The following is a 57671-nucleotide window of genomic DNA, read 5'->3' on the forward strand; positions in this document are numbered from 1 at the left end:
TGTCCGCGGACGTCGACGGGGGAGCGGACGAGGAAGTCTCCGGTCCCGATGCGAGGCCGGCCAACGGGGCCTTCGGGGCGGACGCCTTCTCGTTCTCCCAGGCCTGCGGGAACAACTTCGCGTAGGCGTCCTCGTTGTTCTTCTTCCCCATCAGCCCGAGCTCCGTGAACAGCTTGACCAGCTCCGCCGGATTCTTCGCCCGGTTCCAGTACCCGCGGTAGGTATAGGGGACCTCGGAGGCCGTGTGTATCCAGACGGTGTCCGGATCGTCGCCCGGGAAGACGCGGTCGGTCCGCATCGGCTCCAGATCCAGGACCATCCAGGTCACATCGATCTGCCGGGTCCCCATCGCCCCGTCCACGCTCTGCGGCCGCTGCTTGGCGCCCTTTCCGGCCGGGCCCAGCAAGGTCTCCAGCTCGGCATACCTCGGATCCGAGACGGAGAGTGCGGTCGCCTCCCCGCTGTCGGGCGAGGAGATGAGCACGGTTGTCGATGCGTCTGCCACCGCACTCGGCGCGAGGCAGAGACTCAGCCCCCACACCGCGGCCGGTACGGCTGACCGGCGCAGCAACAGGGCCGCGGGCTGCCGTCTGAACCGGCCCCCTTGCCGTTGCTCGGAACGCACCCGCCGCCCTCGCGTGAACAGGCTTCCCGGCTTTCGCATGACGCCCCCTTTGCTGTCGCACTGTGCGGTACGGCCCGTCCGCACCGCGTCACCTCTGGTACACCGTTCAAGCCCCGCTGGTTCCGCTCCGGGCCCACCGGTTTCGGGCCCACCGTCGTCGGCCTGCCGGTCGCCGGTCCGTCAGAGGGCGGACCCGGCGACCGAGCGGGCCCGCTCCCGCGAGGCCACGCCCTCCAGCCGCAGAGTCAGCAGCCCGCCCTTCACCCACAACAGAGTCGGTCCAGCCGTCCGCTGGGACCGCGTCCACCGAACACCGTCCCCGTCGACCATGCCGAACTGCAGAGCGTGCGGCCTCGCGAACCAGAGGCCGTCCACCGTGCCACCGCGGCCGTCGGCCACCTTCAGCCACTCCGGCTGTTCCCGCACCTGCTTGATGAAGTACGGATCCAGCGGCGCCGCGAACTCGTCGAGCCGTATCGTCCGCCCTTCCTCCTGCCAGCACAGCGTGACCATCCACCGGCCCTCCGGCAGCCCCGACACGGACACCGCGTCCGGCGCGCCGAGCGCCCCGGGCACGACCGGCCGGAAGCCCGACCGCCGCGCCGCCTCCGCCGTCGTCACCGGGGGGCCGCAGCCCGGCACCGGTGCTCCGGGCTGCTCGGGGACCGGCGCGGACGGGTCGTACCGCACGTCCACCCCGCCGAAGTCGAACCAGTCGGCGACCGTCGCCCGTACCGGAGGCGTCAGCACCAGCACGACCAGGAGCCCCGAGAGCGCCGCGGCCAGCAGGTGGACCCGCCGACGGGCCCACACCCCGGCCCGCTCCAGCCACCCCGGGGGTACCGGCACAGGCACCGGGACCGCTTCGGCGACGATCTGCGCCAGCACCCGCTCGGCCATCGTCAGCCCGCCGCCCTCCGGCTCGGGGACCTCCATCCCACGCCCCAGCGCCAGCAACTCCGCGCGCAAGCGCGACCGGTCCGGATCAATCGCACCCGTCACCCCACGTCACCCCCTCCCCGTCCGGTCCCGAGCTTCTTCTCCAGCTTCTTCAGTGCACGGTTCAGCCGGGACTTCACCGTCCCCCGAGGCCAGCCCAGGGCCCGCGCCGTCTCCGCCTCGTCCATCTCCATCAGGTATCGGTAGGTGACGACCTGCCGATGCTCCTCGCTCAGCTCGTCGAGCGCGGCTGTCAGCAGCGTCCGCCGCTCCTCCGCGAGCGCCGCCACCGCCGGATCCGCCGACTCCGGTATCACCGGCTCGGCGCCCCGCAGCACCGCCTCGCGCCCGGCCACCGCACGCGCCCGACCCGTCGACCGGAGTGTGTTCCTCGTCTCATTCACGACGATCCGCAGCAGCCACGGCCGGAATGCCGCGCCTTCCCGGAATCGACCGAGCGACTGATACGCCTTGAAGAACGCGGACTGCACCACATCCTCCGCCTCGGCCCCCGCCCCGAAGGCGACCGCGGCCCGCAGCGCGACGCCCGTGTGGGCGCGCACCAGCTGCGCGTATGCCTCCGCCTCTCCGGCGCGCACACGAGCGATCACCGCGGTGTCGTCCTCTGCCGGCGCCCCTTCCGGCGCCGCAGCACGATTCCCGGTCCGCTGTTCGGCCCGCGCCTCGGCCTGCCCTCCGGCACGCCCGAGAGCGCGGTCCGCACCCCCGTCGTCGACGGCACGGCCCCCCTCCCGACCCCTCTGCAGGGCCCCCTCCTGCGTCCTCACACCTTTCATACACCGGTTGCCGGAGATCGGTTCCGTACCTGAGACAATGAGTTCTATGGCCTCTGAACGCCCCCGCGTGCTCTCCGGAATCCAGCCCACCGCAGGCTCGTTCCACCTCGGCAACTACCTCGGTGCGGTCCGCCAGTGGGTGGCGCTGCAGGAGTCCCACGACGCCTTCTACATGGTGGTGGACCTGCACGCGATCACCGTTCCGCAGGATCCCGCGGAGCTGCGTGCGAACACCCGGCTCGCCGTCGCCCAGCTGCTGGCCGCCGGTCTCGATCCCGAGCGCTGCACGCTCTTCGTCCAGAGCCATGTCCCGGAGCACGCCCAGCTCGGCTGGGTCATGAACTGCCTCACCGGTTTCGGCGAGGCCTCCCGGATGACGCAGTTCAAGGACAAGTCCGCCAAGCAGGGCGCCGACCGGGCGACCGTCGGCCTCTTCACGTACCCGGTCCTCCAGGTCGCGGACATCCTGCTCTACCAGGCCCACCAGGTTCCGGTCGGCGAGGACCAGCGCCAGCACATCGAGCTCACCCGCGACCTCGCCGAGCGTTTCAACGGCCGGTTCGGCGACACGTTCACCATTCCGGCGCCGTACATCCTCAAGGAGACGGCGAAGATCTACGACCTGCAGGACCCGTCGATCAAGATGAGCAAGTCGGCGTCCACGCCGAAGGGCCTGATCAACCTGCTCGACGAGCCGAAGACCACGGCCAAGAAGGTCAAGAGCGCGGTCACCGACACCGACACGGTCATCCGGTACGACGTCGAGAACAAGCCAGGTGTCAGCAACCTCCTGACCATCTACTCCACCCTCACCGGCACGGCTATCACGGATCTGGAGCAGAAGTACGAGGGCAAGGGCTACGGTGCGTTGAAGACCGACCTCGCCGACGTCATGGTCGAGTTCGTCACACCGTTCCGGACCCGTACCGAGGAATATCTCGACGACCCCGAGACGCTGGACTCGATCCTGGCCAAGGGCGCGGAGAAGGCCCGGGCGGTAGCCGCCGAGACCCTGGCCCGGACGTATGACCGGATGGGTTTTCTGCCCGCGAAGCACTGAGCCCGAGGACCCTGGCGAGATGACGGCTCCAGGCTGCACACTGGCGACAGGAGACCAACCCCGGTGACGGCCTGAAACCAGCCACCGACCGCGGTGACGGCGGCACGCCGGTCACCGACTTCGAAGAGTGAGGAGAACGACGTGGGGACCGTTACGCTCGGCGTTTCGATCGCGGTCCCGGAGCCCTACGGCAGCCTGCTCCAGGAGCGGCGCGCGAGCTTCGGGGACCCTGCCGCATTCGGCATTCCCACCCACGTCACACTTCTCCCGCCGACCGAGGCGGAGGCGGCCGACCTGCCCGCGATCGAGCGGCATCTCGCCGAGATCGCGACAGGTGGCCGTCCCTTCCCGATGCGGTTGTCCGGCACGGGGACCTTCCGCCCCCTGTCGCCGGTGGTCTTCGTCCAGGTCGTCGAGGGCGCGTCTGCCTGCTCCTGGCTGCAGAAGCGGGTGCGGGACGCGTCTGGCCCGCTGATGCGCGAGCTGCAGTTCCCGTACCACCCGCATGTGACCGTGGCGCACGACATCCCGGAGCAGGCGATGGACCGGGCGTACGGGGAGCTCGCCGACTACGAGGCGTCCTGGACCTGCGATTCCTTCGCGCTGTACGAACAGGGCCCGGACGCGGTCTGGCGCAAGATCAACGAGTTCCCGTTCGGGGCCGAGAGCGGCGCGCCCGCCGTGCCCGCGCAGGGCGGCAGCTCCATGGACGAGCCGTCCCTGCAGCCCTGAGGCGTCGGTAACGGCCTCCCCCGCGACGGGGAGCCCACTCCCTGTCGTGGCGGAGGCCTTAGAGCCTGTCGGGTGACCTTCGATCGGAGAGCGGACGCGGCGTGGTGCGTGCGATTCCAAGGCGCCGGGATGGCCTCGTAGCGGAGCTACTAGGGCATTTCGGCAACGCCGGAAGCGTGCGTGCCACGCCGTGACCGCCCGATCAGAGGTCGCCCGACAGGCTCTAAGGCCGGCAGGCGCCGGAAGAGCGGCCGCGGCACGTGCCGCAGCGCCGACATCACCACCCGCAGCGCCCCCGGCACCCACACCGTCTCCGAGCGCCGCCGCAGTCCCGTCACGACCGCCTCCGCGACCGCGTCCGGGGTCGTAGCGAGCGGCGCCTCCGGCATCCCCGCCGTCATCTTCGACCGTACGAAGCCGGGGCGTACGACCATCACATGCACCCCCGTGCCGTGCAGCGCGTCCCCCAGCCCCTGGGCGAACGCGTCCAGGCCCGCCTTGCTCGACCCGTAGATGAAGTCGGCACGCCGGGCACGCTCACCCGCCACCGAGGACAGGACCACCAGCGATCCGTGCCCCTGCGCCTGGAGTGCGCCGGCGCACACCAGTCCGGCGGAGACGGCGCCGGTGTAGTTGGTCTGGGCGACCCGGACCGCGGAGAGCGGTTCTTCCTCGTCGCGTCCCTGGTCCCCGAGGATGCCGAACGCGAGCAGCACCATGTCGATGTCGCCCTCGGTGAAGATCTTGCCGAGAGCGGTCTCGTGGGACTCGGAGTCGAGGGCGTCGAAGGCGACGGTACGGACGTACGCACCCAGTTCCCGCAGTTCGGCCGCGGCCGATTCCAGGGCGGGGGAGGGGCGTCCGGCCAGCCAGACCGTGCGGGTGCGGCGGGCGATCAGGCGACGCGCGGTGGCGAGCCCGATCGCCGATGTCCCACCGAGGACGAGCAGGGACTGCGGGGCACCGAAGGCGTCCTTCACGAAAACACTCCTAGCGGGGGGCGGCGGGGGACAGGGGCGGGCAGTGCGCGGGCTCAGAGGCCGAGGCGGCGGGAGAGGTCCGAACGGAACGCCCCGTCCGGGTCCAGTTCGGCGCGCAGCGCCCGGAACTCGGGCAGCCGCGGATACATCGCGGCCAGCGTCTCGGGGCGCAGCCGGGAGTCCTTCGCCAGGTAGACGCGGCCACCGGCCGTCGCGACCTCCTCGTCCAGCTCGTCGAGGAAGCGGGCCAGGTCCGGCAGCGTGGCGGGCAGATCGAGGGCGAGCGTCCAGCCGGGCATCGGGAACGACAGCCAGCCCGGATCGCCGTTCCCGAACCGTTTGAGCACGGCCAGGAACGACGGGCAGCGCCGCTGCGAGATCCGGCGCACGATCCGGCGCAGCGCCTCTTCCTGTCCGTATCCGACGACGAACTGGTACCGCACGAAGCCGCTGCGGCCGTACACCCGGTTCCAGTGCGGCACACCGTCCAGCGGGTGGAAGAACGTGGACAGCTTCTGGAGTTCGCCGATGCGGTACGCGGGGGCTCTGCGGTACCGGAGCTCGTTGAAGAGGGCGACAGAGGTGCGTCCGAGCAGTCCGTCCGGTACGGACACGGGCGCGACGGGCAGCTGTCCCGGACGGAACACGAGCGGTGTGCGCCGGGCGCGCGCCGGGAGCACATGCAGGGGCGCGTGCTCCCCTCGGGTGAGTACGGAACGCCCGGTCGCCCTGCCCCGGGCGAGGAGGTCGATCCAGGCGGCCGAGTAGCGGTAGCGGTGGTCGGAGGCGGTGAGCCGGGCCATCAAGTCGTCCAGATCGACAGCCCGTTCGGTGGTGACCGACATCAGTGACGTCGCGACGGGCTGGAACCGGAGCGTGGCCGAGAGGATCACCCCGGTCAGTCCCATGCCGCCCGCGGTTGCGTTGAAGAGAGCGGTGCCGGGCCGGACCGTACGGATCCCGCCGTCGGCGGTCAGCAGCTCCATGTCCTGTACGTGGCGGGAGAAGGAGCCGGAGACGTGATGGTTCCTGCCGTGGATGTCGGCGCCGATCGCTCCGCCCACGGTGACGTAACGCGTCCCGGGAGTCACGGGCACGAACCAGCCGAGCGGCAGCAGTACTTCCATCAGCCGGTGCAGGCTCACACCCGCGTCGCACACCACCAGACCGGTGGCGGCGTCGATGGTGCGGATCCGGTTCAGCGCGGTCATGTCGAGGACGGAGCCGCCCGCGTTCTGTGCCGCGTCGCCGTAGGCCCGACCCAGACCGCGCGCGATGGAACCACGGGGTCCGCAGCCGCGCACCGCGTCCGCCGCCTCCTCGTACGTACGGGGACGGAACCGCAGCGCGGTCGTCGGGGCGGTACGGCCCCAGCCGGTCAGGGAGACGGTGTCGACGGACATGATGGTGACCGTATCGCCCGAGAAAACACCTTTGAGGGATTTGTTACAGGACTCACCGAAATGGGCGATTGAAAGAATTTTGCTCATTAATGACGCGCAATTTCCTTTACTGGCCAGAAGAGTCCGCTTCGGCTTCGTCCGGCAGCCGGGGTGCGTCCGGCGCCACCGACAGGGGGAGCCTTCCGCCCTGGCGTCCGCTGCCGGTGATCCCGTCCGTCCTGGCGGTGCTGCGGTACGCGGTGTTCACCGAGCGCGGCACGCCCGGTGCCCCCGAGGACGGTGTGCCGGGAGACCGGGAGCTCGCCGCCGTCGGCGCCGGTGAGGATGGCCCCGTGCGGACCGGCGGTCGCCGATCCGTGAGAGTCCCGCGTCGGCCGTACGGGGTGTTGGTCGCCGTCGACGCCCGCGGCTCTGTGGTGCAGTTGCCGTCCGGCCGTGTCGCCCACGGGGCCGGCCCGACACCACCCCGGCGCCCGCGCCCGGGGCCCGTACACCGGTTTTCCGCGCCCAGGAGGGTACGCGCACGTCATGGACTGGCTGAAGAATCTCCCCGTCATCGGGCCCCTCGTCGCCCGGCTGATGATGACGCACGCCTGGCGCTCGTACGAACGGCTGGACCGGGTCCACTGGAGCAGGCTCGCCGCCGCGATCACCTTCATCAGCTTTCTGGCGCTCTTCCCGTTGATCGCGGTCGGCGCGGCGATCGGCGCCGCGCTGCTCTCCGGCGAGCAGCTGCACAAGATCGAGAAGTTGGTCGCCGATCAGGTGCCGGGCATCTCCGACCAACTGGGCATCAGCAGTCTGGTGGCCAACGCGGGCACGATCGGGCTGGTCGCCGGTGCGCTGCTGCTCTTCACCGGCATCGGCTGGATCGGTGCGATGCGGGACTGCCTGCGCGCGGTCTGGGAGAAGGACGATGTGGACCAGGGCAATCCGTTCGTCCGTAAGCTCAAGGACGCCGGACTGCTGATCGGCCTCGGCGGAGCCGCGCTCGTCACCCTTGCCGCTTCCACGGCGGGCTCCACCGCGGTCGGCTGGACCGCCGACGTGGTGGGCATCCCCAACCGTGGCGCGGGCGGGGTGCTGCTGCAGATCGTGGCCCTGTTCGTGGCGGCCGTGGCCGATTTCCTGCTGCTGCTCTATCTGCTGACACTGCTGCCGGGCGTGAAGCCGCCGCGGCGCAGGCTGCTGACAGCGGCGGTGATCGGCGCGATCGGGTTCGAACTCCTCAAGCTGCTGCTCGGCAGCTACATGAAGAGCGTCGCGTCGAAGAGCATGTACGGCGCTTTCGGCGTGCCGATCGCCCTCCTGCTGTGGATCAACTTCACCGCGAGGCTGCTGCTGTTCTGCGCCGCGTGGACGGCGACGCGGAGCAGCAAGGACATCAAGGAGGGCGTGGCGGACGTCAGCGGCGAGGAAGGCGACGCACCAGGTCCGGCAGCGGCCAGCGCCGGTTGACCAGGAACACGCCGCCGGCCAGCAGCACCAGCACCCCGCCGACGATCCCCAGCGCGACCCCGGCCCCGCTGGAGCCCTGGGTGGCCGCCGCACCGTGCTTGCGCGCATCCGTGCTTTCCGAGCCGGAGGTGCCCGCGGTGCTGTCGCCGTTGGTCGGTTCCGCGTCCTTCCCGGTGCCCGTCCGCGCGGACTTCGGGGGGACCAGTTCGCCGACCGGGGTCACCTTGCCGGCCGCGTCGAAGCCCCAGTCGAGCAGGCTCGCGGCTTCTTTGTAGACGGCGTGGGGCTCCTTCGACGACGGGTTCATGACGGTGACGAGCAGCACCTTGCCGTTGCGCTCGGCGACGCCCGTGAAGGTGTTGCCCGCGTGCGTGGTGTAGCCGTTCTTGACGCCTGCGATGCCCTTGTACGGCTCGACGCCGCCGGCGCCCGTGAGCAGCCGGTTGGTGTTCTGGATCTCGAACGTCGCCCGCTTCTTCCCCTTCTTCTTCTCGCCGGGGAAGTCGGCCGTGGCCGTCGAGCAGTACTCGCGGAAGTCCTTCTTCTGCAGCCCGCTGCGGGCGAACAGGGTGAGGTCGTACGCGCTGGAGACCTGTTCGGGTGCGTCGTAACCGTCGGGAGACACGACGTTCGTGTCGAGGGCCTGCAGCTCCTCGGCGTGCGCCTGCATGGCGGCGACGGTCCTCGGCACGCCTCCGTACATCGCGGACAGCACATGTACCGCGTCGTTGCCGGAGCGCAGGAAGACGCCGAGCCACAGGTCGTGGACCGTGTACGTCAGGTGCTCCTTGACGCCGACCAGGCTGCTGCCCTCGCCGACATCGGCGAGGTCCTCGTGCGTCACCTTGTGCTGCAGGGTCTTCGGCTGCAGTTCGGGCGAATCCATGACCGTGTCGGCGAACAGCATCTTCAGGGTGGACGCGGGGGGCAGCCGCCAGTGCGAGTTGTGCGAGGCCAGCACCTCACCGCTCTCCGCGTCCGCGACGATCCAGGACCGCCCGGTGAGGTCCTTCGGCAGCACCGGGGCGCTGGCACCCAGTTCGACCTGGGTGCCGACCCGGCCGAGCTGCGCGCCGCCGACCTTCGACATCGGGGCGGTCGGCTTCGGGTCGTCGGCGGTGTCCTTGTCGACCGCTGACGCGGGACTGATGACAAGAGTGGACAGCAGAGCGGCGGAGATGACCGTCAGTGCGGTCTTTTTCAGAGCGGGCACGGTCGGAAACGTACAGGCTGATGATGTGACGAGCGTTGCGGACCTGCTGGCCGGCCGTCCGAGACGCTGGGACAGCCCACCCCGGGCGCTCAGGCCGGAGCGTGGTGGCGATACTGGATCCATGAAGCTCAGCCGCCCCGTTTCCTGGTTCCTGCTCGCCTTCGGGGTGTGGAGCTGGGTCATTTGGGTCACTTTCGCCAAGAATCTATGGAAAGACGGCAGTGGACTTGCCTTCGACGACGCGGGTGACCCGACTGCGTACTTCTGGGTGCATCTGCTGCTTGCCATCACGTCCTTTCTCCTGGGGACGGCGGTCGGTGTGATCGGGTTCCGCGGACTCAGGGCGCTGCGCCGCGAACGTTCATAACCGGCCGGGCGGCGACCGGACATAGGTGTACGAAGCGTCGGCGCACAAGGCGCAGACGTACCGAGAGCCGCACGTGGGTGGGGGAGTGCACGTGGCAGCGGTCTTCGTTCCGGTGGCGCTGGCGGTCCTCGCGCTGCTCGTCGGTGTGCACCGCTATGTGTGGCGCCGCTTGGTCGCCGACACGACGGCCCCGGGCGGCACGCTGCGCCGGGTGGGCACGGCAGCGGTCTGGCTGCTGCCGCTGCTGAGTGTCGGCGCCCTGGTCTCCGGGTGGGCGGGCGCCCCGTTCTGGCTGCAGCGGGTGCTGGCCTGGCCGGGCTATCTGTGGCTGGCGGCGCTGCTGTACCTGACCCTGACTCTGCTGGTGGGCGAGGCGGTACGGCCTGTTCTGCGGCGGGTCCTCGCGCGCCGGGCGGGCGGCGGTACGGCTGCCGAGAACGATTCGGCCGAAACCGTTTCAACTCAGGTCGAAGCACCCGCGGCGGAGAGCTCCCTGGCCGGTGCGCCCGTGAGTGGAACCCCTGCCACCCTCGTCGCCGGCGCCCCCGTCACGCCCCCCGCCGACCCCTCCCGCCGCGTCTTCGTCGCGCGCGCCGTCGGGGGCGCGGCCGCCGTCGCCGGGCTCGGCATCGTCGGCCACGGCACCTACGGCGTGCTGCGCGGTCCGCGGGTCAAGCGGGTCACCGTCCCGCTCGCCAGACTGCCCCGTGCCGCGCACGGCTTCCGGATCGCTGTCGTCAGCGACATCCACCTCGGCCCGATCCTGGGCCGCGCCCACACCCAGCGGATCGTCGACACGATCAACCGGACCCAGCCCGATCTGATCGCCGTCGTCGGGGACCTCGTCGACGGCTCCGTCGCCGACCTCGGTCCGGCCGCCGAACCGCTCGCCCGGCTGGAGGCCCGCCATGGTGCGTTCTTCGTCACCGGCAACCATGAGTATTTCTCCGGTGCGGCCCAATGGGTCCATCACGTAAGGGAATTGGGGCTGCACCCGCTGGAGAACGCCCGGGTCGAGATCGACGGTTTCGATCTCGCCGGGGTCAATGACATCGCCGGTGAGAGCGAGGGGCAGGGCCCCGATTTCGAGCGCGCCCTGGGCGGCCGGGACCGGACCCGCGCCTCCGTCCTCCTCGCGCATCAGCCCGTCGTCATCGACGACGCGGTTGCGTACGGCGTGGATCTCCAGCTTTCGGGCCACACCCACGGCGGCCAGCTCTGGCCGGGCAACTACGTCGCCGAACTTGCCAACCCCACGGTCGCCGGCCTGGAGCGCTACGGAGATACCCAGTTGTACGTTTCTCGGGGTGCGGGTGCCTGGGGTCCGCCCGTGCGGGTCGGCGCCCCTTCCGACATCACCGTCGTCCACCTGGCGTCCCGTCAGGCGTAACGGCATAAAAGGGACGACTCAACTGCGCGGCGTCTCCACGGTTTTCAGTCGTTCGACCCAACCAAGGTTTCAACTGTCGAACAAAAGGCTATGAGATACAGATTTCCTCTTCCAGATGTGAAAATCGTGTGATTGGCTGACCGTGAGCACGGTGATGTGCGTTTCTGAGCACATCTGCCCAGGTGGGGCTGTTAAGGGAGAGCACGGCAATGCGGTCGATCCGGCTACGGATTCTCGCGATTCTCGCGGTTTTGGTCATCGCAGGCGTCGTCGCCTGGCAGTTGCTTCCCTCGAACGAGGTGAAGAGCGATCCGATCATGGTCGGGACGACGGACGAGGTGACGTCCCTCGATCCGGCCGGTGCGTACGACGCCGGTTCCTGGGCGATATACAGCAACCTCTACCAGTCCCTCATGACGTTCAAGTCCGGGGCGATCGTCCCGGAACCGGACGCCGCCGAGAGCTGTGGGTTCATCGGCCAGAAGCTCCAGACGTACCAGTGCAAACTGCGCGACGACCTGACCTTCGCCAGCGGCCGGAAGATCACTGCCGCCGATGTCGAGTACTCGATCGAGCGCATGATCAGGATGAAGACGGACGTCGGTCCGTCGGTCCTGTTCCCCAGCCTCAAGAACGTGGTGTCCGAAGGCCGCACGATCACCTTCAACCTCTCCTCACGTGACGCGACCTTCCCGCAGAAGCTCGCCACCGGAGCCGGTTCGATCGTCGACCGCAAGGAGTACCCGGCGAAGAAGCTCCGCACGGGAACCAAGGTCGACGGCTCGGGGCCGTACGTCCTGAAGTCGTACCAACCGGGCGTCGAGGCGGAGTTGGTCCCGAACACCCGGTACAAGGGCGCACTGAAGAAGACCGGCGTCCCCGTCACCATCCGCTACTACAAGCAGTCGGACGACCTCCTGGCGGCCTGGAAGTCCGGACAGGTCCAGGTGACGCACCGGCAGCTGCCGCCGTCCACGCTCGCCGAGCTGAACCCCGGCGACCCCGACATGCGCATCACCGAGGCGGACAGCGCCGAGATCCGCAACCTGGTCTTCAACGTGCGTGCCGGGTCCCCGCTCGCCGACAAGAGGGTCCGGCAGGCCATCGCGGCCACCATCGACCGCGGGCCGCTGGTGGCAGATGTCTACAAGAGCACCGTCGAACCGCTCTACTCGCTGATCCCGCAGGGCTACATCGGGCACAGCACGCCGTTCTTCGACGCCTACCCGGCGCCCGACCCGGCGCGCGCCAAGCGGCTGATGCAGGAGGCGGGCGTGCAGACCCCGCTGCACATCAACTTCGCCTACCGCGCCGACGACGCGTACACGACGGAGACCGCCGAGCTCCGCCGCCAGCTGGAGAAGAACGGGCTGTTCAAGGTCTCGGTCAAGGCCGTGGACTGGCAGGACTTCCAGAAGGGTTACGCGGCCGGCAAGTACGACGCGTACACCGTCGGATGGCTGCCCGACTACCCGGACCCCGACACCTTCAGCCAGCCGCTCGTCGGCCGCGACAGCAGCCTTCACAACGGCTACACCAGCAAGAAGATGGACGACCTGATCGCGGCCACGCTGCAGTACAGCGACCGGAGCCGTACCGCGGCGGACTTCAAGGAGCTCCAGGCGCTGGTCGGCGAGGACGTGCCGCTCGTGCCGCTGTGGCAGAAGAAGGACTACGTCGTCAGCAAGACCGATGTCTCCGGCTCGCAGTACCTGTCGGACGGCACGGGCATCTGGCGGCTGTGGGAACTCAACTGGATCTAGGAGAGCACTGAAGATCTTGGCCGGGGTCGGCCGGAGACCGCCGCACACCGTGTGCGAGGTCTCCGGCCGGCCCCGGCTCTTACGGCCTCCCCCACTCCCTGTCGCGGGGGAGGCCGTTACGACTTCTCCCGGCCCGGCCCGGCCGATCGGTGGTCGGCTGTTTCACCGACCCGGGCAGGAAGTCCGCCAGTACGTCGTGGATCTGCCGTACGAGCGGTCGCAGCACCCGGAACCGGGAGAGCGTGATCGCTCGGGCGCCGATCGGTGCGGTGCGCTCGACGAGGCGGCGGCTGCGCTCGGCACCCTCCGTCCGGTCGTACACCCAGAACAGCACCAGACCCATCTGTATCAGCCACATCAACTGCGGCAGCACGTCGGTCATTTCGGGGTCGGTCTTGGTGCTCGAGCCGCGCAGGCACCGTTCATGAATGGAGATCGCCGCCTCCCGGGCCGCGACCGACTCCTCGGAGAACGGGGAGAGCGGGCTTTCCGGATCCGCGGCGTTCTTGAAGAACTGGGCGGCGAAGCGGTGGTACGGCTCGGCCACGTCGAGCCAGCTGAGCAGTACCCCGCGGATCCGTACGGCCAGGTCCTTGTCGCCTTCCAGGACCGGCTTCACCGCCGCCTCGTGCTCTGCGGCGAGCCGGTGGTAGAAGCTCTGGACGAGAGCGTCTTTCCCCGTGAAGTAGTAGTAGGCGTTGCCGACGGAGACCCCGGCCTCCTGCGCGATGGCACGCATCGTCGTCTTGTCGTAGCCGCGCTCCTCGAAGAGCCGGAGCGCCGTTTCGAGAATGAGTGTGCGGGTCTGCTCGCTCTTGGGAGCCTTGGCTTCCTTTGCGTCCTTCGCTTCCTTCACCACAGCCCCGAGGGTAGCCGTCCGCCCTGCTCCTCCGTGCCGGGGACCTGGCATGTTCCGTCCCCCGGACCGCAGGGCGCCGCCGTCACGTACGCCGCGGCAGTGAGGTCCATGACCCAGCCTCCCTTGAACGCGTTCAAAAGCTGTTGTCAGGGACTGTAGGCCTGCATGTGAACATGTTCAAGCGGGTACTCCGGGGCGCTTGTCCCCGGCCGCGGTCGCGGGGGCCCTGAAGCGTCGTACGCCCGGTACCGCCGCCGTCGCCAGACAGGCCGCACCGACCGCCACGGCGGCGACGGTCAGCGGGACTTCGGGACCCCAGGCCGTGGCGGCGACCGGGGCCAGGGTGTAGCCCAGTGGCATCGCGCCGAGGGAGAGCAGCCAGTCGTACGAGGTCACGCGGGCCAGCGCGTGGGCGGGTACCGCGGACTGGACCGAGGTGTCCCAGACTGGGCCGAGGAAGCCGAGTCCCGCCAGCGCGATGCCGTACCCGGCGATGGTCAGCGGGGCGGGGGCGCCGGCCGCGAGGAGGCCGAGGGGGAGTGCGTACGTGGCGAGGCCCAGGTTGGCGGCCAGGATCGGGCGGCGCGGCCGGGCGCGCCCGGCCAGCAGTGAGCCGAGGAGGAGGCCGACCGCGCCGGTCTGGAGCAGGGCGATCCAGGTGCTCTTGCCGCCCATGTCCTCGATGGCGAGTGCCGGCCCCAGGGTCATCAGGACGGCCGCCGCGCCGTTCCACACGGAGTGGGCGATCAGGCTCGTCCAGTACCAGTCGCGGCCGCGGACCTCGCCCCAGCCCTCCTTGAGGTCGGCGAGCATCGAGCGGCGCGGTATCGGCACGTGCCGGACCTTGATGGCGGACAGGAGTGCGGCGCTCACCGCGAAGCTCGCGCCATCCAGCACGAACGCCCAGCCGGGGCCCGCGGTGAGGATCAGCGTGCCGGCGACGGCCGGGCCGCCGAGCCGGGTCGCGCTGGTGGCGACCGCCATCAGGGAGTTGGCGCGCAGCAGGCCCGGGGCTTCCACGGTGCCGCGGATCAGCGGCGACACGGTCGGCATGGCGAAGGCGCCGGCCGCGCCGCCGATCACCTCGGCGACGGCGATCTGCCAGAGCCGCGGTTCACCGCCGAGCAGCTCCACGCCGACGAAGAGCTGGGTGGCGCACCGTACGAGATCGGTGGTGAGTGCCACCGTGCGGGCGTTGAAGCGGTCGCCCATGACGCCGCCGAGTGGCAGCAGGAGCAGCTTGGGCACCATCGCGCACGCCAGCACCAGGGCGAGGGCGGCGGTCGAGCCGGTGGCCAGGTAGACGGCGAGGGAGAGTGCGGTGGGGATGGCGGCGTCGCCGAGGAGGGAGAGGGTGCGGCCGATGAAGAGCAGGCGGAAGGCGCGCGTGTGCAAGGGGTGCGACATGCGAACAAACCTATTTCGGTACCAAATTATTCGTCAACGAAATATCTGATGCCGAAGCGCATGTGTACACGGGCGTACCCTTTCCTCATGGAGTCACGCGACTGGACCGACGGACATGTCGAGCGGTGGAAGCCCGTGCTCCCCGACCTCGATCCCGATGTCGAGGGCGCGGTGACGCGTATGAAGAAGCTCTCCGTCCACCTGCGACGGGTGCGTGAACAGTCCCTGGTCGACTTCGACCTGGACCGCCAGGAGTTCGAGACGCTCCACAAGCTCGCCGGACGCGGCGGGAAGGCGGCCCCGTCCGAACTCGCCGCCGACCTCGACCTCGCCCCCGCCTCCGTCACCGGCAGGCTGGACGCGCTCGAACGGCGCGGATTCATTCGCCGTACGCCCTCCACCACGGACCGGCGACGGGTCGACGTGGAACTCACCGAGGAGGGCCGCTCGACCTGGCTCGGCGCGATGGACTTCCTCGGCCACGAGGAGTACCGGCTCCTCGGCGTACTCGACAAGGACGAACGCATCCTGCTCAACGACATGCTGCGCCGCATCATGGTCGTCGCGGAGGATCGCGGCGGAGCCGACTGGGGCTGAGCGCCACGGGGGTCGCCCGACCTCAAGGGGAGAACAGCCCTACGCCGCGCCGCCCTTGACCCCGGTTGCAGATGACGGCCCTCGACCAGCCGGAGATCGTGGACCGACCGACCGACCGACCGACCGACCGACCGACCGCCAGTACGATCTCCTGGTCGCAGGACCGGCTGGACTCCGCGAGATCGCAGACCAGTTGGGCGCACTCGTCGAGCCGGTGGCGTTCTACGGAGACGACGGTGACGGTGTGGTGGAAGCGGGCCATGACGCCACCCTGCCCTGTGTGGAGGGGTGTTGCCAGTGCCCCGGCAGCGCCTCCGTCCGGTCGTTCGCGTACGACGCGTCAGATGCTCATCGAGCGGGCGGCATTGACCTGGGCCATCACCATCTGGAACGTCTCCGGGCCGGTCGCCTGGATCACCGTCGAGTGGTGACGGCCGCCGCTGGTCACCGCGACCTGGATGAACCCGGTCGTCTTCTTCTCCTTCATCAGGAGGAAGAGCAGCCCGACCAGGCAGAGCAGGGTGAAGATGATCGCCAGCACGATCGCGACCGTCGGGATCTTCTCCTCGGTGCGCGACATGTCGGTGGCCGTCCACACCGCGCCCTTGAGCGGCAGCGTGCCGGACGGCGTCACGATCGAATCGCTCATGACGGTGATGTCCCCGAGCGACAGCATCGGGGCCCCGCCGCCCGGCCCCGGGCCCTGCTGCGGCGGGAACCCGTAACCGGGCAGGGGCGGCTGAGCCGGCGGATTCACGGCCGGATAGCCGTAGGCCGGGCCCGGCTGGGCCGCGGCGTCGGGCAATTGCTGCGGGTAGCCGTATCCCTGGCCATCCGCGACGGTGGGCGGATTGTACGGCTGCTGAGGCGGTCCCCACTTGTATGAGTCGCCCGCGTACGGATTCGGATCGCTCAACGTTCCCCGCTCTCGATCAAGCCTGTGCGCCCCGCGCGTTGCTGCCCCGGGCGGTGAACCGGTCTCCGGCTCCGCACGACCGTACCGAACGGGTCTGCGCAGCGCAGCAGGAGGCCCCGCCTCCCGCAGCGTTCCTGCGGAAAACGGGGCCTCCTGTGCAACTGGCGTACCCGAAGGGTCAGAAGCGACGCGTGATCAGCGCGCGCTTCACTTCCTGGATCGCCTTGGTGACCTCGATGCCACGCGGGCACGCGTCCGTGCAGTTGAAGGTGGTGCGGCAACGCCACACACCGTCACGGTCGTTGAGGATTTCCAGGCGCTGCTCGCCGCCCTCGTCACGCGAGTCGAAGATGAAGCGGTGCGCGTTGACGATCGCCGCCGGGCCGAAGTACTGGCCGTCGTTCCAGAACACCGGGCACGACGAGGTGCACGCGGCGCACAGGATGCACTTGGTGGTGTCGTCGAACCGCTCGCGGTCCTCGGCGGACTGCAGACGCTCACGCGTCGGCTCGTTCCCCTTGGTGATGAGGAACGGCATGACGTCGCGGTACGCCTGGAAGAACGGGTCCATGTCGACCACGAGGTCCTTGAGGACCGTGAGGCCCTTGATGGCCTCGATCAGGATCGGCTTCTCCGGGTTGATGTCCTTGATCAGCGTCTTGCAGGCGAGCCTGTTCTTGCCGTTGATCCGCATCGCGTCGGAGCCGCAGATGCCGTGGGCGCAGGAACGGCGGAACGTCAGCGTGCCGTCGGTTTCCCACTTGATCTTGTGAAGGGCGTCGAGGACACGCTCCTTCGGGTCGATCTCGATCTGGAAGTCCTGCCACTGGGCCTCGTCGGAGACCTCGGGGTTGAAGCGGCGGATCCGGAAGGTGGCCGTGATGTACGGGGAGGCAGGGGACGCCGAGGGGTCGGTCTCCGCCTTGTCCAGAGTCGGGGTTGCCATCAGTACTTACGCTCCATCGGCTGGTAGCGGGTCTGGACGACCGGCTTGTAGTCGAGTCGGATCGACTCCGTGCCGTCGGCCGCGACCTCGCGGTACGCCATGGTGTGGCGCATGAAGTTGACGTCGTCGCGGTTCGGGTAGTCCTCGCGGTAGTGACCGCCGCGTGACTCCTTACGGGCCAGCGCGGAGGTCGCCATGACCTCGGCCAGGTCGAGCAGGTTGCCCAGCTCGATGGCCTCCAGGAGGTCCGTGTTGAACCGCTTGCCCTTGTCCTGGATGGACACGTTCAGGTAGCGCTTGCGCAGCTCGGCGATCTTGTCGACGGCCGTCTTGATGGTCTGCTCGGTACGGAACACCATCACATTGGCGTCCATGCACTCCTGCAGCTCCAGACGGAGCGTCGCGACCCGCTCGGTGCCCGTCGAGTTGCGCAGCCGCTCGACCTGGTCGATGACCAGCTGTGCCGGGTTCTCGGGAAGCTCGACGTAGTCGTTCTTCGCCGAGTACTCGGCGGCGGCGATGCCCGACCGGCGTCCGAAGACGTTGATGTCGAGCAGCGAGTTGGTCCCCAGACGGTTGGCGCCGTGCACGGAGACACACGCGACCTCGCCGGCGGCGTACAGGCCCGGGACGACGGTGGTGTTGTCGGCCAGCACCTCGCCCTCGACGTTGGTCGGGATGCCGCCCATGGCGTAGTGCGCGGTCGGCTGGATCGGGATCGGGTCCGTGTAGGGCTCGATCCCGAGGTACGTACGCGCGAACTCGGTGATGTCCGGGAGCTTCGCGTCCAGCTGCTCCGGCGGCAGGTGCGTGAGGTCGAGGTAGACGTGGTCGCCCTCGGGACCGCAGCCGCGGCCTTCACGGATCTCCGTGTAGATGGAGCGGGACACGACGTCACGGGAGGCGAGGTCCTTCATGACGGGCGCGTACTTCTCCATGAAGCGCTCGCCGTCCTTGTTGCGGAGGATGCCGCCCTCACCACGGGCGCCCTCCGTCAGCAGGATGCCCATGCGCCAGATGCCCGTCGGGTGGAACTGGAAGAACTCCATGTCCTCCAGCGGCAGACCGCGGCGGTACGCGGCGGCCTGGCCGTCACCGGTCAGGGTGTGGGCGTTCGACGTCACCTTGAAGAACTTGCCGGTGCCGCCGGAGGCGAAGATGATCGCCTTCGCCTGGAAGACGTGGATCTCGCCGGTCGCCAGCTCGTACGCGACGACGCCTGCGGACTTCTTGACTCCGTCGACCTCCTGCAGCAGCAGGTCCAGGACGTAGAACTCGTTGAAGAACTCCACACCCTCCTTGACGCAGTTCTGGTACAGCGTCTGGAGGATCATGTGGCCGGTGCGGTCCGAGGCGTAGCAGGACCGGCGGACCGGGGCCTCGCCGTGGTTACGGCTGTGGCCGCCGAAGCGACGCTGGTCGATCTTGCCCTCGGGCGTGCGGTTGAACGGCAGGCCCATCTTCTCCAGGTCGAGAACGGAGTCGATGGCCTCCTTCGCCAGGATCTCGGCGGCGTCCTGGTCGACCAGGTAGTCGCCGCCCTTGATCGTGTCGAAGGTGTGCCACTCCCAGTTGTCCTCTTCCACGTTGGCGAGCGCGGCGGCCATGCCGCCCTGCGCGGCGCCCGTGTGGGAGCGGGTCGGGTACAGCTTCGTGAGCACGGCGGTACGGCTGCGCTTCGTCGACTCGATGGCCGCGCGCATGCCGGCGCCGCCTGCGCCGACGATGACGGTGTCGTACTTGTGGATCTGCATGATTTCCTCTGGTCCCTCTGGCCCGGCGCCTAGCGGATGTTCGGGTCGAAGGTGAAGATCACCAGCGTGCCCAGCAGGACGGTGAACACCGTGGCGGTGTACAGGAGCATCTTCAGCCAGAAGCGGGTGTTGTCCCGTTCGGCGTAGTCGTTGATGACCGTACGGAGGCCGTTGGCGCCGTGCAGCATGGCCAGCCACAGCATCGCCAGGTCCCAGACCTGCCAGAACGGCGAGGCCCAGCGGCCCGCCACGAAGGCGAAGCCGATCTTGGAGACACCGCCGTCCAGCACGAGCTGGATCAGCAGGTGGCCGATGACCAGGACGACGAGCACGATGCCCGACAGGCGCATGAAGAGCCAGGCGTACATCTCGAAGTTGGTGCGCGAACCCTTGGGGGTCTTGGCCGTCCGCGTGCGCGGGGGCTCGATGACCGGGGCCGGGTGGTCGACGTCGTAGAGGCTGACGCCTTCGACGGCGCCGATCGCGGAGGACTCGGTGGACATTGGCCTCAGCTCCCGAAGACTGCGCGTACGGCGTGGCCGAGGACGGGGTACACGGCCCCGACCATCAGCACGATCCAGATGCCCATCGCGGACCAGAGCATCTGCTTCTGGTAGCGCGGGCCCTTGGCCCAGAAGTCCACGGCGACGATACGGAGACCGTTCAGCGCGTGGAAGAGAATCGCGGCCACCAGGCCGTATTCGAGGAGCGCGACAGGCCAGGTCTTGTACGTGGCCACGACGTTGTCGTAGGCCTCGGGGGAGACGCGGACGAGAGCGGTGTCCAGGACGTGTACGAACAGGAAGAAGAAAATGAGGACACCGGTGACTCGATGAGCCACCCACGACCACATGCCTTCCCGGCCGCGGTACAGCGTTCCAGCCGGCACGGAAGAACCCTCCGGGAGCGGGGATTGGGGTCGGCCGGCTTGACTGTCGGTCTGACCCGGCCGGGTACGGTCCACCGGCCCCGGCCATCGTAGCGACGGTTTGTCGGTTCGCTCGCGCCGGGGCCTCTGGTGTGATCTAAGTGGCAATGAAACAGGCACGGACGGGCTAGGAGGGCACTGAAGATCTTGGCCGGGCTCCCGGCGTCTTGCACGCACATCTGCGGCGTTGCCACAACGGCCTGACAGCTCCGCTATGAGGCCGCTTCGGCGCGTTGCAGCTGCACGCACCGGACGCCGCTCGCTGATCCGGCCAAGATCTTCAGCACCCTCCTAGGGCCTCTCGTCCGGATCGGGCCGACCCGGCACCCGTCACCAGCTCGATGATGCGGCCCCGGGCGAGTCGGCGCATCTCGTCCGCCGTGACCACCCGCTCCTCGTCGGGGTCGTGGCCCAGCCTGGCCCGGATGCCGGCCAGCACCTGGTCCGGGTGCTCGGCGGGGCGGAAGGCGTCGAGACAGATCACGAAGACATGGCCGAAGCGGCTCTCGTACGCGGCATGCCCGGCGCTCAGCGCGAGGTGCGCGGAGTGCGGTGCGGCGTGGTGCAGTCCCGGGGAGACCTCGGTGGCGAGCGCCTCGGCGAGATCCGCGGGCGCCATGTCGTACCCCGCCTCGTCCGCGGCGGCGAGGAGGGCGTCCACATCGGGGTACGGGCGGTGAGCGGCCAGCCGCTGCGCCCAACGGGTACTGCCGCAGCAGCCGAGCAGCGCGGCTTCGGCGTCGGCGGTCGGTGCGGTGTTGAACCGGTCGAGGCCGAGGGAGCGGGCGCTGAGGCAGGCCGGGGCCGGGCCGCGGTTCTGGGCGGGGAGCGCGGGCGGGCCGACCCGCCGCTGCGGTGGTTCCGGGAGGCCGGCGTGGGACTCGCTGGGCCTGGACAGCGTGGGACTCCTCGAAACATCGGCATCCCTGTGAGCCCGGTGCGGTGAGGGGGATCGGAAACCAGGGAGACACAGGGTGAAGGGAGGGACGAATGTGCCCCAACGCTATCGGGGCCAGGCAACGGTCGTGCGACGGATGCACGAATTTCACCCGGAAGGGAGAGTTTCGGCACGTCTGATGGACGATTCTTCGAGGAGAATGTCCAACTATCTCCTTACTTCTTCCCTTTTACCCGCCACAGTCGGAGGTTTCTGACCGATGTCGCCCTCACGCGGAGCCCTCGCGGCCGGTGCGGCCCTCGTGGCGGCAGCCGCCGTGACGATCACCGTCGTCGTCTGGCCGGAAGGTGCGGACACCGGACGCACCGGGGAGGCGTCCGTGGCCGGCGTCTCCTCGCGCGCCTCCCTCACTCCCTCGCCGAGCCGCAGTTACCCGCTCTCCACGGCGCCCCGGGCCATCCCCGCCGTACGTGAGCACATCGCTGCCCGCGGCCCCGGCTGGCGGCCGGGCCGGGGCAGCAGCGTCGTGATCGCCGGAGACAGCGGACCGCTCGCGGACGAGGCGCAGCTGCTCGCCAAGGAGCTGAAGATCCCCTACCGGGGCGCCGTCCCGGCCCGTGCGGGCGATGTCGAGCTGGCCCTCGGCGCCCCCGGTGCCGGGGCCCCCGAGTCGTACACCCTGAAGACCCACGGCCGGCGGGTCGTCATCACCGGACCCGACCAGGCGGGTGTCTTCTACGGAACCCGCACGCTGAAGCAGTCGCTGCGCGCCGACGGCATGATGCCCGAGGGCGAGGTGCGCGACCGGCCCGACCGGCCGCAGCGCGGACTCAACCTCGACATCGCGCGCAAGTACTACACGGTCGGCTGGATCGAGGACCGGTTGCGCGACATGGCCGACCTCAAGCTCAACCAGCTCGGCCTGCACTTCTCCGACGACCAGGCGTTCCGGATCCAGTCCGACACCCACCCCGAGGTGGTGTCGCCCCAGCACCTCACCAAGGCGGAGGTCCGCCAGATCCTCGGCCTCGCGGGCCGGCTGCACATCGACGTGGTCCCCGAGATCGACTCACCGGGCCATCTGGGCGCCGTCCTGCGCGCCCATCCGGACCTCCAGCTGCGCAACACGGCGGGCGTGCGCTCGATCGGATCGCTCGACATCTCCAATCCGGGCGCGGCGAAACTCGTCGACCAACTGATCGGCGAGTTCGCGGAGCTCTTCGGCGGTGCGTACTGGCACCTGGGCGGGGACGAGTACCGCGCGCTGATGGTGAAGGACCCGGCCGTCTCGTACCCGCAGCTCCAGCGCGCCGCCCAGCAGAAGTACGGACCGGCGGCCGGGATCAAGGACCTCGCCACCGGATGGCTCAACGACCGCGCGGCGGTGGCACGCACGCACGGGCAGCAGCCCAAGGCCTGGAACGACGGCTTCTTCCGCGGCGGAACCGTCCGGGCCGACAAGAACATCGAGGTCGAGTACTGGACGGGCAAGGAGTACGGCGCCCGACCGCCGGAGGAGTATCTGAACGAGGGCCGGCGCGTGGTGAACCTCAACGACGAGTTCCTCTATTACGTGCTCGGCCAGCCCAATGCGTTCGTCTACCCGACCGGGAAGCGGATCTACGAACAGTGGACCCCGCTCGTCCTGCGCGGCACGCAGCCGGTACCGGCCCGCTACTCGAAGCAGATCCTGGGCGGCCGGTTCGCGGTCTGGGGCGACCTGCCGAACGCGCAGACTCCGCAGCAAGTGGCGCAGGGCATCCGGATGCCGTTGCGGGCGACGGCCCAGAAGCTGTGGGATCCAGGCAAACCGGCGCTGAGCTGGGATCAGTTCCGGGCGCTGGCCGCGCGGATCGACGGGACGGGCTGAGCGGGACCGGGCGGATTCCCTGTGGACAGTGGAGTGGACCGGGGTTACGTTCGCAGGCCGCGTGTTTCGGGGAGAGGCGCGCGTTTCCTGCGTTCCCGGCTCAGAATCCTGGGGGGTTCCACTTCATGCGGTGCTCCACCTGCCGTCTCAGACCGCCCGTCACCGCGGACGGACACTGTCTTCTCTGCGCCGGCCCGGCCGGTCCGGCGACGCCGATGTCCCAGGCGTCCGTGCCACCGGTCCCGGCCTTCGTCGCACCGCAGCAGTACTTGCGCTCGCCGAACGGGCTCGCGAAGGCCGTCGTCATTCTGCTGGCCGTCGTCGCCGTGGTGGACCTGCTCGCCGTGGCGGCGGGGCTGAACATCCGCGGCCTGCTGGGAGACGGGCTGGAGAACGACTTCGCGACGTATGACGAGGCGGAGGCGACTCTGGCGGACAATCTGTACGGGTCAGCCGGCGCGCTGCAGGGTGTCACGACCCTGGCCACCGCCGTCTTCTTCATCATCTGGTTCCGGCGGGTGCGGCTGAATGCCGAGGTGTTCGACCCGAGCATGCAGCAGATGAAGCCCGGGTGGGCGGTCGGCGCCTGGTTCGTCCCGTTCGCCAACCTCGTGCTGCCGCGCCGGATCGCGGGCGGCATCTGGACCGCGAGCGCCCAGACCAACACCGACGGCAGCCGGCGCACCGTTCCGGCCACCGTGATGAACCTGTGGTGGGGAGCGTGGGTCTGTTCGTTGGTCTTCGGCCGGTACGCGTCCCGGCAGTACCTGAAGGCCGAGGAGCCGCAGGAGGTCATGGACGCGGCGGGGCAGCTGATGGTGGCCGACACGCTCGACGCCGTGGCCGCGGTGCTCGCGGTCCTCTTCGTACGCAAGCTGACCCGGATGCAGGGGGAGCGGGTGGCGCTCGGCGTGTATCCGCTCACCGTGCAGCCTTCAGCGGGTCGGGCCCACTGACATCTGTGGGGGTGCACCCGCTGGGCGACGCTATTCGGCCTCCCACAGTGATGATTTTGAGCCATTCGGCGCTGAATGCGGTAACAGGAAGCGCCAAGTTCCCTTGCGTGCACGCAAGGGGACGGGCTGACGGGAGACACCGATGAGCCTGCTGGAACTGATCGCCGCCGCCGATGAGAGGGGGCTCGTCGCGAGCGCGGTCGCCTGCCTCGACCGCTGCCTGCCGCAGCCCGCTGCCGGGGCCGATCCGGATCCGCTGCGCCCGCTCTGGGCGGGATGCGCGGACGGTTCCGTGTGGCCGGACCGCCTTGCGGAGGTGCGCGCGGTGCTGGACGCCGCGGCGGATACGGAGGGGGCGGCGCCGCAGATCCGGAAGCTGCTGGACGATGCGCCCGCGGACCGGGCGGCTCCGGGGCTCCGGGAGTGGGCGGACGCGTGCTCGCTGCTGGCCCTGGAGGTCCATCTCGGGCAGGACGCGATGCCCGGTGCCGGGGCGGATCTGCTGAGGCGCTGCCGCGAGGGCGATCCGGCGGGGGCGGGGCCGCTGGTGGCCGGGGAAGTACGCCGCCAGATCCGCATCCTGGAGATGCTTGCGGATTCCGGTACGGGGGCTGCGGGCCTGCGCCAGGTGCGGGACGCGTCGACGGAGGGACAACGAGTGCTGCGCGCGGCGACGGCGCGGAGGGCACGGGGGCGCGGACCGGGCGGGGAGTGATCGGGTCCGTCCGGTGACCGTTCCGTCCTCCATCGCCGGACGGACGAAGCCCCGGCTGCCGGGCGTTCTTCGGGCACTGAGCGGGCGGCGCACACCGGGCGGTCTCGGGAGATTCCCCGGAAGAACGAGGACGACCGGGGCCGCCACCCCCCACAGGAGAGGCCCCGGTCGTCTTCCGCGGGGCCGCAGGACGACCCCGTACTCTTCTCAGCGCCGTGAGTGCGTTTTCTGTCACACCTCAACGTGTCCGAGGACGTTGCGGGTTGCACAAGTCATGGACGCGGCCCCTGCGGAGCACGTAGCGTGCTGAGTCGCGCAGGGTGGCGCGGCAGTGGTGACCAGCTGCGATTCAGGACAGCAGGGCGGGTTGAGGGAGTGCTGGGGGACGACGCGGAGCTGACCGCCGCGGTGCTCGCGGCACAGGACGGGGACGAGGACGCCTTCCGTTCTGTGTACCGCGCTGTGCAGCCGCGGCTGCTGGGCTACATACGAACGCTGGTGGGGGAGCCGGACGCCGAGGACGTGGCGAGCGAGTCCTGGCTGCAGATAGCGCGCGACCTCGACCGGTTCAGCGGAGACGCCGACCGGTTCCGCGGCTGGGCGGCGCGGATTGCCCGTAACCGGGCTCTGGACCATCTGCGCATGCGCGGCAGGCGCCCCGCGATCGGCGGCGACGAGACCGAACTGTCGGAGAAACCGGCCGAGTCCGACACCGCCGACGAGGCGATCGAGGCCCTGGCCACCGGCCGTACGATGTCCCTCATCGCCCAACTGCCGCAGGATCAGGCCGAGGCCGTCGTGCTGCGCGTGGTGGTCGGCCTGGATGCGAAGAGCGCGGCCCAGACGCTGGGCAAGCGACCGGGAGCGGTACGTACCGCCGCGCACCGCGGACTGAAGCGGCTGGCGGAGCTGCTCCGCGCGGACAGCGACGAGGACGGCGGCGAGAAGGGCGCATCGCGGGGAATTCTGCCGCACGGGAGCGCCGCAGGTCATGCGGCGGAGCTCGGCGCCGTACCCGCGCAGCGCCCTTCCCGGAACGGTCTGGCGACGTCCGCCGGTGTGACGGATTCGCGTCCGTGGACGCAGAGGGACATGTGATGGCCGACGAGCAGGACGCATGGCTTGACAGGGACGCGGCGGAACGACTGCTCCGCGGCGAACCGGTCGATCCCGGCGAGGGCCATGCGCGCGCCGACGCCGAACGGCTCGCGGCCGCGCTGGACGCGGCTGCCCGCAGTGCCCGCCCGGCCACCGGTGAACTGCCGGGCGAGGCTGCCGCGCTGGCCGCGTTCCGGACGGTCCCGCGCACCGCGCGCGCAGGGATGCGGGCGACGGCATCGGCGGACGTCCGGTCGGCGGGACACGCCGTGAAGGACAGCGAGCCGCAGACGCTGGGACCGGTACGCAGCGCTCCTTCGTCCTCCCAGGACGGCCGCGCGCGTGCGTCGCGCTGGAGCCGTCCCGTCCGTTTCGGTCTTGCCGCCTCCCTCGCCGGCTGCGCGCTCAGCGGGGTGGCTGTCGCGGCAGGTGCGGGCGTGCTTCCCGGTCCGTTCGGCAAACACGCCAACCCGCTGCCGGCCTCCTCGGTATCGGCGTCCGCGTTTCCGGAGGAACGGGGCTCCGGGGGCGCGTCCGGCAGGACGACGGCCCCGCCGTCGGGATCGCCGGACATGCACCCGTCCCCGGATTCTTCCGGTGGAACCCACCAGGGCGGGGACGAACGGGACGGCACGCCCGGCCCGGTCGGAACCCCGGACGGGAGCGGCGCCCGGAACGGCGGGAGCGCCGGCCCCCGTTCCCCGGACGCGACCGACAGCAAGGGCACGCCCGGCGGCGGCCAGGACGACACGTGGGGTGGGACCCTCAATGCGTGCCGCGACTACCGCGACGGCAAGATCAACGACACCCGCAGACGCCGCCTCGAAAAGCTGGCCGACGGCGCCGACAACCTGGACCAGTTCTGTCAGCGGATTGTCGACCAGGCCGGTGACGAGGGCGACCAGGGGAAGGGGGAGAGCGGCGCCGACGAGCAGAACGATGCCGGCGCGGACGCGGCAAACCGGGCCGACGGCAGCGCGAACGCGCTCCAGTCGCTCTGGTTCACGCCCGGTACCCCGGCCCCGTCGGCCTCGGCGTCCCCGACCGATGTCACCTCCCCGGCGGCCACGCCTCCGGCCGTCCGGTCGACGGCTGAGCCGTTCCGGCCGCTCCGCCGGCACCGGGTGTGACACTTTTCGGCCCGTCGACGCTGTACAGAATGAGCCGACTGGTCATCGGCAGCGCACAGAGCCGGGGTTCCCCCCGTACCTTCGGCTCAGCGCACCTGGCGCGGGCGGGACACGTTCCCCCGGTCCCGCCCGCGCCCCCTTTCCTCACCTCCGCTCACCAGTAGATGACGACCTTGTCGCCGTTGCGCACCTGGTCGAAGAGGGCGGCGATCTTTCCCTCGTCCCGGACGTTCACGCAGCCGTGCGACGCGCCGGTGTAGCCGCGGGCCGCGAAGTCCGCCGAGTAGTGCACCGCCTGACCGCCGCTGAAGAACATCGCGTACGGCATGGCCGTGTGGTAGATCGTCGACACGTGGTGCCGGGACTTCCAGTAGATGGAGAAGGTGCCTTCGCGGGTCGGCGTGTACTGCGAGCCGAACCGCACATCCATCGAGGAGACGACCCGGCCGTCGATCATCCACGACAGGGTCCGGCTGTTCTTGCTGATGCAGAGCACCCGCCCGGTCATACACCGCTTGTCGGGCCTGGCGGCGGGCCGGGAGGTCGGCGGGTTCAGCTCGGCGGCCGTCGGCTTCCGCGTCATGGCGACCAGCTTCTGCCAGGTGACGGTGTCCGTCCGTCCGGTACGGGACAGACCGCGTTTGCCCTGGAAGGACTGCACGGCGGCGACGGTGAGCGTCCCGTAGTAGCCCGTCGGGCTGCGGTCGAAGTGGCCGATCTGACGGAGCCGGGCCTGCAGCTCCCGAACCTGCTTGCCCTCGGAGCCGGTCGCCATCAGCGTCCTGCCCTGCGGAGCGGGCTTCGGTGCGGCGGGCGCCGATGGCGAGGGCGCGGCGGTCGGCGGTGAGGGGGTCGCGGCGGGCTTGGCGTCGTCGGTCGCCGGGGCGGAGGTCTTGGGCGGGGACGAGGGCTTCGCCGCGGAACCGCCGGAGGCCTGCGCCTGGCAGCCCGCGGTCGTGGCGGCCAGCGTCAGGACGGCGACGGCGGTCACCGCCGTAGCCCCTGCCCGGTGTGCTGTTCCTCCGCCGTGCCGGGTTCTGTGTATCCGCATCAGTCTCGGCCCCCTTATTCCTTCGTTGTCTCTTGGGACGGATTCCCGCTCTGCCCGGTTGCCAAAGCCCACGCATGATGGTGAGTGCGGTGGCGAAGGGGGTAGGTCGCACCCTGTGAGCAAGGTCCCAGCCGGTGCCCCTCCACCGGTCGCGCGGCCACCGCTACAGTCCGTCGCGAGGGTCGTTGGTTACCAATTAGTAGCTTCAGTGGGAGGCACAGTAGATGACGCGCGAGTCGGAGTCGGGACTGCCCATCGAGCCGGTGTACGGGCCGGACGCACTCGACGGGTGGGACGCCGACGACAAACTGGGAGAGCCCGGCGCCTACCCCTTCACGCGCGGCGTGTACCCCACGATGTACACCGGCCGGCCGTGGACGATGCGGCAGTACGCCGGCTTCGGCACGGCCTCCGAGTCCAACGCCCGCTACAAGCAGCTGATCGCCAACGGCACGATGGGTCTCTCCGTCGCCTTCGACCTGCCCACCCAGATGGGTCACGACTCCGATGCGCCGATCGCGTCCGGAGAGGTCGGCAAGGTCGGGGTGGCGATCGACTCGATCGACGACATGCGGGTGCTGTTCGGCGGGATCCCGCTGGACAAGGTCTCCACGTCCATGACGATCAACGCCCCCGCCGCCCTGCTGCTCCTCCTCTACCAGCTGGTCGGCGAGGAGCAGGGCGTCCCGGCGGACAAGCTGACCGGCACCATCCAGAACGACGTCCTCAAGGAGTACATCGCCCGCGGCACGTACATCTTCCCGCCGGGGCCCTCGCTGCGGCTGATCGCCGACATCTTCAAATACTGCAGGGCCGAGATCCCGAAGTGGAACACCATCTCGATCTCCGGCTACCACATGGCGGAGGCCGGAGCCTCGCCCGCGCAGGAGATCGCGTTCACCCTCGCGGACGGCATCGAGTACGTCCGTACCGCCGTCGCGGCCGGCATGGACGTCGACGAGTTCGCCCCGCGTCTCTCCTTCTTCTTCGTCGCCCGTACGACCATCCTCGAAGAGGTCGCCAAGTTCCGTGCCGCCCGCCGGATCTGGGCCCGGGTGATGAAGGAGGAGTTCGGCGCGAAGAACCCCAAGTCGCTGATGCTCCGCTTCCACACCCAGACCGCGGGCGTCCAGCTCACCGCGCAGCAGCCCGAGGTCAACCTGGTGCGCGTCGCGGTCCAGGGGCTGGCCGCGGTCCTCGGCGGCACGCAGTCGCTGCACACCAACTCGTTCGACGAGGCGATTGCCCTGCCGACCGACAAGTCCGCCCGGCTCGCGCTCCGTACCCAGCAGGTCCTGGCGTACGAGACGGACGTCACCGCGACCGTCGACCCGTTCGCCGGTTCGTACGTCGTCGAGAAGATGACGGACGACGTCGAGGCCGCCGCCCTGGAGTTGATGGGCAAGGTCGAGGACATGGGCGGCGCGGTCAGCGCGATCGAGCGCGGCTTCCAGAAGAACGAGATCGAGCGCAGCGCGTACCGCATCGCCCTGGAGACCGACAGCGCCGAGCGTGTCGTGGTCGGCGTCAACCGCTTCCAGCTCGACGAGGAGGAGCCGTACGAGCCGCTCCGCGTCGACCCGGCGATCGAGGCCCAGCAGGCGGCGCGGCTGGCGAAGCTGCGGGCCGAGCGCGACCAGGGCGCGGTCGACGAGGCGCTGGGCCGGCTGAAGAAGGCGGCCGAGGGAACGGACAACGTCCTGTACCCGATGAAGGACGCACTGGCGGCGCGGGCGACGGTGGGCGAGGTGTGCAACGCGCTGCGGGAGGTGTGGGGGGCGTACGTGCCGTCGGACACGTTCTGAGGCGATGTGCACCCGCGAGGGTGATCTCTTGCCGAATGTCCGTGGCCACGGATTAGCTCGTGAACAGTGGTCCCCGAAAGGAGGATGCCGTGGCTGTCATACAGCACGAGGAGCAGTGTCGTACCCCCGTGCGACACTCCTGTTCATGCTGGGTGTCACTGATCTCCCGACCTATCTCGTCGGCCTGGTGCTGATCGTCCTTCTGCCGGGGCCGAATTCGCTGTACGTGCTCTCCGTCGCCGCCCGCCGCGGTGTGCGGACCGGGTATGTGGCGGCTGCCGGTGTGTGGACCGGTGACACGGTGCTGATGACGCTGTCCGCGCTCGGCGCCGCCTCTCTGCTGCAGACCACGCCGGTGCTCTTCGCGATCGTCAAGTACGCGGGCGCGGGCTATCTCACCTGGCTCGCCATCGGCATGCTGCGGGCTGCGGTCTCGATGTGGCGCGAGCGGCACCAGCAGATCGCCGAGCTGACGAACGAGGCCGCCGGACCGGGCGGGACGGGGACGGCCGCCGGAGCGGTGGAGCGGCCGTACCGGCGGGCGCTCGTGGTGAGCCTCTTCAACCCGAAGGCGATCCTGTTCCTGATCTCGTTCTTCGTGCAGTTCGTCGACCCCGAGTATGCCTATCCGGCGCTGTCCTTCCTGCTGCTGGGCACGCTGCTGCAGATCGCCAGCTTCCTCTACCTGTCGATGCTGATATTCGGCGGCACCCGGCTGTCCGCCGCCTTCCGCCGCCGCAAGCGGCTGTCGGCCGGGGCCACTTCGGCGGCGGGTGTGCTGTTCCTCGGGTTCGCGGCGAAGCTCTCACTCAGCAGCGTGTGACGCGGCGTGTGACGTGACGGGGCGGGCGCCGATGTCGCGACGCCCGCCCCCCGGGGGGCGGTGGATCAGTTGTCGGACGGCTTGGGGAGGACCTGCTCCTGGAACTCGGGCGCGGCCTGCTCGGTGCTCGCGGCGGTGCGTGCGAGGCCGTAGCTCTGCTTGGCGGTCGTGTATCTGCTTGGTGGTCGTGTAGATGAGATCCTGGTTGTCGGCGGTACGGAAGGTGTAGGCCCAGGTCTCGCCGTCGAGGGTGGTGTAGGTGAACGCGGTCGGCACCGTGGCGGCAGCCTCGGACGACGCCCGCTGCCAGTCGCGCCAGACGCCGCTGGGTGAACCGGGCGGTCGTCAGCGTCCCGTCCAGGCGCCGCCGGCAGGTGATGGAGGCACGTTCGAAGTGGGTGGCGGGGCTCCGTCCCGCAGGCAGCCCGCCGCTGCCGCGATCACGCCAGGCGTCACGTGGGTGTCGTCCAGAGTTCACCACCCGTCGCCCCGGCGGCCACTCCGTCCTCGACGTGCCTGATTACGTTGGGCGGCTACAAGATCGAAGGCGAGGGCCGGCGTGCCGAAATTGTCCGTTGTCGTACCGCTCCACAATGTCGCCCCGTATGCCGACACCACGCTGGGTAGTCTTGCCCGCAATGCGGCCGGGGACGTCGAATTCCTGCTGGTCGACGACTGCTCCACAGACGAGACGCCGTCCGTCATCGACCGCTGGGCCGCGAGGCTCCCGCAGGCCCAGGTCATCCGGCACGACACGAACGTGGGCATCGCCGCCGCCCGCAACAGCGGAATCGAGGCGGCGAGCGGTGAGTTCCTCACCTTTCTCGACGGCGACGACTGGTACGCACCCGGGCACCTGGACCGACTGCTGGATGCCGCGCAGGAGCTGGGCGTCGACTTCGTCCGCAACGACCACGTCCAGTCGACGGGCACCAGCCGGGTGATCCGCCGTGCCCCCGCCCGGGTGCGGGACAGGGCGACGGACCCGCGTGCGGGGATCGCCTACCCGGGGATGGAGACGATGGTCGACTACCCCTTCGTCTGGGCAGGGCTCTACCACCGACGGCTCTTCGAGGACGGCGCCCTGCGCTTCGACTCCGTACTGCGCACCGCCGAGGACCGGTTGTGGACCTGGCGGCTGCACCTGCAGGCCCGCAGCTACGCGGTCCTGGGGCTCCACGGAATCTTCTACCGGCGCGGGGTCGCCACTTCGCTGACCCAGATCAAGGACTCCCGCCAGCTGGACTTCTTCCCCGCGTACGACACCCTGCTGGACGAGCTGGGGCAGGACCGGGACGCGGAACTCCTTCTGCCCAAGGCAGTTCGCACCTACTGCGCCCTGATCGCCTTCCACATCGCGAAGGCGGGGGACTACCAAGCCGCCACCGCCCGCCGTCTGAGGCAGGAGTCGGTTGCCGCGCTGCACCGTATGCCCCAGCACGTACTGGACCACACCCTGATGACGATGGACACGAAGCGCAGCACCTTGCTCCGACGCCTGCGTGACAAGCAGAAGGCCGCCTGACCCATGCCCACGCGCACCCAGATCTTCCAGGTGTCGACCCTGTACGGGGCCGCCACGCTCGCCGCCGCGCTCGACGCGGGCCAGTTCGGACCACCGGCGGACAGCCGTCGGATCCTGCTGCTGTGCAACAACGCCCTGGTGCCGGAGACCGCCGCCGGCCTGGACGCGATGCTCGGCTTCGACCGCATCGCCGCCCGTTTCGACTCCGTCGTGAGCTGGAACGAGGCGATCCGCCCGTACCACCCGGGCGCCTGGGGTCCGCGTGCCGAGGACGTCGTGCTGTGGCAGCGCGCACTCCGGCTCGCCTGGGGGCTGGGTGAGGAGCCCGCCGAGCTGGTCCTGGAATCCATCCAGGTCCACCCCGCCCGCGCGCTCGCGGCGATCTTCTCCGAGAGCACCCTGCATGTCTACGCGGACGGCCTCATGAGTTACGGACCGACCCGCACCAAGCTGCCCCAGTCGATGGGCTGCCGCGTCCAACGCGTGCTGCACCTCGACTTGGTGCCCGGGCTCAGACCCATGCTCCTGTCCGAATTCGACGTGGAGCCCGAACTCGTACCGGCGGACGCCTTCCGCAAGGTCCTCGGTGAGATCGCCGGTGCGGCGGACGGCGACCCGCAGCTCACCGAGGCGGTGGCGCAGGCCCCCACCGCCGTACTCCTGGGCCAGTACCTGGCCGCCCTCGACATCCTCACCGCCGACGAGGAGGAGGACCTGCACATCCGTATGCTGCGCGGGGCCGCCCGGGCCGGTCACACATCCGTCCTCTTCAAGCCCCACCCCACCGCCCCCGTCCGCTACTCCGACGCCTTGGACAGCGTCGCGGCCGAGGCCGGGGTCCGGCTCGTCACGATGGACACGCCCCTGCTGGCGGAGACCCTCTTCGAGCGGTGCGCACCCACGCTCGTCGTCGGCTGCTTCTCGACTGCCATGTTCACCGCCGCGGCGTACTACGGCATACCTGTTGCCCGTGTCGGCACGGGCCGGGTGCTGGACCGCATCACTCCGTACGAGAACAGCAACCGCATTCCGCTGACGATCGTCGACCACCTCGTGCGCGATCTGGAGCACCACGGCGGCGGTGATGTTCCCGCACTGCCCCACAGCGCACCGGCGACCCTGGGCCCCCTGGTTCGCACGGTCGGCTACTGCATGCAGTCCGATCTCCACCCGGAACTGCGCGGCGAGGCGGAGGCCTGGTTGCGGGAACGGCTGGACGGCAGCACCCAGCACTACTTCAAGCGCCGCCGTCTCGGCAAGCTCTCCCTGCCCGGTGGCAGTGCCGAGGGCGCCGCGGTCCGACTGCGCCGGACGGTGCGGCGCACCCGCAGCACCCTGCGCCTGTGACGGCCGCTCAACGGGCACCTGTCCTTCACCTCGGCGTCATCCCCAGGAAGTGACTGTTCATCTCGCCGGAGTTCCTCGGGCGGCGGTGCGTTCATAGCCTTCGAAGACCATGTCATCCACCGTCTCCCCGGCCGGAACACCGGCCTCCTCGCCCTCACCGGCAACAACGGACCCACAGGCCGAGCAGGCCCGGGAGTCCGGCCCGCGCAGCGAGCACCGTTACGACATCGATCTGATCAGACTGCTGTGCTCGGTCGGTGTGATTCTCTGCCATACGGGCTCCGCGTTCGTGAACGCCGTCGGCCGCAAGCCGTCGGGCGGATCGGGTACCTACTGGGCAGGGCTGGTGGCCGACTCGGCAGGCCGATTCGCCGTCCCCCTGTTCTTCGCGATCGCCGGGTGGGTCGTCCTCGTCGGCGCCCCGCCGAAGGACGGCGCACGGCTGCGGCGGCGCATCGTCCGCATCGTGCTGCCGCTCGCCATGTGGACCGCGGTCTATCTGGGGTGGGGCCGCTTGCGCGGCACCAACGACGATCCGGTCGGCGACCTGGCGCTCGACTCGCTCTTCGCCTCGGTGCGCCCCGCCTACCACCTCTGGTACCTGTACGCCTACATTCCCGTGATCATGCTCCTGGCCTTCACAGCGATGGTGAGGTCGGGCAAGCGGCCCTGGGGTCTGGGCGTGGCGCTCCTGGCCCTGGCGGCGGCACCGTCCCTCTTCGGTGACCTCTCCGCGGTCACGGGCTGGGACGTACCGCGCTTCGGCTGGGGCTTCGGCCCGTACCAGTTGATCTACGCGGTGCTCGGGGCGCTCCTGTTCGCGCTGCCCGCCGGTGCCTTCGGGAAGCGGCGCCTGCTGTGGGCGCTGCCGTCGGCGGCGGCGCTGGTCGCGGTGATCGCGTACCAGCACGAGGTCCACTACGCGATTCCGTACGCCAGTGTGCTGGTGGCCCTGTTCAGCGTCGGCGTGCTTCTCACCCTGCACCGGCTGCGGGTTCCCGAGGGACTGCGTCCTCTCCTGACCCGGTTGGCCGACGCGTCGTTCGGCGCCTACATGGTGCATGTCCTGATCCTCGGCGCGCTCACGCAGCTGCTCGTCTCCGTGGATCTGACGCTGCCGGCGGCCGCGGCGATGGTCCTCGCGGTGACCGCGGCGACCACGGTGCTGTCGTTCGGCGCGGCCCTGCTGTGGGGGCGGCTCGGGATGAGCCGGATGCTCGGCTGAACCGCCGGGTCCGGACGGGCTGCCGGGTCCGGACGGGCTGCCGGGTCCGGACGGGCCGCACGCGGCGCGGGCCCCGAAGGGCCGACGCGCCGCGTGCGGCCCGTCCGAGGCCCGGACCGAAAGGCCTCCGTCAGCGCAGCACGGTCCGTCCCAGTCGGCGTGCCCTGCTCGCTGCCCGCCGCAGGGCGGGATTGCGGGAGAGGGGGGCGAGCTTGCCGGGCAGACCGCCGGGGAGCCCGAGCAGCGTCAGCTTGCGACGGGAGAAGAGCTGCTGTTCGTTCGGTGTGACACCGTTCGTGAGATACGCGGCGGCGGCCGGCATCAGATGCGGGTAGATCCGCGGCTGCATCGTGAACCCGATCGCGGTTACGAGCCGGCCCGGATCCCCCGGCGTCCGGGTGCGCCCCGTTTCGAGCTCGGGCAGCAGGGTGTGCGCGAGGAGCGCCGGTACGCGATTGCTGTTCTGGTACGGGGTCAGGCGCTCCAGCAGCGTTCCCGTTCCGGTGCGGGCGGTGTCCAGACCGTACAGGTGCCGGGCGGTGAAGAGCGCGGTGGAGAAACAGCCCACGACGAGTGCCGGCCGCAGCTGCTCGTACAGCGTCTCGGCGAGTACCGGCGCGTCGAGCACGGTGAGTTCCACACCGAGCCGTTCGGCCTCGGACTCCAGCAGACGGGACCAGCGGGCGGGCGCCGTCGGATGGGGCTTGAAGACGATCTCCCGGTGCCCGCGCGCCGTGGCGCCCCGCAGCATCCGCAGGTGGAGATCCTCTTCCTCTTCGGCCGTGAGGATCTCCAGTGCCGAGAGGTACTGGCCGAGGAGGAGTGCCGGACTGCTGTACGGGACATCCGGTGCGGGCGAGACCGCTCCGACTTCCCCGAGAACTCTGCGGAAGGCGTCACCGGGGATGACCTCCGCCTCGACGCCGAACTCCGTCAGCAGCAAGGGCTTCAGGCCCGGCACCAGATCGAGGTGGAGGAGTCGGCGCACGCGCGTACCGAGCAGCGGATCGAGCTTGATCCGGGTGGGCCCGTAGCTCATCAGCCCGTCCGCGTACACATCCACGGCCGCGCCCATGAAGATCCCGGTGACGGCGAGAGCCGGGTTGACCTGGATGGACTCGACGGTGAGCTCGACGTCGTCGTCGCCGAGCTTCCACAGTCTGCGCAGATGGCGTTCCCAGAGCGGGATGTCCTCGGACCGCGGTGACCAGCCCGATGGATGGAACGGCGCGATCGTCGCGTTCCAGGAGAGTATGTCGTCGAACCGGTCGCGGAGCGCTTCGAAGCCCGGCATCGCGTCGAGTGCCGGCGCGACCTCGGGGACGGCGGCATTGTTGCTGATCAGCAGAATGCGCCGGTCCGCGGGCCGGACAAGGCCCGCGTCGACGGCCGCGGCCAGGGTGGCCGCACCGTAGAGGGTGGACGCGCAGAAGATCTGAGTGGTCATGCGGTGGCCCCCGCACCCGCGAAGGGCCGGCGGCGCAGCCGCCGCAGCCGGGCGGACCTGTCGATGCCCATGGAGTCGATCGTTTCTTTCAGGATGTCCTGCGGCATACGGCGCAGTGCGGCCGCACTCATGTCGAGAAGACTGCGGGCCACGGCCGGTTCGAATTTGGAAATCGTCGCCAGATGATGGGAGATGAGCGCGCAATAGGTGCGTACGGCTTTCGGCAGCAGCGCGTCGGCCTCCGGATCCTGTGAGGTCTCCTCCAGGACCTGATCGAATGCGCGGATGAAATCGAGCTGCCGGAGGTCGCCGATCTGGGTGAGTGAGGAGGAGACACCGCGCCGGTAGAACACTCCGAGCAGCCCGACCGCGGCGAACGACTCCGCCTCCCGGTGCAGCCGCCAGATCCACGGCCGGTCCTCGGCGGTGTGCAGTCCGGCCGTGAAGTGGATCAGACCGCGCTCGACCAGGCGGCGGTGATAGGCGCCGGCCCAGGCGTACGGGTAGTCGACGGAGGTGGTGCGGCCGACCGGGAGAATCGCGTCGCGCGGACGCATCGGCACGTCGCGCAAGCCGTGCGGCACCCGGGCTACGGTGCGTGATTTGGCGGTGCACTGTACGTGGTCGGTCCGTACGAAATCGCAGCCCAGACGGTCCATCGCGGCGACCAGACGGGCGCAGTGTCCGGGAGCCAGCCAGTCGTCCCCGTCGAGGAACGTGACGTACAGGCCGCTCGACGCGTCGAGGCCCGTGTTGCGGGCGGTCGCCAGTCCCCGGTTGTGCTCGTGGCGTCGCAGGACCACCCCCGGGATCTCGTCCCGCGCCCGGCGCAGGATGTCCGCGGTCCCGTCGGTCGAGGCATCGTCGACGAGGATGAACTCGAAGTCCTCGCGCGCGTTGGCGCGCAGGCTTCTGAGGGTGTCGGGGGCGTATGTCTGCACGTTGTAGAACGGCACGATGACGGAGAGCTTAACCACTCGGTCACGCTAAGGGCGGGTTCGGCATTTGCCTTGTACCGGAAAAGGACTGCGGGTGAACGGCGCATGTGGAAATGGTGAACCGGCGTGAATCCGTGGGTTGCCCGGCCATTTTCCGGGTCGATTGGCCAATCGTCGGTGGGCTGTTAACCGTTTGTTGCCGCCGTGTTGGGCCGCGCATCGAAATGCCTTCCTAAGTTCTGGGACGTGCCCCCACGTACCGATAAGACGACCGCCCTCCGGGTAGCCGTGCTCGCAGACTCCGACACCCGGTGGAAATGGGGCGCGCTCACCGCGCGCCGCCTCACCACCGGTGCCTCTTCGGGGCCGGTGCGGCGCGCCGACATCAGCGGACTCCTGCTGCGCGGCCGGGCCACCCCGACCCCGCGCCAGCTCGCCGAGGTCGGCGATGTCGGTATCGACACCGACCGGGTGCGCGAGGTGACGGCCGTCGAGTTCCTGCACACGGTGCGGGACGAGGGGTACGACGTCGTGGTCCTCGCCCTTGTCGGGGGAGCCGTCCAGGCGATGCTGCACGGCCTCGCCGCGCTGCGGCTGCCCGCCAGGCCCGTCGTCGTCACCGGCTACGTCGGCGTCGTCTACGAGAAGCTCGCCGACGGACTCCTGCTGCGGCACGGCGCGGACGTGGTCCTCGCCAACTCCCGCCATGACGCCCAGCGTTTCCGCGCGGTGTACGAGGGAGTGGGCGCCGACGCCTCGGCCGTCACGGAGGCCGCGCTGCCGTTCCTCGGCGGGGAGCCGCACCGCCCGCGGGAGGGCCGCGACACGGTCGTCTTCGCCGCCCAGCCCTCCGTACCGGCCTCCCGCGCCGACCGTACGTATCTGCTGCGCAGGCTCGTCGAGCACGCCAGGCTGCACCCGGACCGCGAGGTCCTGCTGAAGCTGCGCTCCAAGCCCGGCGAGCACACCACGCACATCGAGGAACTCCCGTACCAGCGGCTCGCGGAGAGGCTGCCCGGCGGGCTGCCGCCCAACTTCCGCCTGGTGTACGGGCACATGGGCGAGGTCCTGGACCGCACCGACCTGCTGGTCACTGTCTCCTCGACCGCCGCGCTGGAGTCCCTGCACCGGCGCATCCCGACCGCGATCCTCACCGACCTCGGCGTCCGCGAGACCCTCGGCAACCACCACTTCATCGGCTCCGGTCTGCTCACCTCCTGGGACCACCTGGACGGCGGCCACCGCCCGGAGCCAGACGGCGAGTGGCTGGCCGGCCAGGGCGTCGCCGCCGACGGCACGTACGCCACGGCCTACGACCACGCCCGCGCACGCGTCGACGCCCTGCTCACCACCGCCGGCCTGCCCGACCTCGCCCCGTACTACACACCCGCCACCGCCCCCGGCTACCTCCCCGGCATCCTCGCCCGCCACCACCTGGCCCCCGACGGCCACCCGCTGCCCGGTGCCGCCGCGCCGCGCGAGACCGGCGGGGTGCGGGGTGCGGTCCGCGACGCGGTACGGGAAGCGGCGCGGGGCGCGTACCGGCAGGGCGTCCAACGGGTCGCCCCCGTCATCCGTCGGATGGGCGAGCTGTGACCACCTCTATATCCACCACGACACCAGGAGCAGCGATGACGCCGCCCACCGTGCTCGCCGTGATCCCCGCCCGCGGTGGATCCAAGGGCGTACCGGCCAAGAACCTCGCCCAGGTCGGCGGCGTACCGCTGGTCGCCCGTGCGGTCCGTGCCTGCCTGACCGCCCGCGAGGTCACGGACGTCGTCGTCACCACGGACGACGCGGCGATCGCGGACGCGGCCCGGGCGGCGGGCGAGGCGCTCGGCGCCGCCGAGCGCGTGCACTGCGTCCAGCGCCCGCCGGCCATCGCGGGCGACAGCGCGACCAGCGAGGCGGCGGTCCTGCACGCACTCGACGCGTATGAGGCGATGCGCGAGCGCCCCGCCGACGTGGTGCTGCTCGTCCAGTGCACCAGCCCGTTCGTCACCCGCGAGGACATCGACGGCGTGGCCGCCGCGGTCGCCCGCGACGGCGCCGACACGGCCGTCACCGTCGCCCCGTTCCACGGCTTCATCTGGCGCGACGGCAGTGCGGTCGAGGACGACACCTACGGCGTCAACCACGACAAGGCCGTCCGCCCGCGCCGCCAGGACCGGCCCCAGGACCTGCTGGAGACCGGCGCCGCCTACGCGATGGACGTCGCGGGCTTCCGTACCCACCGGCATCGCTTCTTCGGCCACACCGCGCTGGTCACCACCGACCCCGCCCGGGTCCTGGAGATCGACGACCCGCACGACCTGGCCCGTGCCCGCGCCCTCGCACCGCTCCTGGACCCGTCACCGCTGCCGACCCACGAGGACATCGACGCGGTCGTCCTCGACTTCGACGGCACGCAGACCGACGACCGGGTCCTGATCGACTCCGACGGACGCGAGATCGTCGCCGTCCACCGCGGAGACGGACTGGGCATCGCAGCCCTGCGCAAGGCCGGAATGCCGCTGCTGATCCTCTCCACGGAACAGAACCCGGTCGTCGCGGCCCGCGCCCACAAGCTCAAGGTCCCCGTCCTGCACGGCATCGACCGCAAGGACCTCGCCCTCAAGCAGTGGTGCGACGAGCACGGCATCGCCCCCGAGCGGGTGCTCTACGTCGGCAACGACGTCAACGACCTGCCCTGCTTCTCCCTCGCCGGCTGGCCCGTCGCGGTAGCGAGCGCCCATGACTCGGTACGTGCCGCGGCGCGCGCCGTCACGACCACCCCCGGCGGCTTCGGCGCCATCCGCGAAATCGCGGCGTGGCTGCTCGGGCCCACCCTCACCGGCCACCTTTCCACCCCCACCAACTCCACCACCAAGTAAGGAAACACCCCCATGAGCACCTCCCGTCTGCGCACCCTCGGCACCCGCACCGCCGGCCCCGGCCGGCCCGTCTACATCACCGGCGAGATCGGCATCAACCACAACGGTGACCTCGACAACGCCCTCGCGCTGATCGACGTGGCCGCCGAAGCCGGCTGCGACGCCGTCAAGTTCCAGAAGCGCACCCCGGAGATCTGCACCCCCCGCGACCAGTGGGACATCGAGCGCGACACCCCCTGGGGCCGGATGACGTACATCGACTACCGCCACCGCGTCGAGTTCGGCGAGGCCGAGTACCGCGCCATCTCCGACCACTGCGCCGAGCGTGGCATCGACTGGTTCGCCTCCCCGTGGGACACCGAGGCCGTCGCCTTCCTGGAGAAGTTCGACGTCCCCGCCCACAAGGTCGCCTCCGCCTCCCTCACCGACGACGAGCTGCTCCGCTCGCTGCGCGCCACGGGCCGCACGATCATCCTCTCCACCGGCATGTCGACCCCGCGCCAGATCCGCCACGCGGTCGAGGTCCTCGGCTCGGACAACATCGTTCTCTGCCACGCCACGTCGACGTACCCCGCGAAGGCCGAGGAGCTGAACCTCCGCGTCATCAACACCCTCCAGCAGGAGTACCCGAACGTCCCGATCGGCTACAGCGGCCACGAGACCGGCCTGCAGACCACCCTGGCCGCCGTCGCCCTCGGCGCCGCGTTCGTCGAGCGCCACATCACCCTCGACCGTGCCATGTGGGGCTCCGACCAGGCCGCCTCCGTCGAGCCGCAGGGCCTGACCCGCCTGGTCCGCGACATCCGCACCATCGAGGCCTCCCTCGGTGACGGCGTCAAGAAGGTGTACGAGTCCGAGCTCGGCCCGATGAAGAAGCTCCGCCGCGTCGCGGGCGTCGTCGCCGAGAACACCGAGGCGGCCCCGGCCGCCGAGCCGGTCGCGGTCTGACGGGCCGACCGGTGAACCTCGCCTTCGTCGAGAGCCCGGTCCAGCTCCTGAACGTCCTGGAGTGGGCCTTCACAGAGGGAGGCGATGACCATGTCCTGGCGGACATAACGGTCGTCGTCCTCCCCCCGGTCGACCCGATGTCGCGCGGCCAGCTGCGCCGGATGGCGGAGCTGGCTCGCGACGAGGGCGTCAACGTCCGCTGGCAGGAGGCGCGCGGCGGGGCGGGCGCGCCACTGAAGACCCTCCGGGCCCTGACGGGACTGCTGCGCAGGGCGGACCGGATCGTGATCGGCGACCCGTTCTCCCGCTACGTGCAGCTCCTCCTGTCCACGGTCCGCGCCCGCCGGCTCACGGTGGTCGACGACGGCACGGCCACGATGGAGTTCGTCGCCCAACTCGCCCGTGGCGAAAGGCTGGTGCGCTGGCACCGGCGGGGCAGCTCGGGCCCGCGAGACCTGATCCTGGCCCCGGTCACGGCCGCCGCCCGCCGCCGCTTCACCCCGTCAGCGACCCGCGAGGTCGAGGTGTTCACCGCCATGCCGGTCGAGGCTCCGGCCGGCGTCACGGTCACTCCCAACACCTTCGCCTGGACCCGCGCCCGCTTCGGCCCGCCGCTCCTCACCAAGGGCGCGGACCTGGTCGGCACGTCCCTGGCCGAGACGGGCGTGATCGACCGGGCCCAGTACCTGGAGGCGGTCGCCGCCCTGGCCCGTACCCACGGCGCGACCCGCTACTTCGCCCACCGCCGGGAGTCCGCCGACAAGCTCCACGCCCTGGAAGCCGCCACCGGCCTGGAGATCGTCCGCCCGGACCTCCCTCTGGAACTCATCGCCCGCCGCGGCCCGATCGGCCGCACGGTCCTCAGCTTCCCGTCCACGGTGGTCCACACACTGCCGCTGGCGCTGGCGGGCACGGAGGTCAAGGTCGCGGTCTGCGACATCGCCCCGGAGTGGCTGCGCGACACGGCGTCGCCACGCGCGCAGGGTTTCCTGAGCGGTGTCACGGAGACGGCCCGGGACGTACAGCGCCTCGCCCCGTGGCGGGCCACCGCCGTGACCGAAGCCTGAGCGCGGCGAGCCCGATCGCGGTGAGGGACAGCTCGCAGTGCTGAGTGAGGTGGTTGCCGACGACCGTGAAGCGGCTGGTGTGCCGGGAGTTGATGTGCACGACGCCGAACGACGGCGCGGCGCTCCCGCATACGCGGGACGGGGCGCGCGAGGGCACGCTAATCTGCTGGGTATCCATCGGGAAGGCTCGACTTCCTCGTTGGTCAGGCCCTCGATCAGGATTGCAGTCCTGGCCGGGGGCCGTCGCATGTCTGGCGTTGTTGGTCGCCGCGAGCATATGCCGACCAACCGGACGCGAATCCAGCCCAATTGGCCAACCTCACCCGTGTGGGTGACGGGAGGAAGGGTGGGGTTGGGGAGGGTGATTTCCCCGGTATTTCAAAGACTTTTACGTCGCGGGTCACCGCGTCGAGGTCCACCACGTCGCAGGAAACCGGGTCGCGGGAAACCGCGACCCGGTGGAGGCGGTCACGGTACGAGGGTCGGCGCGGTCCGGAACGGACCGCGTCCGGGAGGTCGCACGTCGAAGGACCTGCAGGTCGCCCCTGCTCGTAAGTCGTCTGCTCTCAGGGTTCGTTGGGGGGAAGCCCCGATAGCGTGCAGGCGCGGGTCAGGACGATCATCGGAGCATGAATACACCGGAGTTGACGGAGCGGCGGAACGATACGGTCAGCGCGGCACTCGTCGCGGGCCCGGCCCTGATGGCCGGGTACGGAGTCGTGCGGCTGGCCGGTCAGGCTGTGAGCGACTACGGGCCCGGTGCGTGGTGGACGGTGGCGCATGTGCTGTCCCTGGCCGGACTGTTCGCGTTCGTGCCGGTGCTCCTGGGGCTGCGGAGGACGGCAGGAGTGAGGGGCGGCAAGCGGGTCGCGGTCGAGGCGGCGACCTGGGCGGGGCTGCTCGGGGCGGCGGCGCTGGTGGTCCAGGCGGTGATCGACCTGGCGGTCGGGTTCCTCACGGTGGACAAGCCGGCCATGAGCGACATATTCGGGAGGGTGCAGGACGTGCCCGGTGTGATGCCGCTCGTCTACACCGTGGTGCCGATGCTGTTCTGGCTCGGGCTGCTGACCCTCGTCACGCTGCTGGCGTTCTTCCGGCGGGACGTCGTCAGGGGGTGGGCCCCGGTGCTGGTGCTGGCCGGGATCGTGCTGGCGGCCATGAGCCTGGATCTGCTGCCGGTCGGTGCCGTATGCCTCGGGACGGCGCTGCTGCCGATGCGCCGGGGGCTGCCCGAGGGCGGAGAGCGGCCGGGCCGGCCTCAAGGACGACCGGGCGCGGCGCGCAGCACGGAGCAGTCCTTCTCCGAGACGGCGCCGTAGTCGATGTGGTCACCGGGACCAGCCCTGCTGCCTGCCCGCCGCCCACCCGTCCACCTGCCGTTGAGGATCCGGCGTGCCAGCCTCTCCCGGGGCTCGGCCGGTTCGGCGTCGAGGCCGGACTGCCTTCCGGCGTCCGCGACCACCGCGGCGGCCGCCGGGGCCGCCGCGAGCAGGCGGGCGCGGCGCAGATGCGTCGGCGGCCGGGACCGACGCTGTCCACGACGCAGTCGAATCGAGCGCGTCGGCGACGCAGCGCAGACCGGGCGCACCACGGAGCGGGACTGCGGGGGCATCGGAGGAGAATGGGCGAGTTTACCCACCCCCATCTCACCGCACACGCTCCGACGCCGCATTTTGTTCCTCTATGCGGCTGAACTTTTGTTGATCTGTGGCCAGTTGAGGGGTGAAGGGGCCTACCCTTCACCAGGTGAACCACTTGATGTCCCTCGAATCCGATGCCGACCTGCCCGAGGACCCCGCCCTGCCCGGCACGCTGCCCGAATCCCTGCGGGCCGAGCTGATCGCGTTCCGGCGTGATCTGCACATGCACCCCGAGCTCGGCAACCAGGAGTTCCGCACCACCGCTGCCCTCAAGGCACGGCTGGAGAAGGCCGGGCTCCGGCCCCGGGTGCTCGCCACCGGAACCGGGCTCCTGTGCGACGTGGGTACATCGGGAGGGGCGCAAAGCTCGAACAAAGGTGGTGGTGGGCGACGGGCGGGCAGCGACACCCGGCCCATGCTCGCCCTGCGCGCGGACATCGACGCCCTGCCCATTCCGGACACCAAGGCCGGCGTCCCGTACCGGTCCACCGTTCCCGACCGGGCGCACGCCTGCGGGCACGACATTCACACGACCACTGTCCTCGGCGCCGGGCTCGTGCTCGCCGAGCTCGACCGGCAGGGGCTGCTGCCGCACCCCGTGCGGCTGATCTTCCAGCCCGCCGAGGAGGTGCTGCCCGGCGGCGCGCCCGATGCGATCGAGGGCGGGGTGCTGGAAGGCGTCGGGCGGATCATCGGGGTGCACTGCGACCCGAAGGTCGACGTGGGGAGGATCGGGCTGCGGGTCGGGGCGATCACCTCCGCCTGCGACCGGCTGGAGGTCACGCTCGACGGGCCCGGCGGGCACACCGCCCGGCCGCATCTGACCACCGACCTGGTCACCGCCGCCGCCAAGGTGGCCACCGAGGTGCCCGCACTGCTGGCGCGGCGGGTCGATGCGCGGGCCGGGCTCGCCGTGACCTGGGGGCGGCTGGAGGCCGGGCACGCGTGCAATGTGATCCCGCAGCGTGCCGAGCTGTCGGGAACGGTCCGCTGCCTGGATCTGGCGGCATGGCGGGAGGCGCCGGACCTGGTCCACGCAGCGATCGACGAGGTGGCCGGAATGTACCGGGCCAAGTCGGTGATCGACTACATCCGCGGGGTCCCGCCCGTCGTGAACGATCCGGCCGTGACCGATCTGCTGGCCGCCGCGATGACCGGGCGCCGCGGATCGTATGCGATCGAGGACACCGAGCAGAGCCTCGGCGGGGAGGACTTCTCCTGGTATCTGGAGCACGTCCCGGGGGCCATGGCGCGGCTCGGGGTGCGCACGCCCGGTGACACCCGGCACCTTGATCTGCACCGGGGCGATTTCGACGCGGACGAGGAGGCGATCACCGTTGGAGTGGAGCTTTTCACCGCCGCGGCTTTGCTTGATGGCAACCGTTCGTAACCGGACAGGTCACCCCAGGTACGCGACGATCCGATAACGGCTTCCGTACAGGGCTTTATCTGACATCTACGCGCGTTACGATCTCGGCGAAACCAGCGCCGGAAGAGGCGCTTCGGTCAGGTTTGAAGGAGCCTTCCCTTGCGCCGGGTATCCAAGATCACCGCTGCGTGTGCCATCACCGCGGCTTTTGCGCTCACCGCCACCGCGTGCGGCAGTTCGTCCGACGAGAGCACCAGCTCCAAGGACAAGGGCCAGATGAAGATAGGCATGGCCTACGACGTGGGCGGCCGGGGCGACAACTCGTTCAACGACTCCGCCGCCCGTGGTCTGGACAAGGCCAAGGCCGAGCTCAACGCCGAGACGAAGGAGCTCACCGCCAAGAACGGTGAGACCCCGGCCGACCGTGAGCAGCGTCTGCAGTCGCTCGCCGAGGGCGGCTACAACCCGGTCATCGCGATCGGCTTCGCGTACAAGGACGCGGTCGACAAGATCGCCGCGAAGTACCCGAAGGTCAACTTCGGTCTGGTCGACTCGGTCTCCGACGTGAAGAACGTCGCCTCCATCGTCTTCACCGAGGAGCAGGGCTCGTACCTCGCCGGTGTCGCGGCGGCGCTGAAGTCGAAGGACGGCCAGGTCGGCTTCATCGGCGGTGTGGACCTTCCGCTGATCAAGAAGTTCGCCGCGGGCTTCCAGCAGGGTGTCCTGGACACGAACCCGAAGGCCAAGGTGCAGATCCAGTACCTGTCCACCGGTTCGGACCTGTCCGGCTTCGGCAGCCCCGACAAGGGCAAGGAAGCCGCCAAGGGCATGCTCGACAAGGGTGCGGACGTCATCTTCGCCGCCGCGGGCGGCTCGGGTGCCGGTTCGATCGAGGCCGTCGCGGGCAAGAAGGGCGCCTGGTCCATCGGTGTCGACTCCGACCAGGCCCTGGACCCGGCGCTGGCGAAGTACAAGGACACGATCCTGACCTCGGTCGTCAAGAACGTCGACAGCGGTGTCTACGACCTGATCAAGTCCGTCAAGGACGGCAAGCCGGTGACCGGCGTCCAGTCGTACTCCCTGGCCAAGGGCGGCGTCTCGCTGACCACCACGGGTGACCACATCAAGGACATCCAGGCCAAGCTCGACGAGGCGAACAAGAAGATCGTCGACGGCACGGTCACGGTCAAGACCACGACCTGATCCGACCCGTCGATCGGGGCCCGGGCCAGGGGGTGCCCGCGACGTCCCGCCTGGCCCGCCCTTCGGGCGGACGGCGGGACGTCGCGGGCGCCCCCTGGCTGCTTCGGCTGCTAGTGCCCCGATTCGCGTACGGCCTCCGGCCGGGTCCGGAACGTAGCCGTACGCGCACTGCCGGCCACCTGCTGTCAGGTGGCCAACGATTCGGTGGCACTACGCGCGTAGCGCGTGCCGGGCGCGGTACCTTTTTCCGCTCCCATCACCTCCCGCCCCACCGCCTCCGCCCTCCGCCCTCCGCTCCTGCCAAGGAGAGTGCGCCATCAACGCGTCCAGCAGTCCCCATGCCGTGGAGCTCCGCGGCATCACCAAGCGGTTCCCCGGGGTCGTGGCCAACCACGACATCGACATCACCGTGCGTCGCGGCACCGTCCACGCTCTCGTCGGCGAGAACGGTGCCGGCAAGTCCACTCTGATGAAGATCCTTTACGGCATGCAGAAGCCGGACGAGGGCACCATCGAGGTGGACGGCGAGCAGGTCTCGTTCCACAACCCGGGTGACGCCATCGCGCGCGGCATCGGCATGGTGCACCAGCACTTCATGCTCGCCGACTACCTCACCGTCCTGGAGAACGTCGTCCTCGGCTCCGAGAAGCTGTACGGGATCGGCGACCGGGCCCGCGCAAGGATCAAGGAGATCTCGGACGCGTACGGCCTCGGTGTCCGCCCGGACGCCATGGTCGAGGACCTCGGCGTCGCCGACCGCCAGCGCGTGGAGATCCTCAAGGTCCTCTACCGCGGCGCCCGCACCCTGATCCTCGACGAGCCGACCGCCGTCCTCGTGCCGCAAGAGGTCGACGCACTCTTCGACAACCTTCGTGAGCTCAAGGCCGAGGGCCTGACCGTCATCTTCATCTCGCACAAGCTGGGCGAGGTGCTGTCGGTCGCCGACGAGATCACTGTCATCCGGCGCGGTACGACGGTGGGCACCGCCGACCCGAAGCGCACCACGACCAAGCAGCTCGCGGAGCTGATGGTCGGCAGCGAGCTGCCGTCGCCGGAGACCCGCGAGTCGACCGTCACCGACACGCCGATGCTCACCGTCGACAACCTGCGGCTGACCGCCACCGACCCGGACGGGGTGGTGCGTGCCGTGCTCGACGGCATCACCTTCACCATCCACAAGGGTGAGGTTCTCGGCATCGCGGGCGTCGAGGGCAACGGCCAGTCCGAACTGGTCGACGCCATCATGGGCATGCGCCACCTCGACACCGGCGTACTGACCCTGGACGGCGTCGACATCTCCGGTACGCCGACCCGCAAGCGCCGCGAGGACGGCATGGCCGTCATACCCGAGGACCGCCACCGGCACGGACTGCTGCTGGAGGCCCCGCTCTGGGAGAACCGCATCCTCGGCCATGTCACCGAGCGCCCCAACAGCAAGGGCGCGTTCCTCGACCTCAAGGCCGCCCGCGCGGACACCGAGCGGATCGTGCGCGAGTACGACGTCCGTACCCCCGGCATCGAGGTCACCGCCGCCTCGCTCTCCGGCGGCAACCAGCAGAAGCTGATCGTCGGCCGTGAGATGAGCCACGCCCCGAAGCTGCTGATCGCCGCGCACCCCACGCGGGGCGTGGACGTCGGCGCGCAGGCGCAGATCTGGGACCAGATCCGCGAGGCGCGCCGCGGGGGCCTGGCGGTGCTGCTGATCTCCGCCGACCTGGACGAGCTGATCGGGCTCTCCGACACCCTGCGCGTCATGTACCGCGGCCGCCTGGTCGCGGACGCCGACCCGGCGACCATCACCCCGGAGGAGCTCGGCTCGGCGATGACGGGAGCGGCCTCCGGCCGTCTCGAAGCGCCCGCCGAGCCCGGGACGGATGCGGAGTCCGGTCCGGACGCCGCCGACACCGACCCCCGGGACGGGGGAGAGGACCGATGAAGAAGTTCGACAAGGAGCGGCTGTTCCTGGGGATCGCGGCCCCCGTACTCGCGATCGTGGTCGCCTTCCTGGTGACCGCCCTCGTGCTGGCCGCCACCGGCAAGGAACCGTTCAGCGCATTCGGCATCATGTTCGACTACGGGGTGAAGTCGGACAGCCAGGTCTACATCCTCAACAAGGCGACGACGTACTACCTCGCGGGTCTCGCGGTGGCCGTCGGCTTCCGGATGAACCTCTTCAACATCGGCGTCGACGGCCAGTACCGCCTCGCCGCCTTCTTCGCCGCCGCCGTCGGTGGCGCGCTGACCCTGCCGGGCGCCCTGCAGATCCCGCTCATCATCCTCACCGCGATGATCGTCGGCGCGATGTGGGCCGGGATCGCCGGTGTCCTCAAGGTCACCCGGGGCGTCAGCGAGGTCGTCTCGACGATCATGCTGAACGCCATCGCGACCGCCGTGATCGGCTATCTGCTCCAGCAGGGCCGCCTCGGTCACCTCGACGAGGCCGGCACGAAGATCTCCACCACCCCGCTCCCGGAGTCCTCGCACTTCTTCGAGTTCCCGACCACCCCGTCGCCCGTCTGGGGCTTCATCGTGGTCGCGGTCGTCGCGGGCATCGCCTACTGGTTCACGCTCTCGCGCACCCGGTTCGGCTTCGATCTGCGTACGGTCGGCCAGTCCGGCTCCGCGGCCGAGGCCAGCGGTGTCAACGTCAAGAAGATGGTCGTCACATCGATGCTGATCTCCGGCGCGGTGGCCGGCCTGGTCGGCATGCCGACGCTGCTCAACGACAGCTACGAGTACAGCGGCGACTTCCCCATCGGCATCGGCTTCACCGGTATCGCCATCGCCCTCCTCGGCCGCAACCACCCCATCGGCATCGCGCTCGGCGCGCTGCTCTGGGGCTTCCTGGAGCGCGGTACCGGAAAGCTCGAGTTCGAGGGGTACGACAAGGAGATCGTCGGCGTCATCCAGGGCGTCATCGTCCTGTGCGTCGTCATCGCCTACGAAGTCGTCCGTCGCTACGGACTCAAGCGCCAGCAGAGCAAGGTCGGCGCGGAACTCGCCGCACAGGCCGCCCGTAACTCCGACCAGCAGGAGGTGTCGGCGTGACCGCCACGGCGACTTCCACCCCGCCGCCCGCGGCCCCCAAGGTCTCCGGTGGCAAGGGCGGCCGCACCCGCCTCTCCTTCCCCGTCGTTCTGCTGATCGTCGCGGGCGCGCTGCTCGCGCTGTCCGCGGTACGCACCATCACCGGCGCCCAGGACGTCACCTCGGCCGGGCAGATCGGCGCGGCGCTCGCGATGGCCGTGCCGATCGGGCTCGCCGGTCTCGGCGGCCTGTGGGCCGAGCGGGCCGGTGTGGTCAACATCGGCCTCGAAGGCATGATGATTCTCGGTACGTTCTTCGGTGCCTGGGCCGGCTGGCAGACCAACCCCTGGCTCGGCGTGCTGGCCGGTGTCATCGGCGGCATGCTCGGCGGGCTGCTGCACGCCGTCGCGACCGTCACCTTCGGCGTCGACCACATCATCTCCGGTATCGCCATCAACATCCTGGCGCTCGGGTTCACCACCTACTTCGCCAAGCTCTGGTTCAACACGGGCGAGGCGGCGGCCAAGGGCGGCAGCCCCAAGCAGTCACCACCTTCCGACGACATCACCTCGGTGACGATCCCCGGTCTGTCCGACTGGCTGCACTCGATCGAGAAGCACCACTGGTTCTTCGTCTCCGACGTGGCCGGTGTCATCGGCGGTCTGGTCACCAATGTGTCGCTGCTGACGGTTGTGGCCGCGGTCCTCTTCGCCGTGACCTTCTTCGTCCTGTGGAAGACCTCGTTCGGGCTGCGGCTGCGTTCCTGCGGCGAGAACCCGGTCGCCGCCGAGTCGCTCGGCGTGAACGTCTACCGCTACAAGTACATCGCGGTGATCATCTCCGGCGGCATGGCCGGACTCGGCGGCGCCTTCCTCTCCCTGGTCACCTCGCACATCTACAACGAGGGCCAGACCGGCGGCCGCGGATACATCGGTCTCGCCGCGATGATCTTCGGCAACTGGCGGCCCGGCGGACTCGCCATGGGCGCGGGCCTGTTCGGCTTCGCCGACGCGCTCCAGCTGCGCAACGGCGGCGAGTCCGTCCACGCGCTGCTGCTCCTGCTGGTGGTCGTGCTGGCCGGGCTCGCCGCCTGGAAGCTCTACCGCAAGAGCTTCGTCCAGGGTGCGGTCAGCGCCGTCATCGCCGCCGCCGTACTGGTCTGGTACCTCGCCACGGACACGGTGCCCACCGAGTTCGTGAGCGCCACCCCGTACATCGTCACGCTGCTCGTCCTCTCGCTCTCCGCGCAGCGGCTGCGGATGCCGAAGGCGGACGGCATGCGGTACCGGAAGGGGCAGGGCAAGTGACCGCGGCCGACGACGTCGACTGGGACGCCCTGCGCGCCGCCGCCCGGGACGCCATGTCCCGGGCGTACGCCCCCTACTCGGGCTACCCGGTCGGCGTCGCGGCGCGCGTCGACGACGGCCGCACGGTGGTCGGCTGCAACGTCGAGAACGCCTCGTACGGACTCGGCCTGTGCGCCGAGTGCGGCCTGGTCTCGCAGTTGAACGCCACCGGCGGCGGCCGGCTGACCCACTTCACCTGTGTGGACGGGGCGGGCGAGATCCTGGTCCCCTGCGGCAGGTGCCGTCAGCTGCTGTACGAGTTCGGCGGACCGGAGCTCGTCCTGGAGACCCCGGACGGCCTCCGTACGCTCGACGAGATGCTGCCGCAGGCGTTCGGGCCGGACCATCTCAGGTAGAGCTCCGCTTTCGGATCGGGCCGGATCAGGGTGCGTGCCAGGGCCCGCGGGCCCGGCCTGATCCGCAAGACAGGCCCAGAACTCCCGTGGCCCTCCTGAAACTTCGGGAGGGCCACCCCCGTTTCCACTCTCTATGCGCGTAGAGTCATTCGGGACTCTTGCGCACGTACCGGCCGGAAGGACACCCAGGACATGGACGCCATCTCCGTCATCCGCACCAAGCGGGACCGCGGCGAGCTGAGCCCCGAGCAGATCGACTGGGTCATCGACGCATACACCCGAGGCGAGGTCGCCGACGAGCAGATGTCCGCGCTGGCCATGGCGATCCTGCTGAACGGCATGAACCGTACGGAGATCGCCCGCTGGACCGCCGCCATGATCGCCTCCGGCGAGCGGATGAACTTCGACGCGCTCTCCCGCCCCACCACCGACAAGCACTCCACCGGCGGTGTCGGTGACAAGATCACCCTGCCGCTCGCCCCGCTGGTCGCCGCCTGCGGCGCCGCCGTGCCGCAGCTCAGCGGCCGCGGTCTCGGCCACACCGGAGGCACGCTCGACAAGCTGGAGTCCATCCCCGGCTGGCGCGCCCACCTCTCGAACGCCGAGATGCTGAACGTCCTGGACACCACCGGCGCCGTGATCTGCGCCGCCGGTGACGGGCTGGCCCCCGCCGACAAGAAGCTGTACGCGCTCCGCGATGTCACCGGCACCGTCGAGGCCATCCCGCTGATCGCCAGCTCGATCATGTCCAAGAAGATCGCCGAGGGCACCGGCGCGCTCGTCCTGGACGTCAAGGTCGGCTCCGGCGCCTTCATGAAGACCATCGAGGACGCCCGCGAACTGGCCTCCACCATGGTCGCGCTGGGCACCGACAGCGGCGTACGGACGGTCGCGCTCCTCACCGACATGTCCACCCCGCTCGGCCTGACCGCGGGCAACGCCCTGGAGGTGCGCGAGTCGGTCGAGGTCCTGGCCGGTGGCGGCCCGAAGGACGTCATCGACCTCACCCTCGCGCTGGCCCGCGAGATGCTGGACGCGGCCGGACTCAAGGACGCCGACCCGGAGAAGGCCCTCGCGGACGGCTCCGCGATGGACGTCTGGCGCCGGATGATCTCCGCCCAGGGCGGCGACCCGGACGCCGAGCTCCCGGTCGCCCGCGAGCAGCACGTGGTGACGGCCCAGGCCTCCGGCGTGCTGACCCGCCTCGACGCCTACGACATCGGCGTCGCCGCCTGGCGCCTCGGTGCGGGCCGGGCCCGCAAGGAGGACCCGGTGCAGGCGGGCGCGGGCATCCAGATGCACGCCAAGCCGGGCGACACGGTGACCGAGGGACAGCGGCTGCTGACGCTGCACACGGACACCCCGGAGAAGTTCGAGTACGCACTGAAGGCCCTGCCCGGCTCGTTCGACATCGCCCCGGCCGGCACGGACTTCACCGCCACCCCCGTGGTGCGGGAACGTATCGCCTGACCTGCGGCTTACTCGTACGGGTGAACGGGACCGGTGGACTGTCGCCGGTCCCGTTCGGCATGCTGGACTCGGTGACGCACCGATAGAGGAGACCGCCATGAGCGCACTCACCGTCGACCCTGTGCCGGGCAGCGGCCACGGCTGGGACGACCTCGTCCGGATCTGGGAGGAGACGGACGCACCCGAGGGCTGCAAGGTGGAGATCATCGAGGGGATCGTCACCGTGTCGCCACCGCCGTCCAGGGACCACAACGTCACTGCGGAACTGCTACAGCGCAGGCTCTACACCGTCATCCCGGATGACTGGGGGATCTACCAGACCCTCGGCGTCTCCGTGCCGAGCCGGGCCGGGCTCTACATCCCCGACCTCGTCGTCCTGCCGCGTGCCGTGGCGACCGGACCGGGTAACCGGGTCCCGGCGGAAGAGGTGCGCCTCGTCGTCGAGATCACCTCGCAGGGCAACGCCAACCACGACCGTATCGGCAAGGCGCACGGATACGCGAAAGCCGGTGTCGAGCTCTTCCTGCTCCTCGACCCCTGGCACTCCGGCCGTCCCACCGCCACCTTGTACGGGGAACCCGCCGAGGGCACCTATCGGGTCCTGGACGCGGTCGAGTACGGGGAGAGTCTGACGCTTCCCGAGCCGTTCGCGCTGAAACTGGACACCGGGATCTTCCCCGTCAGCTGAGAAGCGTCGCGAACGCGAGCGGCCCGCCGTCATGCGGTCGCCCGATGTGCCGGGGTTTCATAAGTGGTGCATCTGACCATGGTTGACGGAAAGTCATCGACTCGAGGAGGGTCTGGAGGGTCGTACGAGTCGTAGGCCGGGCCGGGCGCGCCCGCGAGGAGCGGACCGTGCAGCGATGAGTTCCGGCCGCCGGACCGGTCTTCCTGATGTGGAAGCCAAGACCCCGATCGTTCTTGTCGTCACCGGCCGTGTCACACGCGCGGCCGTGCCGGGACTCTGCGCCGAGCTGGAGGCGCTGCTCTACGACCCCGAGGGCGCCGTCCGCGACCCGGACGCCGGGGTGGACTGCGATGTGGGCGGGGTCGTGCACCCGGATCTGGCCCTGGTTGAGGCGATGGCGCGGCTGGGACTCATCGCGCGCCGGGCGGGCGGCCGACGGCTCCGGCTGCGCAATGTGCCGCCCGGACTGCAGCATCTGCTGGACCTGGTGGGGCTGGCCGATGTGGTGGACCTGGGGGAGCAGGGCTGAGGTGCAGGCCCCGCTCCCTCCCCGGCGTCAGCCGGCCCGCGCGCAGACCACCACCAACAGCGGGGCCGCCGAGGCCGAGGGGTGCGACGCCGGCGTCGCTGTCGTGTCGCCGTCGCAGGCGGCGTCGTACCAGTGCTCCGGCTGCGGTCCCGGTCCGGCGCCGGAGGCAGGGGGCCGGGCCGGGCGGGGCCCCTCGGTGGCGGCGGGCTCACCCAGCCACTGTGTGACCCCCCAGCCGCCCAGCGCCAGCACCACCCATCCCGCCACCAGCGCGTGTCGCAGCCGCGGCCGCCGCATCACGCCGTCTCGGCCTCGAGGTGGTCGGGCAGGCCGAAGAGCGGGAACCAGCGGGGCGTGTCGAGGAAGCAGTGCATGCCGGTGATCGCACCGTCCGAGATGTCGATGACCTGCACCGCCCACGGCACGAATCCCGGACCGTCCGGATCCGGCTTGTAGTGCGCGAACGCCGGGGTGCCGTTGGCCGTGGTCGCCACCAGGCGCGAACCCGCGCAGCCCGCACCGAGGGAGCTCATGAAGCCCGTGATGTCGTCGTGCCCCTGCAGCCAGAGGTCGAACGGCGGCATGGTCATCACGGCGTCCTCGTGGAGCAGCGCGGTCAGCGCCGCCATGTCGTAGCCCTCGAACGCCGCGACGTACCGCTCAAGGAGCCCCCGCTGCTTCTCGTCGAGTGGATCAGTGGTGTCGGTGGCCGCGCTCCGATGGTCCGTGAGCGTGGCCCGCGCCCGCTGCAGGGCGCTGTTGACCGAGGCGACCGACGTGTCGAGCAGTTCGGCGACCTCGCTCGCCTTCCACGCCAGCACCTCGCGCAGGATCAGCACGGCACGCTGCCTGGGCGGCAGATGCTGCAGCGCGGCGACGAACGCCAGCCGCACCGACTCCCGCGCCACCGCGGCCTCCGCCGGGTCGGCCACCGACGGCAGGATCCGCCCGTCCGGCATCGGCTCCAGCCAGGTGTTCTCCGGGAGCGGGTTGAGCGCGGCCTGGGCGAGCGGTGTCGGGTCCGTCAGGTCGACCGGGCGGGCCCGCTTCTTCCCCGCGTTCAGCATGTCCAGGCAGACGTTGGTGGCGATCCGGTACAGCCAGGAGCGCAGCGAGGAGCGGCCCTCGAACTTGTCGAAGTTCCGCCAGGCGCGCACCAGCGTGTCCTGTACCGCGTCCTCCGCCTCGAAGGCCGAGCCGAGCATGCGGTAGCAGTAACCGGTGAGCTCGACCCGGTGTCCCTCCAGACGGCTGCCGATATCCGCTGATGCCGTCAGATCACTCATCGTTCCACCCCTGTTGTGCTGTGACGCCGCCCACTTCGGCACTTCGGAAGCTACCGCAGGCCACTGACAACGGGGGCGGGAAGCGCCGGAGCCGCCCGCTCTCCGGCCACGTCCCCGGTTCCGGTCACGTTCCGGGCTTGCGCCCGTACACGTACACGTCGTCGCCGTTCCTCAGCAGGTTCCAGTACGTCCTCGCGTCCGCGTCCCGCATGTTGACGCAGCCGTGCGAGCCGGGCGGGTTCCACATCTTCAGATTCACCGAGTGGAATGCCTGCCCGCCGTCGAAGAACTGGGAGTACGGCATCCACACGTGGTAGAGCGACGACCAGTGGTTGATGTGCCGCAGGTAGATCTTCTTCGAACCGGTGCGGGTCTCGTACCCGTTCCGCCCGCTGCGGATCGGCACCGGACCGAACTTCAGCTTCGATCCGTCCTGGATCCAGCTCAGCTGCCGGGTCAGGTCCACGCACGCGATGCGCCCCTTGTTCGTGGGGCACTTCTTGTCCTTGTTGGGGTTCTTTCCGGCCGCCTTCTGGGCCGTGAGCGTCTTCATCGTCTGCCAGGTGACCGGTCCCGCGTACCCGATGTCAGGGGTGACCCCGTAGGTGCGCTGAAAGGACTGGATCGCCTTGCAGTCGGCTGCCGACTGCTTCCCGTCGACCGGCCGGTGCAGATAGTTCTCGACCTGCTTCTGGTACGGCCCGGTGGATGTGGTGCAGGACGCCGCCTGCGCCGCCGTGCCACCGCCCAGGACGAGCGCCGGCGCCGCCATCAGCCCGGCGACGGACAGCGCGACCACGCGCCGCGTCCGGACTCCCCGTATTTTCCCTAGGACTGCCATGTACGCCGACTCCCCTTCGCGCCAAGTTGCGTTGATTACGCCTGATAGACGCGCGAAGGGGAGTCGGCGGTTGTGCGTATGTATGTCTCAGTTCTGTACTGACACCATCGGGACGAGGCACCGCCGCTCGGCGCGGGCGACCCGCGACCCGTACAGCGTGATCGAGACGACGCCGAGGACCGCGAGCAGACCCAGCGTCACCGTGCCCGCCCAGCCACCGGCGTGGAAGGCGATCGCGCCGAGCGTGCCGCCCGCGCTGGAGCCCAGGTAGTACGCGGACTGGTAGAGCGCCGAAGCCTGCGCCCGGCCGGTCGTCGCGGTCCGGCTCACGGACGACGAGGCGACCGCGTGCCCGGCGAAGAAGCCCGCCGTGATCAGGACCAGACCGAGAAGTACGGCGATCAGCTGGTCGGCGAGGGAGAGCAGCAGACCGGCGGCCGTGGTGGAGACGGCCAGGTAGAGCGCGCCCCGGCGGCCGAGCCGGGCGACGAGCCTGCCCGCTGCCGCCGACGACACCGTACCGACGAGGTAGACCAGGAAGATCGAGCCGATGACGCCCTGCGGGAGGTTGAACGGCTCCCCGACCAGCCGGTAGCCGATCACCGTGTAGACCGCGCCGAACACCGTCATGAACAGTGCGCCGATCGCGTACAGCCTGCGCAGCAGCGGGTCGGCGAGGTGCCCGCCCACCGTCTTGGCCAGGGCCTTCGGGTTCAGCGTGCCGGGTGTGAAGTGACGGGCCCTCGGGATCATGAAGTGGAAGACGACCGCGCAGGCCACGGCCAGCAGCCCGACCGCGCCGAGCGCCGCCCGCCAGCCCCACAGCTGGGCGATCCAGCCGGTGAGGATGCGGCCGCTCATGCCGCCGATGCTGTTGCCCGCCACGAACAGTCCGATCGCGGCGACCAGCGCCTTCGGCCGCACCTCCTCGGCGAGGTACGCCATCGCGGAGGCGGGAAGTCCGGCGAGGGCCGCGCCCTGGACGGCGCGCAGGGCGATCAGCCAGCCCAGCGAGGGGGCGAAGGGGACGAGAAGCCCGACCAGTACCGCGACCGTCAGTGACGCGGTCATCATCTGCCGCCGCCCGAACCGCTCGGAGAGCGCGCTCATCGGCAGTACACACAGCGCCAGCGCACCCGTCGCCGCCGAGACAGTCCAGCTGGCCTGTCCGGCCGTGGCGCCGAATCCGGCGGAGACGGCGGGCAGCAGCGCCTGGGTGGAGTAGAGGAGTGCGAACGTCGCGACACCGGCGGCGAAGAGCGCGAAGCTCATCCGGCGGTAGCCGGGCCGGCCGGGCTCCAGCCGGTCAGGGGAGGAAACGGGCGCGACGGGCGATGACGGGGCTGAGGCGTCCAGCGTGAGCGTGGACGCCTTGGTACTGGCAGGAGGCATACCTCGAAAGTAGATCTCTCCGATTCATGCGTCCAATGCACGAACTTGCGATAATCAATCCCATGGCGCATGAACGCAGCTCACAGCCTCAGCTGTCACCGAGTAGTTACGAAGAAGACATTCGCGCAGTGCTCGCGCCGCGGCTCGCGTACTTCGAGGCGGTGGCCCGCCACGAGCATGTGACGCGCGCCGCGCACGAGCTCGGCGTCCCGCAGTCCACACTGTCGCGGGCCATGGTCAGGCTGGAACAGGACCTGGGCGTCGCCCTGTTCGCCCGCAAGGGCCGTACCGTCTCGCTCACCCCCGCGGGCCGCACCTTCCTGGGCTCCGCCGAGCGGGCCCTCACCGAGGTGGAGCGGGCCGCGGACTCGGTACGGGCGGACGCCGACCCGACGGCGGGCAAGGTCGCCTTCGGCTTCCTGCACACCATGGGCTCCGAGACCGTCCCCGCCCTGCTCCGCGCCTTCCGCGCCGACCACCCCCGGGTCCGCTTCCAGCTCGTGCAGAACTACGGCGAGGCGATGATCGAACGCCTCCGGGCCGGCGGCCTCGACCTCTGCCTCACCTCCCCCGTCCCGGACGCCCCCGACCTGGTCGCCCGCCGCCTCGACGAGCAGCGGCTGCGTCTGGTCGTCCCGGAGGACCACCGCCTCGCCTCCCGCAGGCGGATCCGC

General features: G+C 70.0%; 54 protein-coding genes and 1 pseudogene (2 of these 55 only partly in view). 33 read left to right on the plus strand and 22 right to left on the minus strand.

The window, feature by feature from the left end:
* The 3 genes from ACGFSA_RS05105 to ACGFSA_RS05115 all read right to left on the minus strand — a co-directional run.
* Positions 1-505, minus strand: partial view of a hypothetical protein gene (locus ACGFSA_RS05105; protein WP_393299800.1) — the 5' portion only. It extends 185 nt beyond the left edge of the window; the window shows 505 of its 690 coding nt (coding positions 1-505); it begins with the start codon at positions 503-505; its stop codon lies beyond the left edge, outside the window.
* Between the two features lie 300 nt (positions 506-805).
* Positions 806-1627, minus strand: a complete 822-nt coding sequence (locus tag ACGFSA_RS05110) for a hypothetical protein (RefSeq protein WP_393299803.1) — start codon at positions 1625-1627, stop codon at positions 806-808.
* Positions 1624-2175, minus strand: coding sequence for an RNA polymerase sigma factor (locus tag ACGFSA_RS05115; RefSeq protein ID WP_393299806.1), 552 nt, complete (start codon positions 2173-2175; stop codon positions 1624-1626). Before ACGFSA_RS05115 ends, ACGFSA_RS05110 begins: the two co-directional genes overlap by 4 nt.
* 232 nt (positions 2176-2407) lie before the next feature.
* On the opposite strand from ACGFSA_RS05115, the gene trpS reads away from it, so the two are divergent.
* Positions 2408-3421, plus strand: coding sequence for a tryptophan--tRNA ligase (gene trpS, locus ACGFSA_RS05120; RefSeq protein ID WP_393299809.1), 1014 nt, complete (start codon positions 2408-2410; stop codon positions 3419-3421).
* A 141-nt stretch (positions 3422-3562) separates the two neighbouring features.
* Positions 3563-4153 carry a 2'-5' RNA ligase family protein gene (locus ACGFSA_RS05125; protein WP_393299812.1) on the plus strand — a complete coding sequence of 197 codons (591 nt, stop codon included), beginning with the start codon at positions 3563-3565 and terminating at the stop codon, positions 4151-4153.
* 149 nt (positions 4154-4302) lie between these two features.
* Here ACGFSA_RS05125 and ACGFSA_RS05130 read toward each other — a convergent pair whose 3' ends face one another.
* A complete protein-coding gene (locus ACGFSA_RS05130) occupies positions 4303-5133 on the minus strand; it encodes a decaprenylphospho-beta-D-erythro-pentofuranosid-2-ulose 2-reductase (protein ID WP_393299815.1) in 831 nt (276 codons plus the stop codon).
* Positions 5134-5186: 53 nt separating this feature from the next.
* On the minus strand, positions 5187-6536 hold the full coding sequence (locus ACGFSA_RS05135) for an FAD-binding protein (RefSeq protein ID WP_393299818.1): 1350 nt from the start codon (positions 6534-6536) through the stop codon (positions 5187-5189).
* Positions 6537-6712: 176 nt separating this feature from the next.
* Here ACGFSA_RS05135 and ACGFSA_RS05140 point away from each other — a divergent pair.
* Positions 6713-6850, plus strand: a pseudogene (locus ACGFSA_RS05140) (decaprenyl-phosphate phosphoribosyltransferase); the annotation flags it as partial.
* 214 nt (positions 6851-7064) lie between these two features.
* Positions 7065-7994 (plus strand): YihY/virulence factor BrkB family protein, encoded by a 930-nt coding sequence (locus tag ACGFSA_RS05145; RefSeq protein ID WP_393299821.1) that lies wholly within the window; start codon positions 7065-7067, stop codon positions 7992-7994.
* Here the strand turns inward: ACGFSA_RS05145 and ACGFSA_RS05150 are convergent.
* Entirely contained in the window at positions 7942-9390 is a 1449-nt protein-coding gene (locus tag ACGFSA_RS05150; protein WP_393299824.1) for a serine hydrolase, read from the minus strand. The two genes, ACGFSA_RS05145 and ACGFSA_RS05150, sit on opposite strands and share 53 nt — an antisense overlap.
* Between ACGFSA_RS05150 and ACGFSA_RS05155 the strand changes: the two genes are divergently transcribed.
* The 3 genes from ACGFSA_RS05155 (at position 9329) to ACGFSA_RS05165 (ending at position 12727) form a co-directional block, all read left to right on the plus strand.
* Positions 9329-9574, plus strand: coding sequence for an SCO4848 family membrane protein (locus ACGFSA_RS05155; protein ID WP_037688258.1), 246 nt, complete (start codon positions 9329-9331; stop codon positions 9572-9574). The genes ACGFSA_RS05150 and ACGFSA_RS05155 overlap by 62 nt on opposite strands.
* 91 nt (positions 9575-9665) lie before the next feature.
* The gene (locus tag ACGFSA_RS05160; protein ID WP_393299827.1) at positions 9666-10964 is read left to right on the plus strand and encodes a metallophosphoesterase; all 1299 of its coding nucleotides are present in this window, start codon (positions 9666-9668) and stop codon (positions 10962-10964) included.
* 209 nt (positions 10965-11173) lie between these two features.
* Complete coding sequence (locus ACGFSA_RS05165) at positions 11174-12727, plus strand: ABC transporter substrate-binding protein (RefSeq protein WP_393299831.1); 1554 nt, start codon at positions 11174-11176, stop codon at positions 12725-12727.
* Positions 12728-12806: 79 nt separating this feature from the next.
* On the opposite strand, the gene ACGFSA_RS05170 is transcribed toward ACGFSA_RS05165, so the two are convergent.
* Positions 12807-13586 (minus strand): TetR family transcriptional regulator, encoded by a 780-nt coding sequence (locus ACGFSA_RS05170; protein WP_393299834.1) that lies wholly within the window; start codon positions 13584-13586, stop codon positions 12807-12809.
* 177 nt (positions 13587-13763) lie between these two features.
* On the minus strand, positions 13764-14993 hold the full coding sequence (locus tag ACGFSA_RS05175; protein WP_393299837.1) for an MFS transporter: 1230 nt from the start codon (positions 14991-14993) through the stop codon (positions 13764-13766).
* A gap of 87 nt (positions 14994-15080) precedes the next feature.
* Here ACGFSA_RS05175 and ACGFSA_RS05180 point away from each other — a divergent pair, with 87 nt between their 5' ends.
* Positions 15081-15590, plus strand: a complete 510-nt coding sequence (locus tag ACGFSA_RS05180) for a MarR family winged helix-turn-helix transcriptional regulator (protein ID WP_393299840.1) — start codon at positions 15081-15083, stop codon at positions 15588-15590.
* A 22-nt stretch (positions 15591-15612) separates the two neighbouring features.
* On the opposite strand, the gene ACGFSA_RS05185 is transcribed toward ACGFSA_RS05180, so the two are convergent.
* The 7 genes from ACGFSA_RS05185 to ACGFSA_RS05215 all read right to left on the minus strand — a co-directional run bounded on the left by ACGFSA_RS05185 (position 15613) and on the right by ACGFSA_RS05215 (position 21032).
* Complete coding sequence (locus ACGFSA_RS05185; RefSeq protein WP_393299843.1) at positions 15613-15852, minus strand: hypothetical protein; 240 nt, start codon at positions 15850-15852, stop codon at positions 15613-15615.
* Between the two features lie 78 nt (positions 15853-15930).
* The gene (locus ACGFSA_RS05190) at positions 15931-16506 is read right to left on the minus strand and encodes a hypothetical protein (protein ID WP_393299846.1); all 576 of its coding nucleotides are present in this window, start codon (positions 16504-16506) and stop codon (positions 15931-15933) included.
* Between the two features lie 178 nt (positions 16507-16684).
* Complete coding sequence (locus tag ACGFSA_RS05195; protein ID WP_393299848.1) at positions 16685-17452, minus strand: succinate dehydrogenase iron-sulfur subunit; 768 nt, start codon at positions 17450-17452, stop codon at positions 16685-16687.
* Positions 17452-19206, minus strand: coding sequence for a succinate dehydrogenase flavoprotein subunit (gene sdhA, locus ACGFSA_RS05200; RefSeq protein WP_366691082.1), 1755 nt, complete (start codon positions 19204-19206; stop codon positions 17452-17454). The genes ACGFSA_RS05195 and sdhA overlap by 1 nt, the downstream gene beginning before the upstream one ends.
* 29 nt (positions 19207-19235) lie before the next feature.
* On the minus strand, positions 19236-19709 hold the full coding sequence (locus ACGFSA_RS05205) for a succinate dehydrogenase hydrophobic membrane anchor subunit (protein ID WP_393299852.1): 474 nt from the start codon (positions 19707-19709) through the stop codon (positions 19236-19238).
* Between the two features lie 5 nt (positions 19710-19714).
* The gene (gene sdhC, locus ACGFSA_RS05210; protein WP_393299855.1) at positions 19715-20095 is read right to left on the minus strand and encodes a succinate dehydrogenase, cytochrome b556 subunit; all 381 of its coding nucleotides are present in this window, start codon (positions 20093-20095) and stop codon (positions 19715-19717) included.
* Between the two features lie 319 nt (positions 20096-20414).
* Complete coding sequence (locus tag ACGFSA_RS05215) at positions 20415-21032, minus strand: 2-oxo-4-hydroxy-4-carboxy-5-ureidoimidazoline decarboxylase (protein ID WP_393300276.1); 618 nt, start codon at positions 21030-21032, stop codon at positions 20415-20417.
* Positions 21033-21291: 259 nt separating this feature from the next.
* Here ACGFSA_RS05215 and ACGFSA_RS05220 point away from each other — a divergent pair, with 259 nt between their 5' ends.
* From ACGFSA_RS05220 to ACGFSA_RS05240, 5 genes are all read left to right on the plus strand, one after another.
* The gene (locus tag ACGFSA_RS05220) at positions 21292-22902 is read left to right on the plus strand and encodes a glycoside hydrolase family 20 protein (RefSeq protein WP_393299857.1); all 1611 of its coding nucleotides are present in this window, start codon (positions 21292-21294) and stop codon (positions 22900-22902) included.
* 215 nt (positions 22903-23117) lie between these two features.
* Complete coding sequence (locus tag ACGFSA_RS05225) at positions 23118-23858, plus strand: DUF4328 domain-containing protein (RefSeq protein WP_393299860.1); 741 nt, start codon at positions 23118-23120, stop codon at positions 23856-23858.
* A gap of 142 nt (positions 23859-24000) precedes the next feature.
* Positions 24001-24573, plus strand: coding sequence for a hypothetical protein (locus ACGFSA_RS05230; protein WP_393299863.1), 573 nt, complete (start codon positions 24001-24003; stop codon positions 24571-24573).
* A 375-nt stretch (positions 24574-24948) separates the two neighbouring features.
* Positions 24949-25671 carry an RNA polymerase sigma factor gene (locus ACGFSA_RS05235; protein ID WP_393300279.1) on the plus strand — a complete coding sequence of 241 codons (723 nt, stop codon included), beginning with the start codon at positions 24949-24951 and terminating at the stop codon, positions 25669-25671.
* The gene (locus ACGFSA_RS05240) at positions 25650-26801 is read left to right on the plus strand and encodes a hypothetical protein (RefSeq protein WP_393299866.1); all 1152 of its coding nucleotides are present in this window, start codon (positions 25650-25652) and stop codon (positions 26799-26801) included. Before ACGFSA_RS05235 ends, ACGFSA_RS05240 begins: the two co-directional genes overlap by 22 nt.
* Positions 26802-26955: 154 nt before the next feature.
* Here the strand turns inward: ACGFSA_RS05240 and ACGFSA_RS05245 are convergent, their stop codons facing one another.
* Positions 26956-27852 (minus strand): L,D-transpeptidase family protein, encoded by an 897-nt coding sequence (locus tag ACGFSA_RS05245; protein WP_393299869.1) that lies wholly within the window; start codon positions 27850-27852, stop codon positions 26956-26958.
* A gap of 224 nt (positions 27853-28076) precedes the next feature.
* Between ACGFSA_RS05245 and ACGFSA_RS05250 the strand changes: the two genes are divergently transcribed.
* The 5 genes from ACGFSA_RS05250 to ACGFSA_RS05270 all read left to right on the plus strand — a co-directional run bounded on the left by ACGFSA_RS05250 (position 28077) and on the right by ACGFSA_RS05270 (position 34577).
* Positions 28077-29657, plus strand: a complete 1581-nt coding sequence (locus ACGFSA_RS05250; protein WP_393299872.1) for a methylmalonyl-CoA mutase — start codon at positions 28077-28079, stop codon at positions 29655-29657.
* 145 nt (positions 29658-29802) lie between these two features.
* Positions 29803-30480 carry a leucine efflux protein LeuE gene (leuE, locus tag ACGFSA_RS05255; protein ID WP_393299875.1) on the plus strand — a complete coding sequence of 226 codons (678 nt, stop codon included), beginning with the start codon at positions 29803-29805 and terminating at the stop codon, positions 30478-30480.
* Positions 30481-31039: 559 nt separating this feature from the next.
* On the plus strand, positions 31040-32005 hold the full coding sequence (locus tag ACGFSA_RS05260) for a glycosyltransferase family 2 protein (RefSeq protein WP_393299878.1): 966 nt from the start codon (positions 31040-31042) through the stop codon (positions 32003-32005).
* Between the two features lie 3 nt (positions 32006-32008).
* Positions 32009-33352, plus strand: a complete 1344-nt coding sequence (locus tag ACGFSA_RS05265; protein ID WP_393299881.1) for a polysialyltransferase family glycosyltransferase — start codon at positions 32009-32011, stop codon at positions 33350-33352.
* Positions 33353-33461: 109 nt separating this feature from the next.
* Positions 33462-34577, plus strand: coding sequence for an acyltransferase (locus ACGFSA_RS05270; protein ID WP_393299884.1), 1116 nt, complete (start codon positions 33462-33464; stop codon positions 34575-34577).
* Between the two features lie 130 nt (positions 34578-34707).
* Here ACGFSA_RS05270 and ACGFSA_RS05275 read toward each other — a convergent pair whose 3' ends face one another.
* Together ACGFSA_RS05275 and ACGFSA_RS05280 are read right to left on the minus strand one after the other, a co-directional pair.
* Positions 34708-36024, minus strand: a complete 1317-nt coding sequence (locus ACGFSA_RS05275) for a polysialyltransferase family glycosyltransferase (protein ID WP_393299887.1) — start codon at positions 36022-36024, stop codon at positions 34708-34710.
* Positions 36021-37001: a glycosyltransferase family 2 protein gene (locus ACGFSA_RS05280; protein WP_393299890.1), complete on the minus strand. Its 981-nt coding sequence runs from the start codon at positions 36999-37001 to the stop codon at positions 36021-36023. Before ACGFSA_RS05280 ends, ACGFSA_RS05275 begins: the two co-directional genes overlap by 4 nt.
* Positions 37002-37208: 207 nt before the next feature.
* Here ACGFSA_RS05280 and ACGFSA_RS05285 point away from each other — a divergent pair, with 207 nt between their 5' ends.
* From ACGFSA_RS05285 to ACGFSA_RS05350, 14 genes are all read left to right on the plus strand, one after another.
* Positions 37209-38558, plus strand: coding sequence for a DUF6716 putative glycosyltransferase (locus ACGFSA_RS05285; RefSeq protein ID WP_393299893.1), 1350 nt, complete (start codon positions 37209-37211; stop codon positions 38556-38558).
* 35 nt (positions 38559-38593) lie between these two features.
* The gene (locus ACGFSA_RS05290) at positions 38594-39835 is read left to right on the plus strand and encodes a cytidylyltransferase domain-containing protein (protein WP_393299895.1); all 1242 of its coding nucleotides are present in this window, start codon (positions 38594-38596) and stop codon (positions 39833-39835) included.
* A gap of 12 nt (positions 39836-39847) precedes the next feature.
* Positions 39848-40783, plus strand: a complete 936-nt coding sequence (locus ACGFSA_RS05295; RefSeq protein ID WP_393299898.1) for an N-acetylneuraminate synthase family protein — start codon at positions 39848-39850, stop codon at positions 40781-40783.
* Between the two features lie 11 nt (positions 40784-40794).
* Complete coding sequence (locus ACGFSA_RS05300; protein ID WP_393299901.1) at positions 40795-41850, plus strand: hypothetical protein; 1056 nt, start codon at positions 40795-40797, stop codon at positions 41848-41850.
* A gap of 629 nt (positions 41851-42479) precedes the next feature.
* Entirely contained in the window at positions 42480-43169 is a 690-nt protein-coding gene (locus ACGFSA_RS05305) for a hypothetical protein (protein ID WP_393299904.1), read from the plus strand.
* Between the two features lie 439 nt (positions 43170-43608).
* The gene (locus ACGFSA_RS05310) at positions 43609-44880 is read left to right on the plus strand and encodes an amidohydrolase (RefSeq protein WP_393300282.1); all 1272 of its coding nucleotides are present in this window, start codon (positions 43609-43611) and stop codon (positions 44878-44880) included.
* Positions 44881-45018: 138 nt separating this feature from the next.
* On the plus strand, positions 45019-46062 hold the full coding sequence (locus tag ACGFSA_RS05315; protein WP_393299907.1) for a BMP family protein: 1044 nt from the start codon (positions 45019-45021) through the stop codon (positions 46060-46062).
* Positions 46063-46405: 343 nt separating this feature from the next.
* Complete coding sequence (locus ACGFSA_RS05320) at positions 46406-47998, plus strand: ABC transporter ATP-binding protein (protein ID WP_393299910.1); 1593 nt, start codon at positions 46406-46408, stop codon at positions 47996-47998.
* Positions 47995-49110 (plus strand): ABC transporter permease, encoded by a 1116-nt coding sequence (locus tag ACGFSA_RS05325; protein WP_393299913.1) that lies wholly within the window; start codon positions 47995-47997, stop codon positions 49108-49110. The genes ACGFSA_RS05320 and ACGFSA_RS05325 overlap by 4 nt, the downstream gene beginning before the upstream one ends.
* Positions 49107-50396: an ABC transporter permease gene (locus ACGFSA_RS05330; RefSeq protein WP_393299916.1), complete on the plus strand. Its 1290-nt coding sequence runs from the start codon at positions 49107-49109 to the stop codon at positions 50394-50396. The genes ACGFSA_RS05325 and ACGFSA_RS05330 overlap by 4 nt, the downstream gene beginning before the upstream one ends.
* Positions 50393-50791 carry a cytidine deaminase gene (locus ACGFSA_RS05335; RefSeq protein WP_393299919.1) on the plus strand — a complete coding sequence of 133 codons (399 nt, stop codon included), beginning with the start codon at positions 50393-50395 and terminating at the stop codon, positions 50789-50791. The genes ACGFSA_RS05330 and ACGFSA_RS05335 overlap by 4 nt, the downstream gene beginning before the upstream one ends.
* Positions 50792-50983: 192 nt before the next feature.
* Entirely contained in the window at positions 50984-52261 is a 1278-nt protein-coding gene (locus ACGFSA_RS05340; protein WP_393299922.1) for a thymidine phosphorylase, read from the plus strand.
* A 97-nt stretch (positions 52262-52358) separates the two neighbouring features.
* Entirely contained in the window at positions 52359-52949 is a 591-nt protein-coding gene (locus tag ACGFSA_RS05345; protein WP_393299925.1) for a Uma2 family endonuclease, read from the plus strand.
* 175 nt (positions 52950-53124) lie between these two features.
* Complete coding sequence (locus tag ACGFSA_RS05350; protein ID WP_393299928.1) at positions 53125-53478, plus strand: STAS domain-containing protein; 354 nt, start codon at positions 53125-53127, stop codon at positions 53476-53478.
* A gap of 27 nt (positions 53479-53505) precedes the next feature.
* On the opposite strand, the gene ACGFSA_RS05355 is transcribed toward ACGFSA_RS05350, so the two are convergent.
* The 4 genes from ACGFSA_RS05355 to ACGFSA_RS05370 form a co-directional block, all read right to left on the minus strand.
* Positions 53506-53778, minus strand: coding sequence for a hypothetical protein (locus tag ACGFSA_RS05355; protein WP_393299931.1), 273 nt, complete (start codon positions 53776-53778; stop codon positions 53506-53508).
* Entirely contained in the window at positions 53775-54764 is a 990-nt protein-coding gene (locus ACGFSA_RS05360) for a sigma-70 family RNA polymerase sigma factor (protein ID WP_393299934.1), read from the minus strand. Before ACGFSA_RS05360 ends, ACGFSA_RS05355 begins: the two co-directional genes overlap by 4 nt.
* 124 nt (positions 54765-54888) lie before the next feature.
* On the minus strand, positions 54889-55605 hold the full coding sequence (locus ACGFSA_RS05365; protein WP_393299937.1) for a L,D-transpeptidase family protein: 717 nt from the start codon (positions 55603-55605) through the stop codon (positions 54889-54891).
* A gap of 87 nt (positions 55606-55692) precedes the next feature.
* Positions 55693-56997, minus strand: a complete 1305-nt coding sequence (locus ACGFSA_RS05370) for an MFS transporter (protein WP_393299940.1) — start codon at positions 56995-56997, stop codon at positions 55693-55695.
* Between the two features lie 62 nt (positions 56998-57059).
* Between ACGFSA_RS05370 and ACGFSA_RS05375 the strand changes: the two genes are divergently transcribed.
* A protein-coding gene (locus tag ACGFSA_RS05375) for a LysR family transcriptional regulator (protein ID WP_393299943.1) crosses the window boundary here: on the plus strand, positions 57060-57671 show its 5' portion. The gene runs 342 nt beyond the window's last position; the window shows 612 of its 954 coding nt (coding positions 1-612); the start codon lies at positions 57060-57062; its stop codon lies off the right edge, out of view.

Origin of the sequence: Streptomyces sp. NPDC048496, from assembly GCF_043200055.1 — a bacterium.
Classification (GTDB): Bacteria; Actinomycetota; Actinomycetes; order Streptomycetales; family Streptomycetaceae; genus Streptomyces.

Coding starts and splice junctions, on each gene's coding strand:
- ACGFSA_RS05185 (WP_393299843.1), bottom strand. CDS start 15,852: ATGGCCCGCTTCCACCACACCGTCACCGTCGTCTCCGTAGAACGCCAC.
- ACGFSA_RS05295 (WP_393299898.1), top strand. CDS start 39,848: ATGAGCACCTCCCGTCTGCGCACCCTCGGCACCCGCACCGCCGGCCCC.
- ACGFSA_RS05195 (WP_393299848.1), bottom strand. CDS start 17,452: ATGGCAACCCCGACTCTGGACAAGGCGGAGACCGACCCCTCGGCGTCC.
- ACGFSA_RS05145 (WP_393299821.1), top strand. CDS start 7,065: ATGGACTGGCTGAAGAATCTCCCCGTCATCGGGCCCCTCGTCGCCCGG.
- ACGFSA_RS05165 (WP_393299831.1), top strand. CDS start 11,174: ATGCGGTCGATCCGGCTACGGATTCTCGCGATTCTCGCGGTTTTGGTC.
- ACGFSA_RS05265 (WP_393299881.1), top strand. CDS start 32,009: ATGCCCACGCGCACCCAGATCTTCCAGGTGTCGACCCTGTACGGGGCC.
- ACGFSA_RS05345 (WP_393299925.1), top strand. CDS start 52,359: ATGAGCGCACTCACCGTCGACCCTGTGCCGGGCAGCGGCCACGGCTGG.
- sdhA (WP_366691082.1), bottom strand. CDS start 19,206: ATGCAGATCCACAAGTACGACACCGTCATCGTCGGCGCAGGCGGCGCC.
- ACGFSA_RS05275 (WP_393299887.1), bottom strand. CDS start 36,024: ATGACCACTCAGATCTTCTGCGCGTCCACCCTCTACGGTGCGGCCACC.
- trpS (WP_393299809.1), top strand. CDS start 2,408: ATGGCCTCTGAACGCCCCCGCGTGCTCTCCGGAATCCAGCCCACCGCA.
- ACGFSA_RS05360 (WP_393299934.1), bottom strand. CDS start 54,764: ATGAGTGATCTGACGGCATCAGCGGATATCGGCAGCCGTCTGGAGGGA.
- ACGFSA_RS05150 (WP_393299824.1), bottom strand. CDS start 9,390: ATGACCCAGCTCCACACCCCGAAGGCGAGCAGGAACCAGGAAACGGGG.
- ACGFSA_RS05370 (WP_393299940.1), bottom strand. CDS start 56,997: ATGCCTCCTGCCAGTACCAAGGCGTCCACGCTCACGCTGGACGCCTCA.
- leuE (WP_393299875.1), top strand. CDS start 29,803: ATGCTGGGTGTCACTGATCTCCCGACCTATCTCGTCGGCCTGGTGCTG.
- ACGFSA_RS05305 (WP_393299904.1), top strand. CDS start 42,480: ATGAATACACCGGAGTTGACGGAGCGGCGGAACGATACGGTCAGCGCG.
- ACGFSA_RS05325 (WP_393299913.1), top strand. CDS start 47,995: ATGAAGAAGTTCGACAAGGAGCGGCTGTTCCTGGGGATCGCGGCCCCC.
- ACGFSA_RS05180 (WP_393299840.1), top strand. CDS start 15,081: ATGGAGTCACGCGACTGGACCGACGGACATGTCGAGCGGTGGAAGCCC.
- ACGFSA_RS05230 (WP_393299863.1), top strand. CDS start 24,001: ATGAGCCTGCTGGAACTGATCGCCGCCGCCGATGAGAGGGGGCTCGTC.
- ACGFSA_RS05340 (WP_393299922.1), top strand. CDS start 50,984: ATGGACGCCATCTCCGTCATCCGCACCAAGCGGGACCGCGGCGAGCTG.
- ACGFSA_RS05175 (WP_393299837.1), bottom strand. CDS start 14,993: ATGTCGCACCCCTTGCACACGCGCGCCTTCCGCCTGCTCTTCATCGGC.
- ACGFSA_RS05245 (WP_393299869.1), bottom strand. CDS start 27,852: ATGCGGATACACAGAACCCGGCACGGCGGAGGAACAGCACACCGGGCA.
- ACGFSA_RS05155 (WP_037688258.1), top strand. CDS start 9,329: ATGAAGCTCAGCCGCCCCGTTTCCTGGTTCCTGCTCGCCTTCGGGGTG.
- ACGFSA_RS05350 (WP_393299928.1), top strand. CDS start 53,125: ATGAGTTCCGGCCGCCGGACCGGTCTTCCTGATGTGGAAGCCAAGACC.
- ACGFSA_RS05135 (WP_393299818.1), bottom strand. CDS start 6,536: ATGTCCGTCGACACCGTCTCCCTGACCGGCTGGGGCCGTACCGCCCCG.
- ACGFSA_RS05310 (WP_393300282.1), top strand. CDS start 43,609: ATGTCCCTCGAATCCGATGCCGACCTGCCCGAGGACCCCGCCCTGCCC.
- ACGFSA_RS05365 (WP_393299937.1), bottom strand. CDS start 55,605: ATGGCAGTCCTAGGGAAAATACGGGGAGTCCGGACGCGGCGCGTGGTC.
- ACGFSA_RS05250 (WP_393299872.1), top strand. CDS start 28,077: ATGACGCGCGAGTCGGAGTCGGGACTGCCCATCGAGCCGGTGTACGGG.
- ACGFSA_RS05290 (WP_393299895.1), top strand. CDS start 38,594: ATGACGCCGCCCACCGTGCTCGCCGTGATCCCCGCCCGCGGTGGATCC.
- ACGFSA_RS05225 (WP_393299860.1), top strand. CDS start 23,118: ATGTCCCAGGCGTCCGTGCCACCGGTCCCGGCCTTCGTCGCACCGCAG.
- ACGFSA_RS05270 (WP_393299884.1), top strand. CDS start 33,462: ATGTCATCCACCGTCTCCCCGGCCGGAACACCGGCCTCCTCGCCCTCA.
- ACGFSA_RS05205 (WP_393299852.1), bottom strand. CDS start 19,709: ATGTCCACCGAGTCCTCCGCGATCGGCGCCGTCGAAGGCGTCAGCCTC.
- ACGFSA_RS05220 (WP_393299857.1), top strand. CDS start 21,292: ATGTCGCCCTCACGCGGAGCCCTCGCGGCCGGTGCGGCCCTCGTGGCG.